General features: G+C 53.0%; 60 protein-coding genes (1 of these 60 running past the window's edge). 55 read left to right on the top strand and 5 right to left on the bottom strand.

Annotated features, from left to right (window positions below):
* The 39 genes from H627_RS0106020 to dltD form a co-directional block, all read left to right on the top strand.
* Nucleotides 1–325, top strand: the 3' end of a protein-coding gene (locus H627_RS0106020) for a glycoside hydrolase family 13 protein (protein ID WP_027828214.1). It extends 1,358 nt beyond the left edge of the window; the window shows 325 of its 1,683 coding nt (coding positions 1,359–1,683); its start codon lies off the left edge, out of view; it ends in the stop codon at nt 323–325.
* Nucleotides 326–331: 6 nt separating this feature from the next.
* Nucleotides 332–2,110 carry a glycoside hydrolase family 13 protein gene (locus H627_RS0106015; RefSeq protein WP_027828213.1) on the top strand — a complete coding sequence of 593 codons (1,779 nt, stop codon included), beginning with the start codon at nt 332–334 and terminating at the stop codon, nt 2,108–2,110.
* Nucleotides 2,111–2,438: 328 nt separating this feature from the next.
* Nucleotides 2,439–3,683 (top strand): extracellular solute-binding protein, encoded by a 1,245-nt coding sequence (locus tag H627_RS0106010; protein WP_027828212.1) that lies wholly within the window; start codon nt 2,439–2,441, stop codon nt 3,681–3,683.
* A 105-nt stretch (nt 3,684–3,788) separates the two neighbouring features.
* Entirely contained in the window at nt 3,789–5,147 is a 1,359-nt protein-coding gene (locus H627_RS0106005; protein ID WP_027828211.1) for a carbohydrate ABC transporter permease, read from the top strand.
* A 5-nt stretch (nt 5,148–5,152) separates the two neighbouring features.
* Nucleotides 5,153–6,010: a sugar ABC transporter permease gene (locus H627_RS0106000; RefSeq protein ID WP_027828210.1), complete on the top strand. Its 858-nt coding sequence runs from the start codon at nt 5,153–5,155 to the stop codon at nt 6,008–6,010.
* A gap of 76 nt (nt 6,011–6,086) precedes the next feature.
* Complete coding sequence (locus H627_RS0105995) at nt 6,087–6,884, top strand: hypothetical protein (RefSeq protein WP_027828209.1); 798 nt, start codon at nt 6,087–6,089, stop codon at nt 6,882–6,884.
* Complete coding sequence (locus tag H627_RS0105990) at nt 6,877–9,153, top strand: glycoside hydrolase family 65 protein (protein WP_035440062.1); 2,277 nt, start codon at nt 6,877–6,879, stop codon at nt 9,151–9,153. Before H627_RS0105995 ends, H627_RS0105990 begins: the two co-directional genes overlap by 8 nt.
* Nucleotides 9,154–9,200: 47 nt before the next feature.
* Nucleotides 9,201–9,872, top strand: a complete 672-nt coding sequence (gene pgmB / locus H627_RS0105985) for a beta-phosphoglucomutase (protein ID WP_027828207.1) — start codon at nt 9,201–9,203, stop codon at nt 9,870–9,872.
* Nucleotides 9,873–10,007: 135 nt separating this feature from the next.
* Complete coding sequence (locus H627_RS17215; protein WP_081674717.1) at nt 10,008–11,414, top strand: MATE family efflux transporter; 1,407 nt, start codon at nt 10,008–10,010, stop codon at nt 11,412–11,414.
* A gap of 104 nt (nt 11,415–11,518) precedes the next feature.
* Nucleotides 11,519–12,478: an ATPase, T2SS/T4P/T4SS family gene (locus H627_RS0105975; RefSeq protein ID WP_027828206.1), complete on the top strand. Its 960-nt coding sequence runs from the start codon at nt 11,519–11,521 to the stop codon at nt 12,476–12,478.
* Nucleotides 12,471–13,316: a type II secretion system F family protein gene (locus H627_RS0105970; protein ID WP_027828205.1), complete on the top strand. Its 846-nt coding sequence runs from the start codon at nt 12,471–12,473 to the stop codon at nt 13,314–13,316. Before H627_RS0105975 ends, H627_RS0105970 begins: the two co-directional genes overlap by 8 nt.
* A 5-nt stretch (nt 13,317–13,321) precedes the next feature.
* On the top strand, nt 13,322–13,477 hold the full coding sequence (locus tag H627_RS19990) for a hypothetical protein (RefSeq protein WP_155827898.1): 156 nt from the start codon (nt 13,322–13,324) through the stop codon (nt 13,475–13,477).
* 27 nt (nt 13,478–13,504) lie between these two features.
* Nucleotides 13,505–13,873 (top strand): competence type IV pilus major pilin ComGC, encoded by a 369-nt coding sequence (gene comGC, locus H627_RS0105960; protein ID WP_051225218.1) that lies wholly within the window; start codon nt 13,505–13,507, stop codon nt 13,871–13,873.
* Nucleotides 13,874–14,313: 440 nt separating this feature from the next.
* Complete coding sequence (locus H627_RS0105945; RefSeq protein ID WP_152319504.1) at nt 14,314–14,598, top strand: hypothetical protein; 285 nt, start codon at nt 14,314–14,316, stop codon at nt 14,596–14,598.
* Between the two features lie 433 nt (nt 14,599–15,031).
* Nucleotides 15,032–15,364, top strand: coding sequence for a hypothetical protein (locus H627_RS20325; protein ID WP_156405681.1), 333 nt, complete (start codon nt 15,032–15,034; stop codon nt 15,362–15,364).
* A gap of 114 nt (nt 15,365–15,478) precedes the next feature.
* On the top strand, nt 15,479–16,504 hold the full coding sequence (locus H627_RS0105930) for a class I SAM-dependent methyltransferase (RefSeq protein WP_027828199.1): 1,026 nt from the start codon (nt 15,479–15,481) through the stop codon (nt 16,502–16,504).
* Between the two features lie 67 nt (nt 16,505–16,571).
* The gene (locus H627_RS0105925; protein ID WP_027828198.1) at nt 16,572–17,762 is read left to right on the top strand and encodes an acetate/propionate family kinase; all 1,191 of its coding nucleotides are present in this window, start codon (nt 16,572–16,574) and stop codon (nt 17,760–17,762) included.
* 84 nt (nt 17,763–17,846) lie between these two features.
* Nucleotides 17,847–18,305: a hypothetical protein gene (locus tag H627_RS0105920; protein WP_027828197.1), complete on the top strand. Its 459-nt coding sequence runs from the start codon at nt 17,847–17,849 to the stop codon at nt 18,303–18,305.
* A 64-nt stretch (nt 18,306–18,369) separates the two neighbouring features.
* On the top strand, nt 18,370–19,053 hold the full coding sequence (locus H627_RS0105915; RefSeq protein WP_027828196.1) for a hypothetical protein: 684 nt from the start codon (nt 18,370–18,372) through the stop codon (nt 19,051–19,053).
* Between the two features lie 19 nt (nt 19,054–19,072).
* A complete protein-coding gene (gene zwf, locus H627_RS0105910) occupies nt 19,073–20,551 on the top strand; it encodes a glucose-6-phosphate dehydrogenase (RefSeq protein ID WP_027828195.1) in 1,479 nt (492 codons plus the stop codon).
* A 73-nt stretch (nt 20,552–20,624) separates the two neighbouring features.
* The gene (gene dinB / locus H627_RS0105905; RefSeq protein WP_051225217.1) at nt 20,625–21,743 is read left to right on the top strand and encodes a DNA polymerase IV; all 1,119 of its coding nucleotides are present in this window, start codon (nt 20,625–20,627) and stop codon (nt 21,741–21,743) included.
* A gap of 41 nt (nt 21,744–21,784) precedes the next feature.
* On the top strand, nt 21,785–23,092 hold the full coding sequence (locus H627_RS0105900; RefSeq protein WP_027828193.1) for a DRTGG domain-containing protein: 1,308 nt from the start codon (nt 21,785–21,787) through the stop codon (nt 23,090–23,092).
* Nucleotides 23,093–24,055 carry a DHH family phosphoesterase gene (locus tag H627_RS0105895; protein WP_027828192.1) on the top strand — a complete coding sequence of 321 codons (963 nt, stop codon included), beginning with the start codon at nt 23,093–23,095 and terminating at the stop codon, nt 24,053–24,055. It abuts the gene before it with no gap.
* Between the two features lie 31 nt (nt 24,056–24,086).
* A complete protein-coding gene (locus H627_RS0105890; protein ID WP_027828191.1) occupies nt 24,087–25,406 on the top strand; it encodes a DEAD/DEAH box helicase in 1,320 nt (439 codons plus the stop codon).
* Entirely contained in the window at nt 25,403–26,407 is a 1,005-nt protein-coding gene (locus tag H627_RS0105885) for a hypothetical protein (protein ID WP_027828190.1), read from the top strand. Before H627_RS0105890 ends, H627_RS0105885 begins: the two co-directional genes overlap by 4 nt.
* A gap of 122 nt (nt 26,408–26,529) precedes the next feature.
* Complete coding sequence (locus H627_RS0105880) at nt 26,530–27,228, top strand: glycerophosphodiester phosphodiesterase (protein WP_027828189.1); 699 nt, start codon at nt 26,530–26,532, stop codon at nt 27,226–27,228.
* 261 nt (nt 27,229–27,489) lie between these two features.
* Nucleotides 27,490–30,153 carry an alanine--tRNA ligase gene (alaS, locus tag H627_RS0105875; protein ID WP_027828188.1) on the top strand — a complete coding sequence of 888 codons (2,664 nt, stop codon included), beginning with the start codon at nt 27,490–27,492 and terminating at the stop codon, nt 30,151–30,153.
* 111 nt (nt 30,154–30,264) lie between these two features.
* Entirely contained in the window at nt 30,265–30,525 is a 261-nt protein-coding gene (locus tag H627_RS0105870; protein ID WP_027828187.1) for an IreB family regulatory phosphoprotein, read from the top strand.
* Entirely contained in the window at nt 30,525–30,965 is a 441-nt protein-coding gene (gene ruvX / locus H627_RS0105865) for a Holliday junction resolvase RuvX (protein ID WP_027828186.1), read from the top strand. Before H627_RS0105870 ends, ruvX begins: the two co-directional genes overlap by 1 nt.
* An 11-nt stretch (nt 30,966–30,976) precedes the next feature.
* A complete protein-coding gene (locus H627_RS0105860) occupies nt 30,977–31,312 on the top strand; it encodes a DUF1292 domain-containing protein (RefSeq protein ID WP_027828185.1) in 336 nt (111 codons plus the stop codon).
* Between the two features lie 150 nt (nt 31,313–31,462).
* Nucleotides 31,463–31,747: a cell division protein ZapA gene (locus H627_RS0105855; RefSeq protein ID WP_027828184.1), complete on the top strand. Its 285-nt coding sequence runs from the start codon at nt 31,463–31,465 to the stop codon at nt 31,745–31,747.
* A gap of 11 nt (nt 31,748–31,758) precedes the next feature.
* On the top strand, nt 31,759–32,298 hold the full coding sequence (locus H627_RS0105850) for a CvpA family protein (RefSeq protein ID WP_027828183.1): 540 nt from the start codon (nt 31,759–31,761) through the stop codon (nt 32,296–32,298).
* A gap of 167 nt (nt 32,299–32,465) precedes the next feature.
* Nucleotides 32,466–34,832: an endonuclease MutS2 gene (locus tag H627_RS0105845; protein ID WP_027828182.1), complete on the top strand. Its 2,367-nt coding sequence runs from the start codon at nt 32,466–32,468 to the stop codon at nt 34,830–34,832.
* An 86-nt stretch (nt 34,833–34,918) separates the two neighbouring features.
* Nucleotides 34,919–35,230, top strand: a complete 312-nt coding sequence (trxA, locus tag H627_RS0105840) for a thioredoxin (RefSeq protein ID WP_027828181.1) — start codon at nt 34,919–34,921, stop codon at nt 35,228–35,230.
* A gap of 227 nt (nt 35,231–35,457) precedes the next feature.
* A complete protein-coding gene (locus H627_RS19645) occupies nt 35,458–35,607 on the top strand; it encodes a teichoic acid D-Ala incorporation-associated protein DltX (RefSeq protein WP_063515765.1) in 150 nt (49 codons plus the stop codon).
* 41 nt (nt 35,608–35,648) lie between these two features.
* Nucleotides 35,649–37,172, top strand: coding sequence for a D-alanine--poly(phosphoribitol) ligase subunit DltA (dltA, locus tag H627_RS0105830; protein ID WP_027828180.1), 1,524 nt, complete (start codon nt 35,649–35,651; stop codon nt 37,170–37,172).
* Nucleotides 37,169–38,386, top strand: coding sequence for a D-alanyl-lipoteichoic acid biosynthesis protein DltB (dltB, locus tag H627_RS0105825; RefSeq protein ID WP_027828179.1), 1,218 nt, complete (start codon nt 37,169–37,171; stop codon nt 38,384–38,386). Before dltA ends, dltB begins: the two co-directional genes overlap by 4 nt.
* A 23-nt stretch (nt 38,387–38,409) precedes the next feature.
* Nucleotides 38,410–38,652, top strand: coding sequence for a D-alanine--poly(phosphoribitol) ligase subunit DltC (gene dltC / locus H627_RS0105820; protein ID WP_027828178.1), 243 nt, complete (start codon nt 38,410–38,412; stop codon nt 38,650–38,652).
* Nucleotides 38,649–39,929, top strand: a complete 1,281-nt coding sequence (gene dltD / locus H627_RS0105815; protein WP_027828177.1) for a D-alanyl-lipoteichoic acid biosynthesis protein DltD — start codon at nt 38,649–38,651, stop codon at nt 39,927–39,929. Before dltC ends, dltD begins: the two co-directional genes overlap by 4 nt.
* 84 nt (nt 39,930–40,013) lie before the next feature.
* On the opposite strand, the gene H627_RS17210 is transcribed toward dltD, so the two are convergent.
* Together H627_RS17210 and H627_RS17205 are read right to left on the bottom strand one after the other, a co-directional pair.
* Complete coding sequence (locus tag H627_RS17210; protein WP_051225216.1) at nt 40,014–40,922, bottom strand: hypothetical protein; 909 nt, start codon at nt 40,920–40,922, stop codon at nt 40,014–40,016.
* Between the two features lie 294 nt (nt 40,923–41,216).
* A complete protein-coding gene (locus H627_RS17205) occupies nt 41,217–41,708 on the bottom strand; it encodes a DUF2507 domain-containing protein (protein ID WP_051225215.1) in 492 nt (163 codons plus the stop codon).
* A gap of 247 nt (nt 41,709–41,955) precedes the next feature.
* On the opposite strand from H627_RS17205, the gene racE reads away from it, so the two are divergent.
* From racE to H627_RS0105780, 5 genes are read left to right on the top strand one after another with little or no spacing between them, the layout of a single operon-like run.
* A complete protein-coding gene (gene racE / locus H627_RS17200) occupies nt 41,956–42,774 on the top strand; it encodes a glutamate racemase (protein ID WP_051225219.1) in 819 nt (272 codons plus the stop codon).
* On the top strand, nt 42,771–43,400 hold the full coding sequence (locus H627_RS0105795; RefSeq protein ID WP_027828176.1) for an XTP/dITP diphosphatase: 630 nt from the start codon (nt 42,771–42,773) through the stop codon (nt 43,398–43,400). Before racE ends, H627_RS0105795 begins: the two co-directional genes overlap by 4 nt.
* Nucleotides 43,397–43,912, top strand: coding sequence for a YfcE family phosphodiesterase (locus H627_RS0105790; RefSeq protein ID WP_027828175.1), 516 nt, complete (start codon nt 43,397–43,399; stop codon nt 43,910–43,912). The genes H627_RS0105795 and H627_RS0105790 overlap by 4 nt, the downstream gene beginning before the upstream one ends.
* A gap of 22 nt (nt 43,913–43,934) precedes the next feature.
* Nucleotides 43,935–44,441: a cyclic-di-AMP-binding protein CbpB gene (gene cbpB, locus H627_RS0105785; protein ID WP_027828174.1), complete on the top strand. Its 507-nt coding sequence runs from the start codon at nt 43,935–43,937 to the stop codon at nt 44,439–44,441.
* A gap of 1 nt (nt 44,442) precedes the next feature.
* Nucleotides 44,443–44,859 carry a bis(5'-nucleosyl)-tetraphosphatase gene (locus H627_RS0105780; RefSeq protein WP_027828173.1) on the top strand — a complete coding sequence of 139 codons (417 nt, stop codon included), beginning with the start codon at nt 44,443–44,445 and terminating at the stop codon, nt 44,857–44,859.
* Between the two features lie 329 nt (nt 44,860–45,188).
* Here the strand turns inward: H627_RS0105780 and H627_RS0105775 are convergent, their stop codons facing one another.
* Together H627_RS0105775 and H627_RS17195 are read right to left on the bottom strand one after the other, a co-directional pair.
* The gene (locus H627_RS0105775) at nt 45,189–46,121 is read right to left on the bottom strand and encodes a DUF368 domain-containing protein (RefSeq protein WP_027828172.1); all 933 of its coding nucleotides are present in this window, start codon (nt 46,119–46,121) and stop codon (nt 45,189–45,191) included.
* 68 nt (nt 46,122–46,189) lie between these two features.
* The gene (locus tag H627_RS17195; RefSeq protein ID WP_051225214.1) at nt 46,190–47,065 is read right to left on the bottom strand and encodes a mechanosensitive ion channel family protein; all 876 of its coding nucleotides are present in this window, start codon (nt 47,063–47,065) and stop codon (nt 46,190–46,192) included.
* Nucleotides 47,066–47,189: 124 nt separating this feature from the next.
* Between H627_RS17195 and H627_RS0105765 the strand changes: the two genes are divergently transcribed.
* Nucleotides 47,190–47,591 (top strand): DUF948 domain-containing protein, encoded by a 402-nt coding sequence (locus H627_RS0105765; protein WP_027828171.1) that lies wholly within the window; start codon nt 47,190–47,192, stop codon nt 47,589–47,591.
* A 31-nt stretch (nt 47,592–47,622) separates the two neighbouring features.
* Nucleotides 47,623–48,195 (top strand): YtxH domain-containing protein, encoded by a 573-nt coding sequence (locus H627_RS0105760; protein WP_027828170.1) that lies wholly within the window; start codon nt 47,623–47,625, stop codon nt 48,193–48,195.
* 282 nt (nt 48,196–48,477) lie between these two features.
* On the opposite strand, the gene H627_RS0105750 is transcribed toward H627_RS0105760, so the two are convergent.
* Complete coding sequence (locus H627_RS0105750; protein ID WP_027828169.1) at nt 48,478–49,584, bottom strand: M24 family metallopeptidase; 1,107 nt, start codon at nt 49,582–49,584, stop codon at nt 48,478–48,480.
* A 201-nt stretch (nt 49,585–49,785) separates the two neighbouring features.
* Between H627_RS0105750 and ccpA the strand changes: the two genes are divergently transcribed.
* From ccpA to nagA, 9 genes are all read left to right on the top strand, one after another.
* A complete protein-coding gene (gene ccpA, locus H627_RS0105745; protein WP_027828168.1) occupies nt 49,786–50,790 on the top strand; it encodes a catabolite control protein A in 1,005 nt (334 codons plus the stop codon).
* Between the two features lie 23 nt (nt 50,791–50,813).
* Nucleotides 50,814–51,281 carry a hypothetical protein gene (locus H627_RS0105740; RefSeq protein ID WP_027828167.1) on the top strand — a complete coding sequence of 156 codons (468 nt, stop codon included), beginning with the start codon at nt 50,814–50,816 and terminating at the stop codon, nt 51,279–51,281.
* A gap of 234 nt (nt 51,282–51,515) precedes the next feature.
* Entirely contained in the window at nt 51,516–52,271 is a 756-nt protein-coding gene (locus tag H627_RS17190) for a GntR family transcriptional regulator (RefSeq protein WP_051225213.1), read from the top strand.
* 16 nt (nt 52,272–52,287) lie between these two features.
* Nucleotides 52,288–52,716 carry a PTS galactosamine/N-acetylgalactosamine transporter subunit IIA gene (agaF, locus tag H627_RS0105730; protein WP_051225212.1) on the top strand — a complete coding sequence of 143 codons (429 nt, stop codon included), beginning with the start codon at nt 52,288–52,290 and terminating at the stop codon, nt 52,714–52,716.
* Nucleotides 52,717–52,743: 27 nt separating this feature from the next.
* Entirely contained in the window at nt 52,744–53,919 is a 1,176-nt protein-coding gene (locus H627_RS0105725) for an SIS domain-containing protein (protein WP_027828165.1), read from the top strand.
* Between the two features lie 24 nt (nt 53,920–53,943).
* On the top strand, nt 53,944–54,432 hold the full coding sequence (gene agaV, locus H627_RS0105720) for a PTS N-acetylgalactosamine transporter subunit IIB (RefSeq protein ID WP_027828164.1): 489 nt from the start codon (nt 53,944–53,946) through the stop codon (nt 54,430–54,432).
* 157 nt (nt 54,433–54,589) lie between these two features.
* Nucleotides 54,590–55,411: a PTS sugar transporter subunit IIC gene (locus tag H627_RS0105715; protein WP_027828163.1), complete on the top strand. Its 822-nt coding sequence runs from the start codon at nt 54,590–54,592 to the stop codon at nt 55,409–55,411.
* The gene (locus H627_RS0105710) at nt 55,401–56,288 is read left to right on the top strand and encodes a PTS system mannose/fructose/sorbose family transporter subunit IID (protein WP_035440059.1); all 888 of its coding nucleotides are present in this window, start codon (nt 55,401–55,403) and stop codon (nt 56,286–56,288) included. The genes H627_RS0105715 and H627_RS0105710 overlap by 11 nt, the downstream gene beginning before the upstream one ends.
* A gap of 60 nt (nt 56,289–56,348) precedes the next feature.
* Nucleotides 56,349–57,509, top strand: coding sequence for an N-acetylglucosamine-6-phosphate deacetylase (gene nagA, locus H627_RS0105705; RefSeq protein WP_027828161.1), 1,161 nt, complete (start codon nt 56,349–56,351; stop codon nt 57,507–57,509).
* Nucleotides 57,510–57,671: the final 162 nt, after the last annotated feature.

Below are 57,671 nucleotides of genomic sequence, written 5' to 3'. Positions count from 1 at the left end.
TCAGCAGATGGTGGATCCGGACAGCGTCTGGCATCACTATCAGCAGCTCTTTGCCTTGAAGCAGCAACCGCTGTTCACCAGCGGCGCTTGGCAATTGCAGAACTGGGCGCCGTGGCTGTTCGCCTATACCCGCACCCTGGCCAATGAGACGGCATTGGTGCTGGTCAACACCACGGATACCAAACATACGGTGACCCTGCCCAGTGCTTGGGCCGGTGAGCCCAAACAGCAATTGACTGTTGGGACCGTTCAGCAGGCGGCCGATCAGCTGACACTGAGTCCCTGGAGCAGCACAATTTTGACGATCAAGCAGAAGGAGAACTAACTAATTATGGAAAAAGCAGCAATTTATCATCGCCCCGAGAGCGAATACGCCAGCCTGTATACCCCTGACGAACTGCGCCTGCGCCTGCGCACCAGGCGCGGTGACATCGCAGCAGTAGATTGCATCTGGGGGGATCCCTATGACCAGGTAGAACGAGACGGTGACTATGCGTGGTCCTACGACCGCACCCCGATGCGCATCATTGCCCAAACGGACGTATACGATTATTGGGGCGTCACCGTCAGCAGTGCCACTAAACGAGTGCAATACGGGTTTGAATTGACTGATGCCGCGAAAGAGCCGACCACGATCGGTTACGGCGATCGGGGTTTCTTCCCCGCCACCCCGGTGGGCATCAAACATGCGGCGATGTTCCGCCTGCCGTATTTCCACGACATTGACCGGATCAAAGTGCCGGAATGGGTCACCCACACCGTGTGGTATCAGATCTTCCCGGAACGCTTTGCCAACGGCAATCCCGGCAATGACCCGGCGGGGACGCTGCCTTGGGCCAGCAAGGAGCACCCAGGCCGTACGGACTACTATGGCGGCGACTTGCAGGGCGTCATCGATCACCTGGATTACTTAAAAGACCTGGGTATCAACGGCATTTATTTCTGCCCGATCTTCCGGGCCCACTCGAACCATAAGTACGACACGATCGATTATTTAGAAATTGATCCGGACTTTGGCGATAAAAATTTGTTCCGCGAGCTGGTCGATGAAGCCCACAAGCGGGGGATCAAAGTTATGCTGGATGCGGTGTTTAACCATATTGGCGACCAGTCTTACCAGTGGCAGGATGTCCTGTCCAAGGGTAAAAAATCCCACTTCGCCAATTGGTTCCACGTTCATTCCTTCCCGGCCCGCTATGAAGCGACCGGCGATTTTGAAGAAGCCAAAAACATTACCTATGATACATTTGCCAATACGCCCCACATGCCGAAGCTGAACACCGCCAACCCAGAAGTGCAGGAGTATCTGCTCACCGTGGCCAATTACTGGATCGAAAACTTCGATATTGATGCTTGGCGGTTGGATGTGGCCAACGAAGTGGATCATCATTTCTGGCGGAAATTTGCCGAGGTCTGCCACGCTGCTAAGCCGGACTTCTACATTCTTGGGGAGGTCTGGCATTCATCCCAGCCGTGGCTCCAGGGCGATCAATTTTCTGCTGTCATGAATTACGCGTACACCGCCCTGATCGAAGACGGGGTGGTAAAAAAAGATATTACGCCGACGACGATGGCCGACCTGTTGAATCAGCAGCAGATGCGTTACGCTGATCAGACCAGTGAAGTGATGTTCAATGTCTTGGATTCCCACGACACACCGCGGCTGCTCACTGTCTGCAAGGATGATGCTGATTTGATGCGGCAAACCGAAGCGTTTACCTATTTGCAAAAGGGGTCGCCCTGTGTTTACTACGGCGATGAAGTTGGGATTGACGGACATGATGATCCGGACTGCCGCAAGTGCATGGTCTGGGATCCCAAGAAGCAGGATCAAGAGATGCTGCACTTTTTCCAAAAGCTGATTGCCCTGCGTCAGAAATACGCGGACGTGATCAGCAAGGGGGACACTGACTGGCGGACAGTAGACGATATCACCGGTTTAGTGCACCTGGTACGCAAATACCATGGCACCCATGTCCACGGAGTGTTTAATTTGGGCGAGAAACCGGTCGCATTGAGACACACGCATAAGGATGAAATTGCGCTGAAGCAAGGGCTGGCCGACAAGCAATTAGCCCCCAACGGTTTCCTGATTTATGTGGAAAAATAAGTAACTAATATGTTAGCACTCGATTCAACCTTGATTGGCTGAGTCGGGTGCTTTTGTGATATATCTGGCCCGTTACCGCCATGGCGCCGTTCACGGCGTCCTTGAAGTGGGCCATCTTGTTACCGGTATCATTGGTAAACCGCTTGCAAGTGACCCGGCTGCTTGTAATAATAGATTCGTAATCAAGAAATGATTCAGTGTTTCAGAACTTCTGTTTTGCTAACCGCAGTATTGACCCAGTAAATGAAACTGCTTTCCGTACTGCGGCCCGCAAAGCACAAGATATTTTGGGCGACCGGCATTAGCCGGTCCCACAGGAGGAATTATCATGAAGTTATGGAAGAAAGTTGCAGTCGTCGGTACGACATTACTGGCAACCGTTGCTCTGGCTGCGTGTTCCGGTGGTTCCAATTCATCCAATACAGCATCCAACAAATCCAGTGCAGATACAGTGAAGGGCAGTGTCCGTCTTTGGGTTGATACCACTCAGGTACCTTTTTATAAGACAATCGTTAAGAATTTCAACAAGAAGTATCCTGATGTCAAAGTTAAATTGACCCAAAGCCCTAACGGCTCGGCCAATGCCAAGACCGATGTCGGCAAGGATCCGGCCAAGGCCGCTGATGTCTTCGAAGTACCGAATGATCAGTTGGGCCAGTTAGCTGAATCCGGCTACATCAATCCGCTGTCTCCCGATGCTGAGAAGACAGTCAAAGCCAACAACACCGAAGTTTCTGTCACTGGTGTTACTTGGAAAGATAAAATGTATGCCTTCCCGTTCGCTGAACAAGCGCAGACAATTTATTACAACAAGTCCAAGTTAACTGCTGAAGATGTAAAGTCTTGGGATACACTGACTTCTAAAGGTGTGTTAGCCACCGACTTCTCTAACTCGTACAACTTCTATCCAATCATGTTCTCTGCGGGTACTGAATTGTTCGGTAAGGACGGCGAAACCTTGAAGGGCACCACCGCTAATACTGAACAAGGGGTCAATGCTTTGAAGTGGCTGGCTGCTCAAAAGAATAACAAAGGCGTTATGCAGACGTCTAATGCGTTGAACCAGCTTAAGTCCGGTCATGCCCAGGCCATTATCGATGGCCCGTGGGATGCGGCTAATCTGAGGAAGATCCTGGGTGACAACTTTGCTGTTGCTCCGTATCCGACGGTCAAGATTGGCGGGGAAGAGAAGCAGATGCAAGCATTCCTGGGTATTGAAGCCTTCGCAGTGAACTCTCACACGGATGCTAAGAACCAGAAGGCTGCCGCTGCTTTGGCTGAATTCATTACAAATAAGGAATCACAACTGATTGTCTATGAAGAATCCGGTCAGATTCCGACAGACAAAGCGACTCAGGCCAGTGAAAAAGTAGCTAGCGATCCAGTTGCTAAGGCGGTCATGGTTATGTCTAAGCCTGGTTACTCCACGTTAATGCCGAAAATGCCGCAAATGGCTACCTTTTGGGATGCCGCGACACCGCTGATCAATGGTGCATACACCGGCTCCGTCAAGGAAAGCCAATACACGGCCAAGCTTGATGCGTTTGTCACACGGATTTCTAAAGCCAACTAATTTCGTTCTGAAAAAGGGGTGGGCAAGTGCCTCACCCTTTTTGTTTAAGCGTTATAAAAAGCCGATTGGCCATGATGGACTAAGCGGTGAAAGAAGGGGAAGCCTATGTTTAAGCGTAAAGATAGAAAACCACCGAAAGCGACTTACCGAGAGGTCTGGAGCAAAGGCGGCTGGGCATCGAAGCTCTCGTTTTTCCTCATGGGAATCAGCAGCTTCAAAAATGGTCAGTGGGTCCGCGGGATTGCCTACTTAGGCATTCAAATTGCATTCTTTGGTTGGTTGATTTCTCAAGGGATCTCCGCCCTCAGCATGCTGAGCAATCTTGGGGCGATCAAGACCAAGCAGGTCGTTTTCGACAAGCAGGAAGGCGTTTATATTACTAAACTGCCGGACAATTCAGTTACAATTCTGCTTTTCGGCGTATTAGCTGTCTTGCTTCTGGTGGGAATTATCTTCCTGTATGTCACCAATTTACGGGCAACGAAGAAGCTGTACATCGATAACCGTGATGGTGAGCACATTGAAACGAACATGGAGCAGTTGAAGTCCTTGTTTGATTCACGTTTGCATACCACGTTAATGACGATTCCAATTATTGGGATCTTGGCCTTCACGGTCTTACCAACGTTGTACATGATCTCCATGGCCTTCACCAACTATGATTCGAAACACTCGATCGGATTTTCCTGGACTGGCTTTGCCGCATTCAAGAATGTGTTGAGCGGCGATTTGGCCGGCACTTTCTTCCCGGTCTTAGGCTGGACCTTGATTTGGGCGATCTGTGCCACCGCCACTACCTTCTTCTTTGGAGTGCTGCTGGCGATGCTGATCGAATCTAAGGGGATTAAATTCAAAGGCGTTTGGCGCACGATCTTCGTTATTGTGTATGCCGTGCCGCAATTTGTTTCTTTGCTGTTGATGGCCCAGTTCTTGGATCCTCAGGGCCCGTTGAACAACATTTTGCTGAATTGGGGCTTGATCGCTCATCCCATCAACTTTATCGGGGCATCGGCCAATCCGCTGGTCGCTCGAATTACCGTTATCGTGGTCAACATGTGGATTGGGATTCCTGTCTCGATGCTGGTTTCGACAGCGATTATTCAGAACTTGCCGCAGGATCAGATTGAAGCGGCGCGAATTGATGGGGCTAATGCGTTTCAGGTATTCCGCTCCATCACGTTCCCGCAAATTTTGTTCGTTATGGCGCCATCCTTGATCCAGCAGTTTATCGGTAATATCAACAACTTCAACGTCATCTATCTGTTGACGGGCGGGTATCCGATGAACAACAACTACGTCGGGGCCGGCGATACGGACTTGCTGGTGACCTGGTTATACAACCTGGTCTTCGGGCAAACCCAACGGTACAATGCATCAGCAGTTTTGGGCATTTTGATCTTCATCTTAAGTGCTGTCTTCTCGCTGATTGCTTACCGGCGGACGAATGCATTTAAGGAGGGCTGATCACTATGAAATCATATAAATTACAACGGCGCCTATCCTTGACGTTCCGGTATCTCCTGTTGGTCTTTTTAGCCATCATTTGGCTCGTACCGATCGTTTGGATCATTCTCGCCAGTTTCTCGTATAACGACACCGGCTTTGTGTCGACCTTCTGGCCGGAACAATTCACCATGCAGAACTACATCGGTATTTTGAACAGTCAGCAATTTCCATTCCTGGATTGGATGCGCAACACGTTTATCGTGGCGGTAATCTCCATGGTGCTGTCCACATTCGTCACGATTTCTGTGGCTTATGCGCTGTCTCGTCTGCGCTTCCGGTTCCGTAAGCCATTCTTGCAGATTGCTCTGGTCCTCGGCATGTTCCCGGGCTTCATGTCCATGATTGCTCTGTACTATATCTTGAAGAGCTTCAATATGTTAAATCTGGGCGGCTTGGTCTTGGTCTATGTCGGCGGTGCCGGTCTTGGGTTCTATATCGCCAAGGGGTTCTTCGATACGATCCCCCGGTCCATGGATGAAGCAGCCATCATTGATGGCGCCACTCGCTGGCAGGTCTTTATCCATATTGGCTTACCGATGTCTCGGCCGATGATCGTTTACACGGCGTTGATGGCGTTTATCGGACCGTGGATCGATTTCATCTTCTCCGGTATCATTCTGTCATCTTCCGGGAATGCTCGGACATATACGATTGCCTATGGGCTGTACAACATGCTCCACAGTACCAAGGGATCATCGACCACGTACTTCACCCAGTTTATCGCCGGGTGTGTAATCATCGCGATCCCGATTACAATCCTCTTTGTCATCATGCAGAAGTTCTACGTCAATGGAATCACTGCAGGGGCGGACAAAGGCTAACGAATTACTGCTTCACATCCAGGCTGCCTTTTGGTAAGACAAAGGGTAAAGACTGGATTATGAGGAGGATGTTCCCATGGATTTGCGCAACAGATTTCCGTTCAATTATTGGCTGACAAGTGTTCGGCCCAAGCAGATGTTTATTCACCGTCATGATCTCGGCTGGTTGAAAATGATTCTCACCTGGATCATTCTACTGGCGCCGATGATCATCCCGGTGCCTGTCTATTACGGCCGGCAGACTCAGGTCAATATGGATATTTTGTTGCCGAAAACCACGGAAGCCGTCAAGAAGCAGGCTGTGGATCAGGCTTTGACGACTGCTTTTGCGAATAAAACGACGACTCGACGCGTGCTTTATCAGGATAGTCAAGTTATCGTTGGGCAAAACCTGAGCAAAGTCCAGGCAAAATCGCGACCGGTCAGTATTACGGTGCAGCCCAAGAGCTTTTCACTGCTGGAGGACAAAGCGGCCTTTCAGGTACCGCGGCGAGCCAGTATTCCGTTCCAGTCGGCGAAACAGTACTTTAATCGCCAATGGTATGCGGAGAATAAGAATTTGGTGACCATGTACTTTGTCACTTTGTTCGGGGGCATCGCCTTTGTCACGGCCTTGCTATTGTGGCTCGGCCTTGCCTTCTTCATCTGGCTCACGACCAGTATCCAAAAATACAAAGAGAGCTTAAATCTCGTTTTGAACGCCATGGGCGGCGGTGCCGTGTTGGCCTGCCTCGTGGGGTTTGTGCATTTTGAATTCGGTTCTTTACTGGTGATTTTGTCTTTCTGGACGGTCATCATGATCAGTATTATGTTTTGGCAAACCCGTCTGAATGACGGTTATGTTGCCACGGGAAGGATGCAAACGTATGACTAAACGATTATTCGACATCGATCCCTGGCTGATTCGTACCCACAAGTTAGCCACGGACGATATGCGGCTTCAGGAAAGCTTGACCGCCATCGGCAATGGCTACATGGGGTTACGCGGTAACTTCGAGGAGGGTTACTCCGGCGACAGCCTGCGGGGGACGTATTACGGCGGGGTCTGGTTCCCAGACAAGACCCGGGTCGGCTGGTGGAAAATTGGGTACCCTGAGTATTTTGGCAAGGCCATCAATGGTCCTGATTTCATCAGTATGCCGCTGACGATCAACAACGTGCCGATTGATCTGGCGCAGACACCTTATCACGATTTTTACTTGAGCCTGGATATGCACAACGCGGTACTGCACCGTGAGTTCGTGGTGGATCTGCCGGACACTCAAGTCCAGCTGAGTTTTGACCGGTTCATGAGCAACGACGTGAAGCAGGCGGCCGTCATTCGCATGACGGCGACGACCCTCCAGGGCAATGCTGATATCCGCGTGGAATCGCAGTTGAACAGCAATGTCCACAATGAAGACAGTAATTATGAAGAAATGTTCTGGGAAGAGCTGGACCGCCATGCGGACAGCAACGGGACCAGCCATCTGACGGTGATTACCAAACCTAACCCATACGATGTACCCCGTTTCAGTCTGACGCTGAGTATGACCAATGTGCTGGCCAGTCCGGCCCCAGCCACGCGCACAGCCGAGGACAGCAGTCTGCTCGTGCAGGAAGACTTGGCGTGGCATTTAGCCGAAGGGGAGAGCAGTACCCTGACAAAGTATGTCACCGTGGTGACTTCCCGGGATGTGCCCACCGACCAGCAAGTTGCTGCCGGTGAGGAACTGATGCAGCAAGTGGTTAAAAAAGGTTACGATGCGTTGCTGGCTGCTCAAAATAAGATTTGGCAAGAGCGCTGGAACATGGCCGACGTGGTCATTGCCGGTGACGATGTCGCCCAGCAGGGGATTCGGTTCAACCTGGTTCAATTATTCATGACCTATTACGGCGATGATGCCCGGTTGAACATCGGACCCAAGGGCTTCACTGGTGAAAAGTACGGCGGTGCGACGTATTGGGACACGGAAGCGTATATCGTGCCGATGTATCTGTCGGTGACACCGCCTAAGGTCGTGCGTCAACTGCTGGAGTATCGGTACAATCAGCTCTCAGGCGCTTATCACAATGCCCAGCAGCAGGGGCTCAAGGGCGCGTTGTTCCCAATGGTTACTTTCAACGGTATCGAATCTCACAATGAGTGGGAAATCACCTTTGAAGAAATTCACCGTAACGGGGCCATTGCCCATGCCATTGCGCAATACACAGAGTACACCGGGGATCACAGTTATGTGGATGACCACGGCATTGAAGTGCTGGTTGGGATTGCCCGGTTCTGGGCGGATCGGGTGCATTTCTCCAAGCGTCAGGGCAAGTACATGATCCATGGCGTAACGGGACCAAATGAATACGAGAACAACGTCAATAACAATTGGTATACCAACACGATGGCCACCTGGACACTGCGTTACACACTGAAGATGCTGCCGGAGGCTAAGACATCTCAATTGGCCAAGCTGCAAGTGAGCGACGAAGAAAAGGCACATTGGCAGGATATCATCGACCGGATGTATTATCCGGAAGATGAGAAACTGGGAATCTTTGTCCAGAATGATACATTCCTGGATAAGGACGTCCGTCCGGCGAGCAGCATTCCAGCGGATCAGCGGCCGATCAATCAGCACTGGTCCTGGGACCGGATCCTGCGCAGTCCGTTCATTAAGCAGGCGGATGTGTTGCAGGGTATCTACTTCCTGAACGATGAATTTACGATGCAGCAAAAGGAGCGGAACTTTGATTTCTATGAGCCGCTGACGGTTCACGAATCTTCTCTGTCGCCGAGTATCCACGCTATTTTGGCCGCGGAACTGGGCAAGCAGGATAAGGCCGTGGAATTGTATCAGCGGACGGCCCGGCTGGATCTGGACAATTACAACAACGATACCGACGACGGTTTGCATATCACGTCCATGAGCGGCAGCTGGCTGGCTATTGTTCAAGGTTTCGCCGGTATGCGCCAACACGCGGACAAGCTGTCATTCAAGCCTTTCTTACCCAAAAATTGGGAGAAGTACGCCTTCGCCATCAATTATCGGGACCGGATCATTCGGGTCAGCGTGAATGCCGCTGGCTGCACGCTGCAATTGCTGAAGGGTGCGCCGCTGACGGTATGGTTGTATGACAAGCCCACCGAACTATCGGCCACAGTCCATGAGTGATGCGGTACAATAGATAGAAAGCAGTAGTAAGAAAGGGACGTGACTTGATGATTAAAGGGTTTGTATTTGATTTAGACGGCGTGATTACGGATACCGCGAAGTACCATTATGCGGCTTGGAAACAAGTGGCCCACGATGAACTGGGGATTGATATCAATCCCACAGTGAATGAAGGACTGAAGGGTGTTTCCCGGATGGATTCCTTGAACGTGATTCTGAAGTTCGGCGGCAAGGAAAATGCTTATACCGACACAGAGAAGCTGGAATATGCCACTGAGAAGAATGACTTATATAAGTCATTGATCAAACAGATGACGCCAGCAGATATTTTGCCGGGCATCAGCAACTTCTTAAAGGCAATCACCAAGGCGGGCTATCCGATGTCATTGGCGTCGGCGTCCCGGAATGCCCCGTATATCATTGATCGCTTGGGTTTGGCCGAATATTTTTCAGCTATTGTTGATCCGGCGACCCTGACCAAGGGCAAGCCGGATCCAGAGATCTTTGAAAAAGCGGCTGATTTGATCCATACCCCGTATGCCAATACGGTTGGTTTGGAAGATGCTGTCGCTGGGATCGAAGGTATTGAGGCCGCTGGTATGTTTGCCGTTGGTGTGGGCAAACCGGAGGTTCTGGGCAAAGCAGATTTGCTCTTCCCGGATACCGCCCACTTGGATTTGGCAAAGATTGAGGCCGCCTTTACGAGTCAGCGCGGCTGATTTGTAGAAACGTTTACAGCTTGACTACTTAGAGCAGACTGATATATCGGTCTGCTTTTTTCTTTAGGCCCTTTAAACTGCCGGACCAATGATGTAGGATTGTGTAATTATAACGTAAAAGGGGTAGACGGCAGCATGCATGATTTGACCCGGGGACCAATTCTCAAACAGATTATCTGGTTCACGATTCCCTTGTTGATTGGGAATATTTTTCAACAAATGTATACGGTGATCGATACGCTGATCGTGGGCCGGACAATTGGTGTGCAAGCTTTGGCGGCTGTGGGGTCCACCGGGAGTTTGTTCATGCTGATCATTGGCTTTGCCCAGTCCACCACGGCCGGGTTGGCCATCGTTACGGCGCAGCGTTATGGTTCACGGGATTTGCAAGGTGTGAAGAAATCCTTTGCGGCCAGTATTGTGATTTCTCTCGTGATCTCCGCTGTGTTGACCGCGCTGAGTTTGACTTTCACGATGCCGCTGCTTCGGCTGATGCAGACGCCGGAAGACATTATTCACGATGCAGCCAGTTTTATCTCAGTCCTGTTTGGCGGGATTGTAATCGCTGTATTTTACAATTTGTTTGCCAATATGCTGCGCGCGCTGGGCGATTCCCGGACGCCGCTGATTTTCCTGATTCTAGCCTGTATCGTGAACATTGGCTTGGATTTTTGGTTCATCCTCGGGTTCCACATGGGGGTCGCCGGGGCGGGGTACGCGTCTTTGACCGCTCAGGGGTTATCGGCGGTCTTAAGCGGCCTCTATATTTGGCGGCGGGTACCGGTCCTTGTCTTGCGGCGTAAGGATTTTCGCGGTCTGACCAAACAAATTTTTCCGCATATTCGTATTGGTTTGCCCATGGGTTTCCAGGCATCGATCATCTCGATTGGTTCCCTGATCATCCAGATCATGCTGAATACGCTGGGGTCCCAGTCCGTGGCGGCGTACACTGCAGCGGCCCGGATCGATGGTCTGGCGACCATGCCGGCGATGTCCTTTGGCATCACAATGGCGACATTTGCCGCTCAGAATTTAGGGGCTCGTCACTATGATCGGATTCGCCAGGGTGTGAAGAAGGCGTTGATCACTTCGGTGACTGTCTCCATTGTTTTAGGGACCAGTATCATTTTACTTGGCCGTCCCTTGGTGAATATGTTTGTGGGTAATCATCAGCCGCATATCACCAGCATGGCGCAAATTTATTTCCATTTTAATGCCAGTATGTACTTTCTTTTAGCGATTCTCTTCATCGTACGGTATACCTTGCAGGGCTTGGGCCAAAGCATGGTGCCGACGATTGCTGGGGTGATGGAGCTCGTGATGCGGACCTTTGCCGGCTTGATCCTTGTCCATCTTTTTGGATTTGCTGGTGCCTCCGCGGCGAATCCGCTGGCCTGGCTCGGATCGTTGATCGTGCTGATCAGTTCCTACGTGCAGACGATGCGCAAACTGAAGAGTTTGGCCATCAATCAGCCGGTGGCCGAGACGCCGCTGCCCTTGGGCCGTGGCCAGCACCCCTTAGAACAGCATCATCAATCATAAATTGGGCTGATGCGATCCTTCGAGTAATTTTTTTACTCGGAGGATTTTTTTCGCATTTTTCCGCTGGTTCACGTACTTAATAGGTGCAGGGGGGTGGACACACAATGGATGTAACCAAGCAACTCATGGCGCCTGCCATTACGGCTCGCGTGTCGGACATCTATTTACGACCGGACCGCAACGGCTATGCCGTGATCTGGCGGCGGGTCAGTGGTTTGGAGACGGTCGCAGCATTGTCGTTGGCAGAAGGCCAGCAGGTAATCAATGCACTGAAGTATTTGACACAGTTGGATGTCAGTGAGACCCGCCGGCCCCAATCAGGGATGTGGCGATACGGCCCACAGCTCAATGTCCGCGTGGCGACGGTGGGAGATTATCTGGAACGGGAAAGCAGTGTGCTGCGGATTCTTTATCCGTTGACCAAAGAACCGCATTTGTTTTTTCCGAACCAGTTTGCCCTGCTCTGTGATTTAGCTCGGCAGCGAGGCTTGATCGCGTTTGCCGGGCCGATGGGCTCGGGAAAAACAACCTTGATGTACCAGGTGGCGGCGCAACTTGCCCGGCAGCAAGTCGTAATGGCAATTGAAGATCCAGTGGAAATTGCCCATCCCGGAATCAAACAAGTGCAGGTGAACGATACGGCGGGTATGACCTATCCCGTGTTGTTGAAGGCTGCCCTGCGCGAACGGCCGGACGTGCTGATCATCGGCGAAGTCCGGGACGCGCCCACTGCAAAACTGGCCTTCGAAGCCGCTCTCAGCGGCCATTCGGTCTTTACGACGATCCACGCGCGGACCACTGGCGGGATTATTGGGCGCATGCTGCAAATGGGTCTGCCGGCCGAGGTGCTGCGCAACAGTCTGACCGGGTTAGTGTATCAGCGCCTGCTGCCAGGGCAGAATGGGCCGCCGCAGTTATTGTGCGACACGGCGTCCCAAACAGCCCTGGGTCAACTGATCGAACAGCCCCAACAATGTTTCATTGCCTGGCAGCAGGCTCTGCGGACCCTTTACGGAGACGGGCAAATCTCGCGGGAAACGGCGGTGCAGTTTCAATATGCGTAAACGACCGGCGAAGATCAAGTATCAGGAAGAAACGTTCTTCATCGTCCAGGTAGGTAAAATGCTGCAGCACGGTTTGGCCCTGCCGGTGGCCATCGATTATATCGCCCGCACCCGGCCGACCTTGCGTACCGCCGCTCGCCGGTTGGGTCATTTGCTGCGGGACGGCTCCAGTCTGGCTGCAGGCATGCGTCAGGTGGGCTTCTCGGCGCCGTTATGCGATCAGGTCGCCATGCCCCAGGCCAATGGCCGGCTGAGCCATTTCTTGATGCGGGTGGGTCGCTTCCAGCAAGGCCAGCGCCAACGGATGCAAAAGCTGCAAAAGGCCTGTGTCTACCCCATGTTTCTGCTGGGCTTTGTAGGCGTGATTCTCTTACTGGTCCGCCTGGTGATTCGGCTGCAATTTGCGGCGCTGGGGATGACCGGGGAGACCGGGTTTAGCCGTTGGCTGACGACTGGTTTCGGGGTGCTGGTGCTGGTTGGCTGTCTACTCGGGTGGTCCGGCTATCGTTGCTGGCACGCGCCGATGACTGGTCAGCGAGTTGCCCGCATTTTCCACTGGCCCGTGGTCGGCAGCACACTGCGCTGCTATATTTATCACACGCTGCTCTATGACTTGAGTATGCTGCTGGGCAACGGTTGGACGATGAAGGAAATCATTGCGCTGCAGAGTGCCTTCGGTGAGGGCTCGCTGGTTGCTGCGCTGCTCAAAGATATGGAGACGGAGTTTCGTACCGGTACGGGCTTTGTGATCATTGTCGACCGCCTGGTTTATTTTCCCAGCGAAGTCGCCAGCCTCCTGGCCCAGGGCAGCAGTGCCCAAGAACTAGCGGGGAGCTAGAGGTTTTGGCCGACCAATACTATGAGCAGATGCTGACCCGCATTGATAAGTTGATTACGCGGATTCAACCAGCCTGCTTTTTGCTGGTGGCGTTGTCGGTGCTGTGCATTTATGGCGAGTTGCTGCTGCCGATTTATGGGCAGATGCAGATTTTGAATTAATTAAACGAAGAAAATGGAGGAATTATCATGATGACATTTGTTAAGAACCAATGGGTGGCGAAGCGGAAGGAACGGAAGGGTTTCACGCTTTTGGAAATGCTTTTGGTGGTTTTTATCATTGCAGCGCTGCTACTGTTGGTACTGCCTGGATTGATTAAGCAGCAAACGTCCGTAACGGAAAAGACGGATGAGGCGTTTGTGACCACGGTTCAAAATCAAGTCACTGTTTATGCGTCTGATAATAACGGTACATTTCCAGAAAACTTCGACGCACTCAAAGGAGGATATCTTTCCACAAAACAAACTGAGAAGGCAAACGACAAGCTCAAACTTGATAAAAAGACCGGAGAAGTATTATTGAGGACAGACAGTTCCTCCGGAAATGAGCAAGGTTAGTTTCGCCTTCACCCTTGCCGAAACTCTCATCGTCGTCGCTTGCGTCTGTGCCCTCGGCTTATTCGCCGTCCCCCACGTGCAAACGCTCGGCCGGACCACCGCTACTCGTGCTTTTCTGGATCGCTTCAAAGCCACCTACTAAAAACACGAAAACCGCGCCCGTCTCACGCAGAAAAATTACCACATCGAATTAGGCCCCACCGTGCAGGCGGCCCGGTATATTTTCGTCAAGCAGGAAACAGAAACACCAAAACCACCGCGGGACGAACCACTCAAGGCCAAGGATTGGATCGATATTCCGGCCACACTCACGGCGACGGTGAATCGGACCAATCCGAAGATCGGGCCGCATGGGGTTGAGAACTGCACTTGGACCTTTCAAGAGATTGCGACTCGCACACAATATCAAATCACAGTCCAAATGAAATGGGGACGATTGATTGAAACAAAGACGTAACGGCGTTCTGATGGCTGAGGCCCTGACGGCGCTCTTCGTGCTGACGGCGGTGGTCATGCTGTATATGGTGGCCACCACCCAGATCAATCGCCAGCTGAACCAGGCCCAGCAAGAAGCCGCTTTGAACGCCGCCCTGCTGTCAGCGATGCGCACCTCGGACCAAGCACCTGTCACCTTGCGTCAAGGACAGCAAGTGTTCCATGCCCAAGTCTCAACAAATGCGGTGATTGGTCATAGCGCTGTTTTCCAAGGGCAGTGGTCATGGTGAAACGCCGGGACGCTTTCACGCTGTTCGAGACGTTGGATCGTGACGGCCTTCTGCGGTCTGGCGGCCATGATCGTGCAGTATGCGGTGGCGAGCAAACAGACGCAGGGGCTGGGCATTGATCGGTTCGGCTGGTACCTTGGCACGAATGATTTAGCGGAGTATTTGCACGACAAAACAGTCGTGAGTATTGGCCATGGCGGGGACGTGGTGACGCTGAGCACGACGAAAAACCAGCAAGCCACCCACCAGTTGAATACGTATCGGAATGCAAAAGGCAATTGGCAGATTCGCGCGCAAAATCAATCCAGCGAGGGCCATGAACCAATCATCACCAATTTGGCTGACCACCAGGTGAAGTTTTCCCTGGTCAGCTCCCGGTTGTTGCGGGTGCGCGCGCATTTGCCCGATGTTCAGCACCAGAAAGGAGTGATTTATGAAATTGATCTGCCGATTGCTGGGGCGCTCCCGCCGAGGCATGATCCTGCCCACCGCGCTGGTCCTGACGACTCTGCTGTTCAGCCTGCTGGCAATGACCGTCAGCCAAGGCGCCAATCGGGTCCAGGCGTGGCACGAACTCATCGCCAATCAGGAGTTTGACGGCAGCTTTCTGATCGCCAAGGAGTTGATCGGCCAGGGCAAGCAGCAGGGCCAAATTGAGTTGGGTCGCGGCCGTTATGCTGAATGGCACTACAAGGAACGCAAAGTATACGTCACGTTAATGCCCAGCAAATTCGAACAAAACCGGTCCTTGGATAAAATCTATTGATTACCGTTTCCATTCCCAATAGGCCGGCATCTCACAAGTAAAATACCAGTTGGTCAAATGCACGGATAATGTTACAATTATTCGTGTATTTTTGTTTTTTGGAAGGAGATCAAATTGGCAGAGGCAGACACAGTACAACAGGTTTTTGCACCTTTGGACGAGGCGATCACGACCCTCAGCGATGACTTGCGGGTCTCTTATTGGGCGGCGCTGCCAGAAGAGTTGGCGAACCTTAATAATAACGAGATTCACGTGGAAAATGGGGCGCCGACTGCAGCCGCCATTGCCCAATTAACTGCACTGGGGGACCGGTTCAAAGCGGCTAAAGCAGCAGTGGGGTTGACGGCAACGCAAACAGCGATCCAATTAACGATCGTCAAGGGAATGCGGGAAGCAAAGGTTGACGCCAATTTGATGATTACACCAGAGGCGATCGGCACTCTGGTGGCGACCGTTGCGGACGTGATTTTGGCTGGTGCGCCCAGCACCACGATCTTGGACCCCAGTGTCGGCACCGGCAATCTGCTGCTCACCGTAATGCGGCAGCTGCCGCTGGCCGGGGACGCCCACCGGCACGGCTATGGGGTGGACAACAATGAAGACTTGCTGGCCGTGGCCGATGCCTTTGCACGGCAATTGAACGAGTCAGTGGAATGGTTCCACCAAGACGGTATTGCGCCATTAGTCGTTCCGCCGGTCGACATGGTCGTCAACGAGCCGCCAGTGGGGTATTATCCATTGGACGACGTCGCAAAAGACTTTGCCACTCGAGCTGAAGAGGGCCATTCCTTTGCCCACCACTTGTTTATCGAACAAGGTATGCATTACGTTCAGGATGGCGGTTTCGGCTTCTTCATTATTCCCACGGCGCTATTTAATTCGAAGGAAGCCCGGGGCTTGACCGCTTGGATGGCCCAGCAGACGTATATTCAAGCGCTGCTGGAATTGCCCAAGGGCTTGTTCCAGGATGAGAACGTGGCAAAATCGATCCTTGTGCTGCAAAAACACGGCGGCGCGGCTCAGCAGGCAAAACAGATCCTGCTGGCAGGGATCCCTAATCCGGACGACCACCGGGGCATTGCGGAATTCTTCCAAAACGTACGCGATTGGCGCAAAGATAACATCAAGACCAATCATTAATCTTACCCAAGTAAGCGATTTTAGCGTATGCTGGAATCAGCTCATGATGAAAGCAGGTTAAACATCAATGAAAATTTTGGCGGTGAACACGGGCAGCTCAACTTTAAAGTGGAAGCTGTATGATATGCCCGCAGAGCATGTGATTGCGGAAGGTATGCTGGACCGGATGGGTCTGGGCGACTCGGTTTTTACAGTAAAATTCAATGGCGAAAAAACCAAAGAAGTGGGCGACATCAAGAACGCTGAAGAGGCGGTCAAAAAATTGATGGCTACGCTGATCGATCGCAAAATTATCGGCAGCTTTGACGAAATTCAAGGCATCGGTCATCGGATCGTTGCTGGGGGCGAAACATTTGAGCATTCGGCGCTGATGACACCGGAGAATATCCAAAAGGTCAAGGATTTTGCGGATTTTGCGCCGCTACATAACCCGGCTGAAGCCGGCGGCATTGAGGCGTTTGCCAAGCTGCTGCCGAATGTGCCCCAGGTGGGCGTGTTTGACACGGCGTTCCATTCCACCATGCCTCAGGAGAATTACCTGTATAGTATTCCCATGGAATACTACCGCAAATACGGTGCCCGCAAGTATGGCGCCCACGGGACCAGCCATCGGTACGTTTCTGCGCGGGCAGCTGAACTGCTCCATGCAGATTTGAGGTCGCTGAAGATGATCACGCTGCACATGGGCAGCGGGGTTTCGGTCACCGCCATTAAAGATGGTAAGTCTCTGGATACGTCCATGGGCTTCACGCCGCTGGCCGGGGTAACGATGTCCACTCGCTCGGGCGATATTGATGCGTCCCTGGTCGCTTATCTGATGGGCAAATTGAATATCACGGATCCTAACCAGATGGTGGATATCTTGAACACGAAGTCTGGTATTCTCGGGCTTTCTGAACTGTCTCCGGATATGCGCCAACTGGAACAAACCATCGATATCCGGCCGCAATCCAAGCTGGCCATTGATATCTTTGTCAACCGAATCATTAAGTACATCGGGTCTTACACCGCCATCATGGGCGGCCTGGATGTTCTGGTCTTCACCGCCGGCATTGGCGAAGGCGATATCAAGATGCGGGCGCGGATCGTCAACAAGCTCAATTATATGGGTGCGAAGATTGATCCGGAACGTAATGACGTCATGGCCAAGGAACGCTTGATTTCCACTGATGATTCCAAGGTCAAGGTCATGCTGGTCCCGACCAACGAAGAATTAATGATTGCCCGGGATACTGTCCGCGTGGCCCAGTTGGATTAATTGCTCAAACCCTTTTGGAACCCTGAGAAGAAGGCATCTAAGCCTTTTTCGAAGGGTTTCTGTTTTAGAAAGCGAGGTGCCGCCATGACTTTGTTATATTGTGTGATCATGGTCGCTTTGACCATCGTGGTCGTCATCGAACGACGGGCTCTGCGCATTAAAGCAAAACGCCGCTGGTGGTTTACAATACTCTTGTGGGTGGTGGCCTTGGTCATGCTGGTGGTGCCGTTTTGGCAGCATACCAGTCAGGAATATCTGATCAGCGGATTGTTTGTCGCCGCCGTGCTGATTCTTTTGACCCTCTGGCGCCAGGGCTTGGCCGACTTTGCTGTGATCAACGGTATGCTGGCGACCCGGGCTTATAGCGGACTGACCGGTTATCTGCTGGTACCGGAAAATGACACGGTCGCTGCAACGTTTTACGGCGGCAGCGTGCGGGTCACTACATTGCATTTGCTGGCAACCGCTGACCAAATCACAGCGCTGCTCAGCACCCAGGCACCGCAAATCAAACGGTTGACTAAAGCACCGGAAAACCAGTGACTTGCAGCAAACCCACGTTCTCTATACAATAGTAAGTGACTACTTTAGATAGAGGTGATGCGTGATGGCAAGACATCGCCGGCGATTACAGGATGTGGGCCAGATCGTATCCGCTGATCGCATGCGCCAGTACGTGGCCCATGCGCAGTTGGAAGATCTGCAATTTGTCCAGCAGCTGATCGATGAACGGACGGAAGAAATTTTGGCTGAGCAGGGCGCGGGTGAATTCCCCGCCTTTGCCCGGCTGGCCCAGAAACGGCAGGACCAACTGGTCGTGCTGCAGCGGCTCATTGATCACGAGCAGGGGCGGGGCTATTACCAAAAACATGCCACAGCCCCCAGCTTTTTCCACGATTACTTACGGGATTATCCCACTGATGCGATTTTTGATGCGACCCATGAGTTGTGGGATATTGACGACGCCCTGCGCCGGATGCAGGCGGCTATCGGCCCCATCATTCAATGGCAGCGGCGGATCCGCAAGGCCGGGTTCACCATTAACCAAACACGCCATTCCCAGCGCAGCCTGAGCGTGTATCTCTATTTGCCGATTCACCAGGCCGAGGCATTTGCGATTGTTTTTGGGCAAAACTTCGATGTTCCACGGTTTCTGGACATGGTGGCGCATCGGCCGACGAATCCAGAGTTCAGCGTGCGGCTGTCAGACCACGTGACCGGCTTGTACTATAATCAAAGAGAAGGGGCTCAGCGGCGATACCGCGAGGCCGATATCAATCTATACGTATAGATAGAAAAAGAGGTTGAACATGACTGAAAAACGGGCATTATTCATCATTTTTGGCGGGTCGGGCGACTTGGCCCAGCGTAAGCTTTATCCAGCGCTGTACGGTCTGTATTATCAGGGCCGGCTGGCTAAGCATTTCGCCGTGATCGGTACCGCGCGGCGCCCCTGGACCGACGACCATTACCACGACATCATTAAGCAGTCGCTGGTGGGAGCGCCGGGGTCAGCGCATCAAAAGACTGAATTTGCGGAGCATTTCTACTATCAGTCCCACGATGTGACCGACGCTGCCCATTATGTCACGTTGCGGGATTTGGCGGAAAAGCTGGACAAGCAATATGCCTTAGACGGTAATCGGGTCTTTTACATGGCGATGGCCCCGCGGTTCTTCGCGACCATTGCGGAACGTGTCAAATCCGAGCAGCTGCTGTCTGACAAAGGGTTCAATCGCTTGATCGTGGAGAAGCCTTTCGGTCGGGATTTTGCCACCGCGAAGCAATTGAACGATGATATTTCCCAAGCTTTTTCCGAGGAACAAATTTATCGGATCGATCACTACTTGGGTAAAGAAATGGTGCAGGACATCATGCCGTTGCGCTTTGCCAATCCACTGCTGGGCCATGCTTGGTCCAAGGACTTCATCGATAATATTCAAATCACTTTGGCCGAAGATATTGGTGTCGAAGAGCGTGCCGGGTATTATGAGACCGCCGGTGCCCTGCGGGATATGGTCCAGAACCATATTTTCCAAATCATTGCCATGCTGACGATGGAGAAACCGGCGAGATACGATGCGGCATCGATTCACGCAGCGAAGCGCGCGGTATTGTCTGCCATCAAACCGTATACGCCGACTCAAGTGCACGACAAATTTGTTCGCGGTCAATATCTTGGCGGGGATGATATTGGGCTGTCTTACCGGGAAGAGGACAATATCGCGTCCGATTCCACAGTGGAAACTTACGTGGCCGGCCGGGTGGACATCGACAACGATCGTTGGCGCGGGGTGCCGATTTATATCCGCACCGGCAAGCGGCTGAAGGCCAAGCAATCTCGGATCGATATTGTCTTCAAGCCGACCAGCGACAATATTTTGCCGACGATCAATGATGCACCGGTTGGGGCCAACGTCTTAACTCTGATCATTGAACCAGAAACCGGGATGCACCTGACTTTGAACGGTAAGGAAATCGGCACCAGCGATGCCGTGAGTCCGTTCAAGCTGGACCACGCGTTGGATCAGGACGAATTAGCCAAAGCACCGGAAGCCTATCAGCGGTTAATGCTGAACATTCTGGACGGCAATAAGCTCACCTTCACCCACTGGGCGGAATTGGCGGCCAGCTGGCACTTCATTGATGCCATTCGGACTGTTTGGGACAATGACAAAGCAGACGCCTTAGCCTTTTACAACAGCGGGACCATGGGGCCGCAACAAGCAGATGATCTGCTGGCCCGGGATCACCGGCAGTGGATCTGGCAGGGCGACACGACGAAATAGGATCAAAACGCGAGGTGCGCTCCACGGGGTGGCCCCGCGTTTTTTCCGCTGCTAGCGAGAAAGGAGAGCAGCCATGCTAGGCCGATTACCGATTATTCAACACAACGACCGCCGCATCATTCACCTCGACATGGATGCCTTCTATGCTTCGGTGGAGGAACGGGAGCATCCTGAATTTGTTGGCCGGCCGCTGGTGATCGCGCGCAACCCCCGGGAAACCCACGGCAAGGGAGTGGTCACCACCGCCAACTATGTCGCCCGGTCTTTCGGCGTTCACTCGGCGATGCCGGCCAATCAGGCGGCTCAGCTCCTGGCCGGGGAGCCGGTCATTTGGCAGCCGCCCAATTTTCCGTTATACCGCAGTGTGTCTGCTCAGGTGCACCAAATCATGCATCGGGTCACCCCCTTCATCGAACCCTTGGCCTTGGATGAGGCGTATTTGGACGTGGGCGCCCGGTTCCCGGAATGGCCACAGACGGTGCGAGCGGCGGCCTATCTGCAACGCACGATTCGCCAGGAGACTCGGCTGACCTGTTCGGTGGGAATTTCGTATAATAAGTATTTGGCCAAACTGGCGTCAGACTTTAATAAGCCTTTCGGCCGTACGATCATCACGCCGGCGGCAGCTCCGGTATTTCTGGACCGCCTGCCGATTCGCAAGTTTCAGGGGGTCGGGGAGAAGACTGCACCGCGTTTGTTGGCGATGGGCATTACCACCGGGGCGGAGCTGCGCCAGCTGACGCTGACCCAACTCACCGATGCTTTTGGTAAATTCGGTTATATGTTGTATCGCCGCATTCGCGGTGTTGACGACCGGCCGGTGGCCTATGCCCGGGAACGCAAGTCGATTGGCAAGGAGCGCACTTTTGCGCCTTTTCTGACCTCGGATGAAGCCAGCACGCGCCGGATCACGACGTTGGCTCAGGAAGTGGCGGCACTGCTGCAAAGCAAGCAGCGCAAGGGCAGCACGGTGACGTTAAAGATGCGGGACGGGGAGTTTAATACAGAAACCAAGCGGGTGACGCTGAAGGAACCGACCCAGGATGCCCAGCTGATTACCAGCGTTGCCCTGCAGCTCTGGCAAAAATATGGCGCTGCTATCCTGGCTAACGGTGTTCGCTTGCTGGGCGTCACGGTCTCCAGTCTCGTGCCGGTGACCATGGAGAACCTCACGCTGCCCGTGTTTGACTAGCACCTATGGTATACTGATTCTCAGAAATGGATGGGGTGGCAGTGGCAACAAAACACGAAAAAATTATCCAATATATCGCGGATACTGATATTGGTCAAAAAATATCGGTACGCAGCGTAGCTCGCCAGATGGGGGTCTCCGAGGGAACGGCTTACCGGGCAATCAAGTCAGCAGAAACCGAGGGGCTGGTCGCGACGGTGCCCCGAGTCGGGACGATTCGCGTGGAAAAAACCATTCGCGGGGACATCAAAAACCTGACCTTCGGTGATATTTTGCGAATCATTGACGGCACGCTGTTTGGCGGGGAAACTGGGTTGCAGCATCGGCTGGACCGCTTCGTGATTGGGGCAATGACCACCGATGCGATGCGCGATTATATCACCCCAGGGGCGATGCTCATCGTCGGCAACCGAGAGGACGCGCAGCTGATGGCCCTGGGCAACGGAGCCGGGGTATTGATCACTGGCGGATTCACCGCCAGTCCGGCGGTGGTCGCCGCCGCTGACAAGGCGGCGCTGCCCTTGATCGGCTCAAACTACGACAGTTTCACAGTGGCCACGATCATCAACCGGGCGATTTCTGATCAGCAAATTAAGAAAGAAATCGTCACGGTGGCCGATGCCTATGTGCCCATCGCCCAAACTGCTTATCTCCGGCAAGACGAAACGGTATCCCGCTATCGCCAGCTGGCCAAGGCGGTGAAGCATTCCCGCTTCCCGGTGGTTGCTCGCGACATGCGGGTGGTCGGGGTGATTACCGCGAAAGATCTGCTCACGGCGTTGGCGGAAACCACGCTGGACCGAGTGATGACTAAGAATCCGGTCACGGTGCGCAAAGAAATGAGCGTTGCTTCGGTTTCCCACTTGATGGCCTGGAACAGCATTGAAATGATTCCTGTGGTAGACGCGGAGTTTCGACTCTTGGGGATTGTCACCCGGACGGATGTCATGCGCAATCTGCCCACCCCGGGTCATCAGAGCGAGGGCAGCGACACGTTTTTTGATGCGATCCATACGAGTTTGCGGACCAACGAAGACAATCGCCGCTGGCAGACGATCGTTACTCCCCAGATGACCAACTCACTGGGGACCATCGCGGTTGGCGTCTTGTCCGAAATGATCACGGATGTCGCCCAGGATTTCTTAAAACATAATTATCAAAAACGATCGCTGATCGAACAGATCACGGTCAATTATTTAAAATTGATTCAATTGGAACATCGCGTCCAAATCGTGCCGGAATTACTGGATCTGGGCCGGCGCTCGGCCAAGCTGGAAATTACCGTGAGCGCGGAACACGTGCTCAGTGCCAAGGCGTTCGTGGTGTGTCAAATACTGGAGGAAGAATAAATGGCTGTTAATGAAGCAAGATTGACGGAAATTATCAAGACGATCCAAGCGTACGATACGATCATCATTCATCGCCACGAGCATCCGGACCCCGACGCGATCGGGTCCCAGGGCGGTCTGGCGGAGATGCTGAAGCTGTCCTTCCCAGAAAAAAAAGTCTATGCCGTGGGTGCGGATATTGGCAATCTGGGCTGGCTGAACACGATGGATACGGTGGCCGATGACGTGTATCAAAACGCTCTGGTGATCGTGACTGACACTGCCAATACCCCCCGAATCTGCGATCAGCGCTTCAGCACTGGGAAAGCCTTGATTAAGATCGATCACCATCCCAATGATGATCCTTACGGGGATATCACTTATGTGGACGTTGATGCGTCCAGCTGTTCGGAAATCATTGTGGATTTGTTCCACGCCGGCCACGGCCTGCTCAAGTTGAACGGCGCCGCTGCCCGGCTGCTCTACGCCGGCATCGTCGGCGATACCGGCCGCTTCTTATATCCGGCAACCACGAGCAAGACATTCCGAGCGGTCAGTGAACTCGTGACCTATGACTTTTCCCCGGCAGATGTTTCCCAGCGGATGAACGAAATTAATTTAGGCCAGGCCAGGCTGCAGAGCTATGTGTTCAACCATTTGCAGGTGGATGACCACGGGGCAGCCTGGGTGATCATTCCCCAGGCGGCGTTAAAGGAATTAGGTATCAGCAATGATGATGCCTCGGCCGCCGTCTCCACCCCTGGCCGCCTGCGGGACGTCAAGGCGTGGTTGGAGTTCGTGGAAAACCCCGCTGGACCCTATCGCGTACATTTGCGTTCTAAAGGACCGGTGATCAATGAATTGGCTAAAGCCCACGACGGCGGCGGTCATCCGCTGGCCAGCGGGGCCAAGGCCAAAGACCAGGCAGAAATCGACACCATGATTCAGCAGTTGCAGACCCTCGTGGCCGCTTGGCACGACTAAACGCTCGGGTCTGGAGAGGAGTTTTCACTAGATGAGCACATTCGCTCAATATAATTTCCCTGATTTCTTAAATCAGGCACTGACCGCGATTCACTTCACCACGCCGACGGATGCCCAAGAGGCACTTTTACCGCCCATCCTGGCGGGCAAGGATGTCGTGGGTCAAGCAGAGACCGGCAGCGGCAAGACCCATGCTTTCCTGTTACCAATTCTGGCTGGTATTCAAACGGCGGAACACACCGTTCAGGCGGTCATCACCGCCCCGAGTCGGGAATTGGCGGAGCAGCTGAAGGACGCGGCGGAACAACTCGTCAGCCGCCAGGAGCCCCAAACCCGAATTTTGCTCGCTGTGGGCGGTACCGATAAGGAGCGGCTGGTGGAGAAAATCGAACACCGCCAGCCCCAGCTGGTTATCGGGACCCCCGGCCGGTTGGCAGATCTCGTGACCAGTCATGTGCTGCAGGTGCAGACCACGCAGTATTTTGTTGTCGATGAGGCCGACATGTCTCTGGACATGGGCTTTTTGACCGATATCGACCATATCGCCTCGGCGATGCCGACCAAATTACAGATGCTGGTTTTCTCGGCGACGATTCCAGAAAAGCTGCAGCCGTTTTTGCGCAAGTACATGCACAGTCCGGAGATGGTGCGGGTGGCCTTAAAGTCAGTGATTTCCCCAACCATCAAGAATATCCTGCTGGCCACCAAGGGCCGGGATCACAACCGGATCATCAATACCTTATTGCATATCGGCCAACCGTTTTTGGCGCTGGTTTTTGCCAACACGAAAGAGCGGGTCGATGAACTCTATGATTATCTGCAAAAACAGGGATTGAAAGTCGCTAAGATCCATGGGGATATTCCCCCGCGGGAACGACGGCGGACAATGAAGGAAGTCCGCGACTTGCAGTATCAGTATGTTGTCGCCACTGATTTGGCGGCCCGGGGAATCGATGTTCCGGGCGTATCGCTGGTGATCAACGATGACTTCCCCAAGGACCCGGAATTCTTTATCCATCGCGTGGGCCGGACCGGCCGAAACGGCTTGGCAGGTACCGCCATTTCTCTTTATGATCCGGAGCAGGAACAGCAAGTGGCCCAAATCGAAGGCTTAGGCATCAGTTTCGTACCGGAAGAATTGAAGGACGGCGAACTGGTGGCGGCTAATGACCGCAACCGCCGCCGGGATCGGCAGGGTGTCGCCCAGGCCATTGACCCCAGTATCAAGGGCATGGTGGCCAAGGAAAAGAAGAAGCGCATGCCCGGATATAAGAATAAGATCCGCAAGGCAATCAAAGTGGATGCCCGGCGGAAACGGAAGATCGCACGAAGGGAGCAGCGGCGCAAATGATGAATCCTCAGCAGTTGAATCGGCCGACCTGGGAGCAGTTAACGGGGGAACAACAGCATTTGCTGTTTACTCAAATCCTGCGGTACTTCGTCAATCCGCTGCTGCCCACGACTGAAATCGCGCCGGTGTGCATCACCGTTCAGGGGAAAAACTTTGCCTCCCAAACGGTGATGATTGCCGGCCAGCGTTACATCTTTGTGCCCGGTCAGCTCCAGGCTCAGCTAGGCTATCAGGTGACCGGGCAAGAAGTGCTGACGCCCCAGTTATGGGATGACGGCAGTGCAGTCTTGGAACATCCGGATTTACCGGCCATGGCGTTGACCACCAATGGCCAGCGGGAGCGGTATTTGACTGATTTTACCACCGCTCCGCGGACAGCGGACATTCCGCCGCTGCTCGTGGCTCAGCAGCCTTTGCCCATTGATCAGCGCAGTGTCGGGCTTTACACGCCCGGGACTGATGATTTTTCAGGGGATGTCGTGACGTTTAAGAAGATCCGCCAAACTGTGGGCAGCCAGTTGCGCCAAGCCCCCCGGGCGATCGTCACCCCGGAAATGAGTATTTATTTCGTGCCCACCGCCGTGCTGGGTGAATATCAGCTGCGCGTCGCGGAGGCACTGCCGCCCATGGTTTTGACCCAGACCTTGGCGCGTCAGGGATTTTCTGTCTTGGCCCCAGATGAGTACGAATACGTGGTCAGCGGCGGTCAAACAACGCTGTTCCCATGGGGCGCTCAGGGGCTGACCGACCTGCCGCCGGTGATTCCCAACCGCTTCGGCATTCGCTTCAGTGCACGTCAATACACAGCGGAGATGACCACGGATTCGCTGACCTGGCGAGGCGGTTGGCCAGTCTCTGGCGGGCAGAAAAAAGTGGAAGCACAACTGCCGTTTTCGGCCTTCTATGACAGCGGCCGGCTGCCCGGTTTTGGCGATCTGCCTTTGCCCCAGCAAGTCTATCATCAGGTGATCCGGGTCTCGTTTGACGACGATGACCGGTAGCTTTACCACTTTTTGACAAAAATCAGTCGTCAACGTGACAAAAAAGGAGTATCGTACTCTGTGAAATCGAAGGTTGCTGATTTTTCAAGGCTATGGTCATTTCTAAGAGGAGTTATTTCTTTATGCAAACATTGATTTTTGGTCACCGCGGTTATCCCGCCCGCTTCGCAGAAAACAGTCTTCAGGGTTTCCAGTATGTCTGTGCCCACCACATTGACGGTATTGAAACTGATGTACAGCGCACTAGTGACGGCCACTTAGTCATTATCCATGATGAAACTATCGATCGCACGACCGATGGCAGCGGCTATGTGAAAGACATGACCTTGGCTGAGCTGCAGTCGTGGCATCAAGCTAACGGGGAATCGATTCCTACCTTGGCCCAGTTTCTGGATGCGCTGGGCAATTGGCACGGCCAAATCAACATTGAATTTAAGACCGGCAAAGTTCGCTACCCTGGCATTGAAGCCGAGACCCAGCGGGCAGTCGCGACAGCTGGGCGGACCGACGAGGTCGTCTACTCGTCGTTTAACCCGGATAGTCTAGTCGCGCTGCACGAAATCGCCCCTGAACAACCTGTGGCACTGCTGGCCAAAGAAGCGACCCCGGAGAAAGTCGCACCGGTTCAAAATATTTTATCGGCCTTGCATTTGGAAAAGATGGAAACGCCCAGCCAGCTGCCGGAACGGATCTGGACTGTCAACGATCCGTGGCAGATGCGGGCGCTGTTCCGGGCGCCAAAAGTCGTCGCCATCATCACCGATAAGTTTGAGGAAGCGCAAGACGTCCGCCAGCTGCAAACCAGCAAGCAGACGGCATAACAGCGTTGCACGGGGCTTTTTCCCGTGGTATACTCAAATTTGTTTGGGACATACAGACCGTGTCCCGCTGCTGCAGAGAAGCCCCGGCTGGTGCGAGGGGTGCCGCGGAACGGTCTGTGCTACCCGCTGATCGTCACCGATCACTAATTTAATCAATCAAAGTGGTAATGATAAACATCATTGCAATCAAGGTGGTACCGCGTGCAAGCGCCCTTGAATGCGATGATGTTTTTTTACCGGCAAGAAAGAGGCAGTCAACTGATGAAAGAAATGAGCAGTGCCCAAGTACGGCAAACGTTCCTGGACTTTTGGCAATCCAAGGGGCACGACGTAGAGCCCTCTGCGTCGCTGATCCCGAAGGACGACCCGACGCTATTATGGATCAATTCCGGGGTCGCCACGTTGAAGAAGTATTTCGACGGGACCGTGATCCCGAAGAATCCGCGAATCACCAACGCCCAGAAGAGTATCCGCACGAATGATATTGAGAATGTTGGGAAAACCGCCCGGCACCAGACATTCTTTGAAATGCTGGGAAACTTCTCCGTCGGCGATTATTTCAAAAAAGAAGTCATTCCCTGGGCTTGGGAACTGCTGACGGATCCGAAATGGTTTGGCTTTGAACCGGATCGGCTGTACATGACGGTGTACCCGAAGGATACAGAAACTTACAAATTATGGCAGGAGGCCGGCGTCAAGAAAGATCATTTGGTTTTGGCCGAAGATAACTTCTGGGATATCGGCGGCGGCCCCAGCGGTCCGGACTCCGAAATTTTCTACGACCGCGGTCAGCACTACAACAATGTCGCGGAAGACGATCCAGAAAATTATCCCGGTGGTGAGAACGAACGCTATTTGGAGATTTGGAACATTGTCTTTTCTGAATTCAACCATCTGCCCGATGGCCGCTATGTTGAACAGCCCCATAAAAACATCGATACCGGCATGGGTCTGGAACGGGTCGTATCGATTTTCCAGGATGCGCCGACAAACTTCGAGACGGATCTGTTCATGCCGATGATCCGTGAAGCGGAAACGCTCAGCGGTAAAAAGTACGGCGTGGACAACAACCACGACGTCAGCTTCAAAATCATCGCGGATCACGCCCGGGCAGTCACCTTTGCCATCGGCGATGGCGCGATGCCATCCAATGAAGGCCGCGGCTATGTGTTACGCCGGTTGATTCGCCGGGCTGTCTTGAACGGCAAGAAACTGGGCATCGACAAGCCGTTCCTGTACCAGCTGGTGCCGGTCGTGGGTGAGATCATGAAGAGCTACTATCCGGAGCCTCTGGCCCAAAAGGACTTCATCGCCCACATCATCAAGGGTGAAGAGGAGCGGTTCCAGGCGACGCTGAATGACGGCTTAGATATTCTGGACGGCCGCATTGCGGACCTGCAAAAGGCTGGTGAAAAAGTCTTCCCCGGCGCCGATGCCTTCAAGCTGTTTGATACCTATGGCTTCCCAGTGGAACTGACTGTGGAGTCCGCGGCGGATGAAGGCCTGTCCGTGGACATGAAAGGCTTTAAGGCCGCCATGCAGGCCCAGAAGGATCGGGCTCGCTCGGCGCGGAAAGACGTTAATTCCATGGGTTCCCAGAACAAGCTCTTGATGGATATTAAGGACGAGAGCGAGTTCACCGGGTACGATGAATTGACGACCACCGGCGCCACACTGACCCACCTGATTGTCAAGACGACTGATGGCGACCAGTCAATCGACAAGGAAGTCGACGCCGTCACCAGCGGCAAAGCGGAACTGTTATTCGATAAGACCCCGTTCTACGCCGAAATGGGCGGCCAAGTGGCCGATCACGGGACCATTGAAGACGCGGATGGCAACGCAGTGGCCAAGGTCACTGATGTACAGCACGCGCCGAATGGTCAAAACATTCACTTCGTTGACGTTTTGGGCAATCTTGAAGCACACCAGACGTATACGCTGAAAGTAAATCGGACGTTCCGCTTGGCGGTGCGCAAGAACCATACGGCGACCCATTTGCTGGACCAAGCGTTGCGGGAAGTTCTGGGGGCCCACACGCATCAAGCAGGATCCCTAGTGGAACCCGATTACCTACGCTTTGATTTCAATCATCAAGGCCAAGTCACCCCGGCAGAATTGCAGCAGCTGGAAGATACAGTGAACGCTAAGATTTATGCTGAAATTCCGGTCAAGACGACAGTCACGGATCTGGCTACTGCCCAGAAGATGGGTGCCATTGCGCTGTTCACCGATAAATACGGTGACCGGGTACGGGTCGTGAATATCGGCGACTGGTCGATTGAATTGTGCGGCGGCACGCATGTCAAGAATACTGCCGAGATCGGTTTGTTCAAGATCACGTCCGAATCTGCAATTGGGGCCGGTGTACGGCGGATCGAAGCAGTCACGTCGAAAGCCGCCGTGGCTTACGTCGATCAGCAGATGCAGCTCCTGAATCAGACGGCTCAAATCGTCAAGGCCAATCAAGTCCAGGATACCCCGGAACGGGTTAGTCAGTTGCAAAAGGACTTGAAGCGCACCGACAAAGAGCTGACGGCGCTCCAGGCGAAGATGGCAGCGGCGCAGGCCAATTCTGTTTTCGACAGTGCCGAAACCATCAATGGTCTGCAAGTGATTACGGCCCAAGTGAAGGTTGACGGTATGAATGCGCTGCGGCAAATGGTGGATCAGTGGAAGAGCAAGGATGCGTCCGATGTTCTGGTCCTGGCGACCGCTGCGAACGGCAAAGCCAACTTGATTGCCGCCGCCAATGACAAAGCCCAAAAGCAGGGCGTTAAAGCTGGCAATTTGATCAAAGCCATTGCGCCGATCGTTGGCGGTGGCGGCGGTGGCCGACCGGACATGGCCCAAGCCGGCGGCAAACAACCAGAAAAAATTAATGAGGCGTTAACCGCTGTCAAAGCGGCATTAGGCCAGGCTTGATGATTTAGGCCAGTGCCTGAAGGTTGTGTTTTCATGCTCAATTCGTTAGAATAGTTGGTGATTTATGATTGGGTTTAGCCCGGTCTAGGTTTTCGAAAAGAGGGGTGCCTTATGAGTTCACTCGATAAAACAATGCATTTTAGTTTCGCGGAGGATCAAAGCAAGAATGTCCGGGAAACCTTGCAAACCGTTTACAAAGCGCTGGAAGAAAAGGGATACAACCCGATCAATCAGATCGTTGGTTATTTACTTTCCGGCGACCCGGCGTACATTCCCCGCTATAACGATGCACGGACGCTCATTGGCAAACATGAGCGCGACGAAATCATCGAAGAACTGGTACGCACGTATCTCCATCAAGAGCTGAAGTAATGCGCTTGATGGGTTTAGACGTGGGATCAAAGACTGTCGGCGTCGCCGTCAGCGATCCCTTGGGCTGGACAGCTCAGGGAGTCGAAATTATTTCCATTGACGAGCATCAGCATCAGTTCGGGCTGGACCGGGTGGCCGAACTGGTCGATCAGTACGAAGTCACCGGGTTTGTTCTGGGCTTTCCGAAGAACATGAACAATTCCATCGGTGAACGGGCCAAGAAGTCCAAAGCATATGGCCAGTATTTGACCGATCGGTTTCATTTGCCCGTCGATTTTATTGACGAGCGCCTGACTACGGTCGAAGCCAACCGGATGCTGATTGAAGGTGCAGATGCATCCCGGAAGAAACGCAAGCAGGTAGTCGATAAAGTCGCAGCAGTTCTGATCTTACAGAACTACTTGGATGCCGGCGGCAAGTTGACCAAGTCGGTACAGTAGAGGAGTACACCATGGCAGATAAAAACCACATTCACAATGGCGATAGTTTCGCTGATGACCAACGGCAAATCACGTTAGTCGACGATCAAGGGAACGAAGAGTTATTTGAAGTCTTGTTCACCTTTGATTCTGAAGATTACGGCAAGTCTTACGTCTTGCTTTATCCGGCGGGGGCCAAGGCCGATGAAGAGATCGAGATTCAGGCGTTCTCTTTCACTCCGGACGAGGATGGCTATGCTACTGCGGGTGATCTGTACCCAATAGAGGATGACGCCGAGTGGGACATGGTCGAAGAAGTGCTGAATACCTTCATGGCCGACAACGAGGACGATGAAGACGACGAATAACCGGCACGGCCAACGATCAGTTGGCTAAGAGACGGTAAGGGATCGCGTGGACTGGGGGCAGCAGCTGCCTGGTTCACGCGATTTCTTTCGCTGATACCGCAGTTATGGTAAACTGGTGTCTAATGTGATTGATAAATTGGAGGTTTCCCTGTGGCTGACGATAAGCGACGCTACAAAGCAACGATTGGCAAAAAGACGTATACGATCGTCGGTCCCGGCAGCGACGAGTTCATGGCGACCGTAACGGCAGTCCTGAATACCCAGCTGGACCAGATCAAGTCTCTGGCACCGCAGTTGACGGAAACGGACGCGGCTATTTTATTGGCTTTTAATACGATTTCAGATTCCATCAAATTGAAGGAAGAGGTCAAAGCACTGCAGGCCCGCTTGGCGGACCCCGACAGCAGCGCGGCGCACCCCCAAGACCAGGAGTAGTGGCTGTTTTCATGTTGAGTTTGGTAGTTATCTTGATCCTGTTATACGGCATCTATGGCGGTGCTCGGCGCGGTATTTACCTGCAAGGAATGTATACAGTGGGTTATTTTATTGCGCTGATCGCGGCCCTTTTGGGATACCGGGCACTCGGTCCCCATCTTGATTTATGGGTGCCGTATCCGTCCGCTACTATGAACAGTTTCTTTGCTTTCTTCACCACAACCAGCGGTTTGGATTTGGATCAGCCTTATTACAACGCCTGTGCTTTTCTGCTGATTTTCGTGATTGGCTGGCTGATCGTGCATATTGTGATGCTTTGGTTCACGCCAATGCAATTTATGCCGGTCACCGATGCCTTGAACAGTGTTGGCGGGATGCTGCTGGGTTTTATTTGCCAATACATGGCCGTGTTTATGGCCATTTATTTTGTCGCGCTGATTCCCATCGACGGGATGCAGCATGCATTGGCGAATTCCTGGATGGCGCGCATGATGATGGTCACGCCCGGTCTGTCCCAGGTGTTTTTGCACTGGTGGGTTTTGAGCGCTTAGATTAATTAATTGTATCGAGAAGAAGGACTGCGACCAGAATTCGATGTCTGACGAACCGAGGGCCAATGCTCTGCCGCAGCTTGCGGAGCATTGGCCCGGCGCATCAGAGACCGCTTCTATTTCAGTCCTTTCATGGAAAAAACACACTATAGAAAGTGGGTAATGCTATGCATACCAGAGTGTTAGCAACTCTGGATTATCCTGAGGTCCTGCATCAGTTGGCCAGCTATACCGTCAGCGATGCCGGTAAGCGGCTGGCTTTGGCACTGACCCCCGATGATACTGCCGGTGCCGTGCAAGAGAATATTGACCGGACCGCGGACGCCATGGCCCTCCACCGCCTCAAGGGCGGGTATCCCATCACTAAAACGGTGGACATTACCCCGCACTTGAAGCGGCTGCAAATCGGCGCCACCTTAAGCGGCAGCGAACTGGCTCAAATTGGCCGGGTGCTGGCGGTGGCTGCCTCGATTAAAAATTTCTTCAGTGATTTTGCTGATGATCAGGATCAGATGCTGCGCGCCTTGCCGGATCTGGTGGACCAGTTAGTGGATCTGCCAGCTGTAACCCGGGCTTTGAATCGGGCTTTGGACGAAGACGGCACGGTATTGGATACTGCCAGCAGCAAGCTGCAGGGCATCCGCACGGGCATGCGGCAAACTGAGGGCGCGGTGCGCACTCGATTGGAACAATACACCCGGGGCAAAGAAGCCCAGTACCTGACTGACGCAATCATTACGCTGCGGGATGATCGTTATGTGATCCCGGTCAAGGCTGAGTATAAGAATCGGTTTGGCGGGATCGTCCACGACCAAAGCGCCAGCGGTCAAACCTTTTACATTGAGCCGCAAGCTGTATTGGAAATGAACAACCGCCTGCGCCAGCTGCAAATTGACGAGAAGCGGGAGATTGAGCGGATTTTGGCTGAATTGGCTGAGCTGGTCGCACCGTATACCAACGAGTTGAAGGCTAACGCGGACATTCTGGCTGAGCTGGATCTGGTGAATGCGAAGGCCCAGTACGCTCGGGCAATCAATGCCACTGAACCGATTATCGATGCGGACCGATACGTGGATCTGATCCAAGCCCGCCATCCGCTGATTGATCCTAAGAAAGTCGTCCCCAATGATATCTATTTGGGCAAAGACTTCCATACGATCGTGGTCACCGGACCCAACACGGGTGGTAAAACGATTACGCTGAAGACCTTGGGGCTGCTGGAACTGATGGCGCAATCAGGGATGTTTATTCCTGCTAACGAAGACAGCCATGTGGCGATTTATGATGAGATTTTGGCCGATATAGGTGACGAGCAGTCCATCGAACAAAGCCTATCGACTTTTTCTGGGCACATGAAAAATATCATCAGCATTCTGCACGTGGCGACTAAGCGCAGTCTGGTGCTCTTCGACGAACTCGGTGCCGGTACCGATCCCCAGGAAGGGGCCAGTTTGGCCATTGCCGTCTTGGATTATTTAGGGGCCATGGGGCCGGACGTCGTCGCGACGACCCACTATCCGGAATTGAAGGTTTATGGTTATAATACGCCGCAGACGATCAACGCCAGTATGGAGTTTGACATCACCACCTTGCAGCCGACTTACCGTCTGCTGATCGGCACCCCGGGCCGGTCCAATGCCTTTGACATTGCTGCCCGGCTGGGCTTGAATCAGGAGATCGTGGATCGGGCCAAGCAGCTGCTGGATGGTGAAAGTCAAAACCTGAATGAAATGATCGGCGATCTGGAAAATCAGCGGAAAGCCGCGGAGACCGAGTATCATGAACTGCGGCATCAACTAGATGAAGCCACGACGCTGCACGAACAGCTGAACACGGCCTTTGAAGAATTTCTCAAAGACAAGGACACCCAGCTGCAAAAGGCCCAGCAGCAGGCAGATAAGCTGGTGGATAAGGCACAAGCCAAGGCGGACAAGATCATCGCGGATTTGCGGCAGGCACAGCTCACCGGCGGCGGCAGCAGTGTCAAGGAAGACAAGCTGATTGCGGCGCGCACCGCGCTGAAAGACTTGCACAGCACACCGTCAGCCAAGAACAATCGGGTCCTGCGGCGGGAGAAAAAGAAGCAAACGCTGCGGCCCGGCGATGACGTCCAAGTAGCCAGTTACGGAACGGTCGGCACCTTGCTCAGCAAGTCTGATGATACCCACTGGGAAGTGCAGCTGGGTATTTTGAAAATGAAGGTACCCACCGATGAATTGACCAAGGTAGAGGCGCCGGAGGACAAAGAGCCAAAGCGGCATATCGTCAACGTCAGCAATCGCGGTCCGGCTATTTCGCCCACCTTGGATTTGCGGGGCAAACGATATGAAGAAGCCATGCATGATCTGGATCAATACATGGATGAGGCGCTGCTGGCCAATTATCCAACGGTGACGATCATCCACGGTAAAGGCACCGGCGCCATCCGCAATGGGGTCCAGGAGTACCTGAAACAGCATCGTCAGATCAAGAGTTACAAGTATGCGCCGCCGGAAGCCGGCGGGGATGGGGCGACGATCGTCGTCTTTAAGTAAATTGCCTGTCACTTATTTTTTGTAAGTGTTGAAATTGGCGCACATATTTGCTAAACTTATGTAAGAAAAGAAAGGGAGTGCACACCTTGGTCAAAGCTGTTACAGATAAGACATTTGCCCAAGAGACCGATCATGGCGTTGTCCTGACCGATTTCTGGGCCACGTGGTGCGGCCCGTGCCGCATGCAGTCACCGGTTATCGACAAACTAGCCGATGAGCAGCCAGATGTTAAGTTTACGAAAATGGACGTGGATGAAAACCCGGATACCCCGAAGCAATTCGGTATCATGGCCATCCCGACTTTGATTGTTAAAAAAGACGGGAAGGTCGTTGAACAGCTCGTTGGTTACCAATCCAAAGAGCAATTGACCGCCACGCTCGCTAAATATACTGACTAAAACAGGTCAACCGGCCGGCTATCGCGAAGATAACCGGCTTTTTTTTCGGCCATTGCATTTTCTTAAGCATTCTTTCGTCCTGTAACACTCCTGAAATGTTATGGTATAAGTAGGTTTGCAAGGCATCTAACAACATTGTTAGACATTGTCTCAGTCGTCTGACTGGTATTTGCTGAAAACGAACTTTATAATTAAGGTTGTATCGTTTGAAAAGGTAGGGGATTAGGATGAAAGCACAGTGGCTTGCCCTATGGCACCGGCCCGTGTTCCAATTCGTCGTCAAGACTGTCTTTTACTTCATCATCATTCTGGTGCTGACGTATTTGTACAGCTACAGCGGCGTGAACAACAGCAAGTTTATTTACAATGAATTCTGACACGAGCGAGGGGGAAAAGAAGCAGCGATTGCTTCGCAGCCATGATAGATAACATCATTTCTCAAATTGATAAAATTGCGGAGGAGCATCCGGACCGGCTTAGTTACACGTATGAAGACCATACGTATACCTTCGGCGAGTTAGTCGCGGCCGCCGACCGGATTGCTCACTTCCTGCAAGCGCAGCACTTGCCGGAGAAGGCCCCCGTCATTGTTTATGGCGAGCAGACCTTCGCCATGGTGGCCACCTTCCTGGGGGCCGTTAAGGCGGGCCATGGGTACATCCCCATTGATACCCATTCACCCAATGAACGGATCCAGCAGATTCATGACGTGGCCCAGCCGGCAGCTATTCTAGCGACAGAGCACTTGCCGGTCAGCTTCTCTGATTTGCCGATCTATGGACCGGAACAAATGGCGACCGTGCGTCAGCATGGTGCGACTGACTATGACCACGGGGTGTCCGTCCGCGGTGATGAGACATTTTACATCATCTTCACTTCGGGCACGACCGGGGTACCCAAGGGCGTTCAGATCAGCCACAACAACCTGCTGAGCTACGTCAACTGGGCGATCAGCGACTTTTCGCTGCCCGCAGGTGTCCGCTGTTTAGCTCAAGCACCGTATTCCTTTGACCTCTCGGTGATGGATCTTTATCCCAGTTGGGTCTTAGGCGGGAATCTGGTGGCGCTGCCCAAGCGGACCACAGATAATTTCATGCTGCTGTTCAAGGCTTTGCCGGAACTGCACATAGAAGAATGGGTATCGACCCCGTCCTTCATTGAGATTTGTCTGCTGGATCCGAATTTCAAGGCAGAGAACTACCCAGATCTGAAGTATTTCTTGTTCTGCGGCGAAGAGTTGACGGTGAAGACGGCCAATACTTTGATTGACCGTTTCCCAGACGCAAAGATTTTCAATACTTATGGCCCGACGGAAACGACCGTCGCTGTAACTGCTGTGGAAATCACAAAAGCAATCACCGCGAAATACGATCGCCTGCCTATCGGTTATGCCAAGGAAGACACCGTTATGTATGCCATTGACCAAAAGGGTCAGCGCGTTGCCCCCGGTCAGCTTGGCGAATTGATTATTGAAGGACCCAGCGTGTCCAAGGGGTATCTCAATAATCCCGAAAAGACGAAGGCCGCTTTCTTCCAGGATGGTCCCCACCACGCCTATCGTTCTGGGGACCTGGGCTTCGTGGATGCGGACGGCCTGATCTTCTATCGCGGGCGGACCGATTTCCAGGTGAAGCTGCACGGTTTCCGGATCGAGCTGGAGGATGTCGACCATGCGTTAGACGCCCTGGCTCCGGTGAAACAGGCCAGTGTCGTACCCAAGTACAACAGTCAGCACAAAGTAACCCAGCTGGTAGCGTTCGTGGTCCCGAAGAAACAGCCGCTGGATGAGGGGGCCTATGTGGCCGATTTGAAGAAGCAGCTGACACAGACGGCAATGAGCTACATGATTCCCCAACGGATTGATTTAAAGAGCAGTTTGCCGCTCACGGTCAACGGTAAGATTGACCGCAAAGCATTGATTGCCGAGGTCAATCCTTCATGATCAATTTACAGCCATACGAAAATCCGGGTTACTTCGTTCTGCTGGTGATCGCACTCTTACCAGCGATCATCGTTCGCTTAAACGGGGCCCGGTCGCACTGGTACGAGACGCTGGTTTCCTTTGTTTTCCTGTTTCTGATGTTTGACGGGCGCAAATGGACCCAGGGTGTCGCCCTGATCGGCTACACCATATGGCAATACGCTATTGTCGCCTTGTATATCCGGTACCGCACGAAAAAGGATTCGCCGAATAAATTCAGCGTATTCTTCTGGTCAGTGGTTCTAGCCATCGTACCCTTGACCGTCGTTAAGTTCACACCGCTGTTTGATCATGGTCAGTCAAGTATTATCGGCTTTCTGGGGATCTCTTACCTGACCTTCAAGACCGTGGGTATGATCATGGAAACCCGGGATGGCTTCATCAAAGATTTCCATCCGGTTAAATTCTTGCAGTTCCTGCTGTTCATGCCGACCATTTCGTCGGGGCCGATTGACCGGTATCGCCGGTTTGAAAAGGACTACGACCGGGTTTTGACCCGGGAAAAGTACCTGGACTTGCTGGGCAAGGGTGTGGATCGCTTATTCCTTGGCTTCTTCTACAAATTCATCATGGGCTACATCTTCGGCACGATGCTGCTGCCGAACCTGGAGCGGCAGGCGATGCAGGCCCGGGGCGGTTTTCTTGACTTGTCCTGGCCGCTGGTCGGGGTCATGTACTGCTACAGTATGTACTTGTTCTTCGACTTTGCCGGCTACAGTCTGTTCGCTGTCGGGATCTCCAACATGATGGGGGTCGAGACACCGATGAACTTCAACTATCCTTGGATTTCGCATAATATCAAGGATTTCTGGAATCGGTGGCATATGACACTGTCCTTCTGGTTCCGGGACTACATCTACATGCGGTTCGTGTTCTTCATTATGAAGCACAAATGGATCAAGAACCGAGTGACCATCGCCAATCTCGGGTATCTGCTGCTGTTCATGATTATGGGCGTGTGGCATGGCGAGACTTGGTACTACATTGTGTATGGTCTGTTCCACGCCACGGTGATGATCTTGACCGATGCCTGGATTCGCTTCAAACGCAAGCATAAGGATGCGTTCCCGAGCAATCACTTTACTAAGGCCATCGCCATTTTACTGACGTTCAACACAATTTGTTTCAGTTTCCTGATTTTCTCCGGGTTCCTTGACCGGCTTTGGTTCAGATAATTAATTTTTTGGAGGGGTTCATTATGGCAGTTAAAGACACAGTGTTAGATATTTTGAGCGATTTAACCGGTTCTGACGAGGTTAAAGAGGATTTGGACAAGAACTTGTTCACATCCGGTCTGTTGGATTCCATGGGTACGGTGCAGTTGTTATTGGAATTACAGTCGCAGCTGGACGTCAACGTGCCGGTTTCTGAATTTGACCGTACGCAATGGGATACGCCGAATAAGATCATTGCGAAAGTCGAGCAGATGCAGCAACAATGAAATTGGCCAAACGGTTATGGCTGATCTTCGGGCCCATTCTCATCGCGATGCTCGGCGTCGTCGTGTTGCTGTTTTGGCCCGGCAACTATGGTCAGTCGCGCCAGGACAACGTGGAAAAGGCCGCTGTCTCACTGTCGCCCAATGTCTTTAAGGGCAACTTATTAAAGAGTGCGGCGTTTGACCAAAACTACGTGCCCTTCATTGGGTCCTCCGAACTATCGCGGATGGATCCATTCCACCCCTCCGTCCTGGCGACAAAATATCGGCGCAATTACCGGCCGTTCCTACTCGGATCCGCTGGTACCCAGTCGCTGACCCATTTCTTCTCCTTGCAAACTGCGGGTAAAGAATTAACTGGTAAAAAAGTTGTCGTCATCATCTCACCCCAATGGTTCGTTTGGAATGGGATCCAACGCAACATGTTCAGCTATTACTACTCCAACTTGCAAACCAATAACTTCTTGGAAAAGGCGAAAGCCAACGATCCAATGGCGGAATATGCCGCCACCCGGCTGCTGCAACTGCCGTCTGGATCTTCCAACCCGACTCTGACGGAAGCCATTATTCGAGTCAAGGCCGGCGTGCCGCTGACCAATTGGCAGAAGACTTACCTGCGGTTGTCAGGGCGGCTGTACGATCACGAAGACAGTCTGTTCAGCCAGCTGTTCCTGCGGGACAACCGGGGGACGATCGCGAAGGGCGAAGAAACATTGCCGTCCCAATACGCCCCCTGGGTGTTAGACGATCTGGCGACACAAATGGGGAAGGGCGAAACGACCAACAACCAGTTTGGCATCCAGAACAAGTTCTATGATCAGCGGGTCCGGCCGGTAGTCGGCAAACTCAAGGATTCTCAGATTGGGTTTGACTATGACTACGGTCCAGAGTTTTCTGATTTTCAGCTGCTGCTGGATTTCTTCAGTCGGCATAAAATCACACCCATGTTCGTGATCCCGCCGGTGAATGATAAGTGGGCGAAGTACACGGGCTTAAGTCAGGAAATGCTGGACTTATTCGATCGAAAGATTCAGTATCAGCTGCGCACCCAGGGCTTTAACCACATCGAAGACCTCATTGATCAGGGCAATCAGCCTTACTTCATGCAGGATACGATTCACTTAGGCTGGCGCGGCTGGCTGGCAGTGGATGACGCGGTGCGGCCGTTCCTGGAGAATCAGCAGCCGACTCCTAAGTACAAGATCAATAAGAGTTTTTACACCAAAACGTGGCAGAAGAAAGAGCCGCGGGATATTCCGGATATGCGCGCCGGTAAATGACGCAACAATAAAACCACCGCAAGTCTTGATCAACAAGAGTTGCGGTGGTTTTTCTAATGCCTTTAATTGTTCTGGAACACGGAATTATTCAACGGATACAGAGGCGGTGGTGACCCCATAAGAAGGAATAGAGGCATTCGGCCAAGCTAAGTCGATTTGATACGGGTTGCTGGCTACGAACGTACCAGTATCGTTCACTGTCCGGTGCAGCACGGTGCCATCCGCCAAGGTGATCTTCAAGCGGGTACCCTTGGGATAGATCGACAGGTTGGCCGCCACGCCGTTATAGCCCATGCTGGAGCCTAGAACAGCCGGATCGTAGAAGGAAACCTTCACGGTACTGCTGGCAGCTTGCTGCGTATTGGCACTATAAGCGGTGGCTGTACTCTGCTGCGCCTGAGTCGCCTGCTGCTGACTTTGCTGGATCGTTGCGGCTGTCGTTGCTGCCTGTTGTGCCGGGGCGGTCGTCTGCTGACCGTTAGCCGGCGTCACGTAGCTGCTGGGTACCCAACCGCTAGCGACGTGGTACCAAGTTAAATTACTCTGCTGAGCTGTTTCAGTATACGAAACCGTTTGGCCGGCACCTAAGTACGAGGATACCTTACCGCTGTTTGGCGCGGTCCACACGGTGGTGGCCCCGCCCTGATAAGTAACTTTCACAGAACCAGCCGTTGCACTGGCTGTCGATGTTTGCGCCGCTGTGGTGTTGTCACTCGTTTTCATATAAAGACTCGGGACCCATTCATTAGTGCCGACTTCGTACCACGTCGTGCCATTGATGGTTTGGGTATTCTGAATTGTGACTTGCTGACCAGCGGTCAAATAGCGTGCGGGACGATTGAATGACGGAGACTGCCAAACGGTCGTGGCGCCCTCCGTATATGTTGTTGTACCAACCGTGGCGGCTTGCGCCTGACCGTGACCAAGAGCTAACGTGCCAGCCAGAGCGGCGGCGCTTAAACCAAGACTGAACAGTGCTTTACTATGAGACATACATACATTCCTCTCTGTCTTAAGACATTCAGCAATTTGATTGCCATATCGTATTCTTCGATGAACAACAACCTGCGTCACAGGCCACAAATAATAATAACATGTTTGATGTATTTGCCAAGAGGGTAGAACTTGATTCCAATTATCTAGGCGCTCAATCGGTTGGTACGCAAGGGATAGGCGATATATTAACGTTGCATGACCAACGTTACGAAGAAGTTACGAGCATGACATAGTCGTCAATGGAAATAAAAAACCGCCAGACATCAGTGTCTGATACCTGGCGGCGAAGGGTTACGATTGGGGCTGGTCGGCGCTGGTTTGCAGCGGCGTGATTGGTTCGGCGTGGGTTTGTTCAGTCGCAGTCAGAGTTTCCTTAGCATCTTGATGCAGACTGATCAGGACCTGGCCTTTTTGAATACTGTAGGTGGCTTCCGTGAAGACACCCGTCAGCATTTGCCATTCTTGGGCGAGCCAGCCGGTTTCTAACGCAAAACTAGGAGTCGCTGCCTGGGCGAGACGGCCCGTGACCACGGGTCCGGTGAGTGTCCCAGTGATGCTGGCCCGCCGGTCATGGGTAATGGTTAAGGTCCCGAAGTCAGCCTGGGCGGCAATGACGGGCAGCTGATCTTCGTTGCTCACCGGGAGCTGCCGGGCGATTTGTTTACCCAGCCAGTACTCTAAATTCGTGTGGTCCCGACCCAAGGCAATGGGCAGGGCGACATCCCGCAGCAGCGCAACGCTGAAGCGGCTTTGGTGCAATTGATCGTACAAAGAATTGGTCATCCGAATTTGCCTCCATCTCGCAGAGTATTATACCGAACTTTGCTCGGCGAGAAAAGTGTGCAACCGGTATCAATCACTTTCTGATGCCCTGAAGAGTGTGTAAGATTTGGGAAAGCCCGGTCTGGAAAAACATGAAGAATCCGCTAGGGAACGGGTGCAGACCACTCGGGTGCATCAGGGGCATGGTATAATAAAGACTCGAGAAAGGACTGATAGTGTGCGTTCAGATCCACGACCGATTGGCTTTATGGATTCCGGCGTGGGCGGTCTCACCGTCATCAAGGAATTCGTGCGGCAATTACCTAATGAAAACTATATCTTTATCGGCGACCAGGCCCGCATGCCTTACGGTCCGCGGCCGGCGAAACAAATTCAGGATTTTTCTTGGCAGTTGACTAAGTTTTTATTGCAGTTCGACGTCAAAATGGTTGTTTTTGCCTGTAATACCGCGACGGCTGAGGCCCTGCCAGTGATCAAGCCGGCGCTGAATGTGCCCTTAGTCGGCGTGATCCCCCCGGGTGTGCGCGCCGCAATCCGGTCGACCCGCAACGGTCATATCGGAGTGATCGGCACGGCCGGTACGGTACGCTCTCATGCCTATGACCGGGCGATCCATGCCCAGGCGCCGCAGGTGCACGTGACGACGATGGCTTGCCCCAAGTTTGTCCCGGTGGTGGAAAGCAACCAATATCGTTCCCCGGTCGCGAAAAAAATCGTAGCCGAAACGCTCGGTCAATTGCCTGACAAGGACATTGATACTTTGGTTCTTGGCTGCACCCATTATCCCTTGCTGCGGCCGCTGATTCAGAACTTCATGGGGCCGGACGTGACCCTGATCGATTCGGGGGCGGAAACAGTGAGTGAAATTTCGGCTCTGTTGGATTACTTTGACATTCGCAATTTGGATCACACTGTATCCGCAGCACCCAAACTGTTTACCACCGGTTCGCCAGATATGTTTAAAGATATTGCAGAAGACTGGCTGGGGATGACGGCGCTGCCCGTGGCCCACGTCGCCGTAGAAGACTTGCCGGCCGTTCCGGCAGCGAAAGAAGGGATCGAATGACCATGCCGAAGATGTTGGTGGTCGCCACCAAAAATCCGGGCAAAGCCCGGGAGTTTGCCAAAATGTTTGCTCAGGCGGGCATGACCATTAAAACGTTGCTGGATTATCCAGATGCCCGCCAAGTGAATGAAACTGGGCATTCCTTTAAAGAGAATGCTCAGTTAAAAGCAGATCATTTTGCCCATGAATTGCAGCTGCCCGTGGCGGCTGATGATTCCGGCTTGATGATCGACGCGCTGCACGGAATGCCCGGGATTCGGTCGGCCCGCTATGCTGGTGATCATAACGATGCCGCCAATAACGCTAAGGTGCTTGTGGAAATGGGCGGGCTGCCCCGCGACCAGCGGGGGGCCACATTCCATTCCACGTTGGTTCTGGCTTGGCCGGATCGGCCGACCGCCGATTTGATCGTCTCTGGCGAGGTGCGCGGTGAGATTTTGACCGTGCCCCAGGGCGATAACGACTTTGGCTACGATCCGTTGTTTTATTTCCCACCGCTGGGCAAGACCTTCGCCGAGATGACCCCGGAAGAAAAGAACGGCGTCAGCCACCGGGGCATTGCCATGCGCCGTTTAGAGCAGCAATGGCCGGTCTGGTGGGCGGCCCAAGAGGAGGATCAGGCATGAAAGCACTCGTCGTGTCAGACACCCACGGGGACCACAATATTTTGGAGACGATCCTTGCCCAATTTGAAACTACCGTGGACGCCTTCTTTTACTGCGGTGATTCAGAACTGACTGCCGATGATCCGATTTGGCAGAAGATGTACGCCGTCCGCGGCAACATGGATTTTGATGCCGGCTTTCCCATGGCCCGAGTGGAAAAGGTCAAAGGGATTACGGTGTATGAGACTCATGGCCACCGGCTAGGCGTTTCCATGGGCACCGCTCGGTTGGAGGAGCGGGCCCATGCAGTGAATGCAGATTGTGCCTTTTATGGACATACCCATACCCTCGAAGCGCATATGGCCGACGGGATGCTGGTACTTAATCCGGGGTCGATTTCTCAACCGCGCAGCTATCAGCAATATGGCGGGACGTGTGCAGTGGTGACGATCAATGCCACCACCGCGGATGTAGTCTTCTACGACCATCAGTTGACGCCTATCCCCAAGCTGCACCAAACGTTCCAACGCTGATGCGAAAGGAGTTCCAAACAGCATGATCATTCCTGAGTTACAACGTTTCCTTTTACAAAATAGTGAACATTATTTGATTCCGGCGGATGTGGTCGCTAATGTCAATATGGATAACCGGTTAGGCCATGCTTTTTTGGTCCTGACGAAAGTCCGCTACGCCAAGATCCCGGTGCTGGATAATGAGAGCCACTTCATCGGTTTTATTTCGTTAGCGATGATCACCGATAAAATGCTGGCGCTGGACCATGTGTCGTTGGAGCCCCTGGATCACTTGAAAGTGGCGGACGTGGTCGAACGGCCGGATTCCGACAGCATCGTCAGTGATTTGGTGGATATTGAAAAGATTCTCCATCTGCTGGTCGACAATCCCTTTCTGCCGGTGGTGGACGACGATGGGATTTTCGTCGGGATCATTACCCGGCGGGAGTATATGAAGAGCTTCAATGAGCTGGTGCATAATCTGAATAAAGAATACGATCTGGTGCCGATTCAGCAACCGGTGTCCAGCGCGATGAAAGGACCGAAGTAGCATGACGTTAGAAGTTTCCACTGGTGCGGTGGTGTATCGCCGGGTCAATGGTGAGTTGCAGTACTTATTGGAAGAAAGTGCCACGAGTCATTTTTGGGGGTTCCCCAAAGGCCACGTCGAAGGCGACGAAACTGATGAACAAGCGGCAGAGCGGGAGATCCGGGAAGAAACCGGGCTGCACGTGCACGTGGATACGGCTGATTTTAAGCAGGTCGACGAGTATCCGCTGCCGAATGGGAACCAGAAGCGGACGATTATTTACTTGGCCGAAGTTCATGGTGATCCGGCGATCACGCGGCAGGCGAGTGAGATCAGTCATATTGATTGGTTTAACTATGAGGATGCGCACATGACGCTGACGTATGAGTCGTTGAAGGTGATTTTGGAAAAGGCGAATGAGTATCTGTTGAAACAGTGAGTGGGATTAGGTTGGTGCTCTGTACGCCGTGCCAAGTGCTTCGCAAGCTGCGGCGGATGGGGCTGGCGAAGCGCAGCAAGTGCGAAGCCGCAGGCGTAGCTAGCCATGACGGCGTTTTGAGCCTGCTGCGCAGTCTCAAAATCGCCTAACAACATCGGCGGCAAAGCCGCCGTGTTGTTTCCATGGCTGAGCCCCATCCGCCTCCGCTTGCTACGCATTGGCACTAGATCTGCAGAAAAATCATTATCGATTGCCAAACAAAAAACGCAGCCCGTATCTTCTTTTGAGAAGGTTAGGCTGCGTTATTTTCGTACTGATTTTCTGCGAGTTTACAAAGCGCGGACTTCTTCTTCCACGACTTTCTCCTCCGGTTTGTCGAAGAATAGAGCGGAGATCACACCCAATACTGTAAGGACGAAGGCGCCGATGACTTGGATGGTCAGTTGGCTGGCGGCCATGGTGGCGAATGGGGGGAGGACGCCGGTTTGGAGGAGGATGGCGATGGCGGCGATGACGACGCCCAGGACGGCGTAGTAGACCTGGGCGGGGAAGTGTTTGAGCAGCCATTCCATCAGTTTAGCAATCAGGATGAGACCGACGACGGCACCGATCATGAAGGGCAGCAGCACCAGGAGGCTCGTGCCGATCATCCCCCAGGCCCGGCCGTTGCCCCGGAGGAGCAGGGCCGCGGCATCAGTGAGCTGACTGACGGCGTAGTAGACGGTGCCGTACTGGTTGATCACCATCAGCATGACGGACCCGGAGATCCCGGGAATGGCCATCAAGGATACGGAGAAGAGCCCAGCAAACAGCAGCAGGCCGGCATCGGCCATGCTGGTCACTTGCCGAATCGCCACGCTGGTCGTACTGGTGGTGTCACCCAATTGGGCCAGCAGCCAGATAATGATAAAGCCGCCGACACTCAGCAGCAAGTAAAGGGGGTTGAACCGGATCTGACGCATTTTCTTCAGGACAAAGGGAATCACGCCCAAGACCAAACCCGTGAAGAAGGCGTAAGCCAAAATGGGGAAGGCCTCGGTTAAGTAGAGGACCAGTTTGGTGGAGGCGAGAATACCCACCACGACGCCCACGGCCACTGGTCCGAGGAACCGGGAATGGCGGCGGATGTCGCTGCGGAAATGGTTGACGCTATTCAGCAAGGGTTCATAAATTCCCACCACGACGGCAAAGATGGACCCAGAGAGGCCAGGAACGACAAGGGCGATGCCGATGAGGAAGCCTTTGATCATATTCATGAGCATAAAATATCATGTTCTCCTTTAAACAAGCGTTGTATATCCATCATAGCAGAGCCTTGTGCAAACTGATACTAAGATTTGGTTAGGTTCAGCGTGCTGGTGGGCAGATCAATGCCCGCTTCGTGAATAGCTTGCAGGTAAGAAGACAGAAACGCATTTTGCACCGTGACCTGGGCCCCGTTTTTGACCTTCATCTGGACTTGCAGGGCTAAGTCCCCCTTGCCCAAGTCGGTGATACCCAAATCGTGGGGACCGTCGGTGATATCCGGATAATTCGGTACCAGTTTTTTATTCACCGCGGCGATGATGTCCTGAACTTGGTCAATGGGGGTCGCTGGAAAGACATGGACACTGATCAAAACCCGCATATCGCCCCGAGATTTATTAGCCACGATGGAAATATTCCGGTTCGGAATGAAGTTCAACGTGCCGTCGAAGCTGGTGACTTGGGTGGTCCGAATGCCGATGGCGGTCACGGTGCCAGTGATTTCGCCAATTTGAACGACATCGCCAACATCGAATTGTCTTTCTAATAGGATGAAGAACCCGGTGACGACATCACTGACGAAGCCTTGAGCCCCCAGCCCTAACGCGAGGGAAATCACCCCAGCACCAGCGATCAATGTACCGACTGGAACGCCGAGCGCTGACAGAATCGCATAGAAATATAAAAACCATAGGGCATAATTCGTGCCATTGGTGACTAAGGTATCCATAGTGGCGACGCGGGCCACTGCATACTTGCCCTTCTGTCTATACCGGCGAAAGAGATGGTGCAATGCCACTCGCGCCACTTTCCGCAGAATAACGAAGAGGATGGTGTAAAACAGGATGGTCAGGGTTTTCTGAGCGAGTACCGCCAGAATATTTTGCCAGCGAAATTTGGCTAAAAAAGCCTCCCAAGTGTCTAAGGTGTCACTCGTCCCACTGTTTGCGGCTAAAAACACATGGCCGCCCCCTTTCAAAAAGTCTGCTATTAGTTTACCACGAGCGCCGTTATTAATTGAAGGCGCCCTCTATTGATGGTATTCTGGAATGAGTAAGTTAGTTAGCGAACGGATGGTGAATGATATGTCAGGTGGTGAAATTGCAGCGTTGATTGCGGCCATTGCTTTTCTTCTCTTGGTCGTGTTCCTGATCTCAACGCTGCTGAAGGTCAATAAGGCATTGGCCAGTGTTAACGAAACGGTGGCCCAAACGACTAAGACGCTGGATGTGGTCACCGGCGACGTGGACGTCTTGACCCAACAGGTGGAGGCGCTGCTCGTGAAGTCCAACACCTTGCTGGATGACGTGAATGGTAAGGTGGCCGACACAGATCCTTTGTTCAAGGCCATTGGTGAGCTGGGAGAAACGGTTTCAGATCTGAATTCCAGCTCCCGGCACTTGGTGGCTAGTGTCAAACGCGGCGGCAAGCGCACCGCAGAGGTCGGTATAGCCAGCAGAGCGATGCGGTTGTTCCGGCGTAAATAATCATCGATAATTTAGGAAGGAAGTTAGCGTTATGGCGAAAAAAGGGCATTTCTTAATTGGTTTCGTGATTGGCGGGGCAGTGGCATTCGCTGCTGCGACGTTGCTGGCTCCGAAGACTGGTGCACAGTTAACTGATAAGTTGAAGAAAAAGAGTGCAGGCGGCAAAGATCGGGTGATGGATTATTATCGTTATGCTACCGATTTGGGCGATTCCCTGCGGGATCAAGCGGGTGACAAGATCGAAGATTTGAAAGCGACCTTGGCTGATCTTACCGGCAGCATCAATGCCAAGCACGAAGAGGCCATGAAGCCGGACCGTGACGCTTTTGATGCCGCCACCGATGCATTAGGCGATGACTTAGGACAGGCGGAAGACAACGCCGACGATGAAGACTTTGATGATATTGTCATCGACGGGAAGTCAGCCTTCGAAGCGGCCAAGGAAAGTGCCGACGCGGATCAATCCCAGACCGCAACTGATACGAATCCGCAAGCCGTTGATCCGGCCCCAGCGGCTGAACCCGCCCAACCCGCGGCTCCAGCCAGCGCCGTCCAGACTCCCGAAACGCCGCAGGCGCCAACAGATTCAGCCGACCAACAATAATTAAGTGAGTCCAAACAAAAAACAGTCCCCATGGGGCTGCTTTTTGTTTGGAGCTGGGATGGAACTAAAAAGTATAAGGCGTGCTAGTGCCAATGCGTAGCAAGCGGAGGCGGATGGGGCTCAGCCATGGAAACCACACGGCGGCTTTGCCGCCGATGTGGTTAGGCGATTTTGAGACTGCGCAGCAGGCTCAAAACGCCGTCATGGCGTTCCAGCCCCATCCGCCGCAGCTTGCGGAGCATTGGCACGGCGTACAAAGAGCGGACCTTGATCCGATTCCAGTTAGCTGCGTACCGGAATCACTTGCAGCTGCTTATCCGTATGGGTAAACGGTACACCGCCAGTCTCAGTAACGTGGACACAATCTTCGATCCGCACGCCAGCGACTCCTGGAATATAGATTCCTGGTTCAATGGAGAAGCACATGCCGGGTTGCAGGACCATCTCATTGCCCGCCATGATCGATGGGAATTCATGGGTAGAGGTCCCAATACCGTGACCCAAGCGGTGGATGAAATACTCCCCATAACCGGCCTTGGTGATAATATCTCGGGCAATCTTATCCAGCTCTGCCGCGGTCAAGCCCGGTTTCACTGCATCCATGGCAGTTAATTGCGCTTCCAAGCAGACGTCAAAGATTTCTTTCTGCTTGGCTGTCGGTTCGCCATAGGCCACCGTGCGGCTGGCATCGCTCATGTATCCCTGGTGATTGGTGCCTAGGTCGAACAGCACCAGTTCGTTGGGTGCGACCTGGGCAGCGGTTGGTTCACCGTGGGGGTCAGCAGCGTTGACACCCGCCTGGACGATGGTGTCGAAGCTCATGTGCATCACACCCTGCTTCATCATCGCATAGTTGATTTCAGCCACCACGCCTTGTTCTGTAATACCGGTGCGCAGCGCGTCGAAGCCGACCCGGAAGCATTCATCCGCTTCACGGCCGGCGGCTTCCATGAGCGCAATTTCTGCCGGCGACTTGATCAGCTTGAGCTGTTCAATGAACCGGGAGGCATCAGCGGGGAAGACCGCGTCTGGAAATTCGCGCTGGATAGCTTCATACCGACCGAAGGGGAGCACGTCCTTCTCAATCGCCCAAGCGTGATTTGTCCGGCTGCGTTCTTTAATATGGGCAGCAATCAAGGCAAACGGATCTTCCTGGTCCAGATACCCGTAAACATCCCCAGTCCAGCCTGCTTTCTTGACTGCTTCCACGGACAGTGCTGGCGTAAACAGGAATGGTGCAGCATCTGGAAAGACGAACAATGCCAAAACACGTTCCTCCGGTTCACTGTAAAAACCTGTGAAATAGTTGATATCCGTAGGGTCGCTGATGTAGGCGGCATCCACGTGCTGCTCAGTGATCCAGTGCTGAAGTTGCTCTAAGTGACTCATACCCGACACTTCCTTTATTAGGTTAATGCCAGTATAGCATAGGGCCCGGTGGGCCGGGTTGGGGCGGTTACAGAAAATGAGCGGTAAATGAATCGGAGAGATTTCATGAAAATTTCAATAAAACGCTTGCATTTGCCGCCAGCGTCTGGTATTGTTTTACTGTTGAATTGAAAACGAATCTTAAATGTGAGGTAAATGTGTATGGATAAACAGACTATTACAATTTATGATGTCGCACGGGAAGCTAACGTCTCCATGGCGACTGTTTCCCGGGTCGTCAATGGCAACCCCAATGTCAAGCCCGCCACGCGCCAGAAGGTTTTGAAGGTCATCGAGAGACTAGATTATCGGCCTAACGCTGTAGCTCGTGGATTAGCGAGCAAGAAGACCACCACGGTCGGCGTTGTGATCCCCGATATCACGAACATTTACTTCTCCACCTTGGCCCGCGGGATCGATGACGTGGCGACGATGTACAAGTACAACATCATTTTGGCTAACTCTGATGAGAACAGTCAGAAAGAAGTCAGCACGTTGGATAACTTGTTTGCCAAGCAGGTGGATGGTCTGATCTACATGGGCCATAACATTTCCGACGCGGTGCGGGCAGAATTCAGCCGGGCCAAGACGCCCATCGTGCTGGCCGGCTCGGTTGATCCTGACGAGCAGGTCGCTAGTGTCAATATCGATTACAAAACGGCGGTGAAAGATGCCGTGGTACTGCTCTTGCAAAAGGGCGCGAAGAAAGTTGCGTTTATCTCCACCGCGATGAATGAACCGATCAACGGCGAGTATCGCTTGGCTGGCTACAATGAAGCATTAGCGGAGGCCAAGATTCCCTATGATGGCAATCTGGTCTTCGAAACGGATTATAATTTCCGCGCGGGTGCCGCATTGTGGGATAAGTTGCAGGCCGTTGGCGCCGACGCCGCCTATGTCGCTGATGACGAGTTATCCGTCGGTGTGCTGGATGGTGCCTTGGATCACGGCGTGAAAGTGCCGGATGATTTCCAAATCATCACCAGCAACAACACCTTCCTGACCGAGATCACCCGGCCGCAATTGAGCTCCATTTCCCAACCACTGTACGATATCGGTGCTGTGGCCATGCGTTTGCTGACCAAGATGATGAACAAGGAAGCTGTGACGGACAAGACCGTGCTGCTGCCGTTCACCATTGCCGAACGCAACTCAACCAAGAAGTAGGGCAGTAGAAGGGAGCTTTCCCCATGTGGCTATGGTCAGTGATCATTGGGGTGATTCTCTTTGTCGTCCTCTTGATCTTTGAGTTCATTTACTTGAGCAATCACTTCAAGGCTAAACGGGCCAAGCAGGACATGGCCAAACACCGTTTTGACCATGCGTGGCTAGGCCGCAGCGGCACTGGGTACATTGGGGTTGCCGGCCAGGAATTGGTTGTTTATAAGACCCCCCAGCGCCAAACCAAGTTTGCCTTGGGCAAATTTTTTGTGTTTACCCAAAAGACGCGGGTGGATTTCAATACCACTTATGGACCGTTGACGGCTCAGCAGCAGTTGTGGGGCGTGATCCTCACGAAAGCAGACTTTGCTGACTTCACCCACTGGCTGACCGACCATGGGATCCTGGTCACCCCGCTGACGAAGCTGATGGCGGATGTCCAGGCCGTGATTCGCGAAAAGGGTACCAGTACCCGGGATCAGGGATCAGTCAAATAAGTGTTCGCCTGAATTGTCAGGATTATTCACATGGCAGATACCAAGCAATTGGCATCTGCCATTTTTGTGTTCGAGGCCGATTTAATAACATTGTAAGCCCTTATCCCGAGAACAAATTTAGACAGCGGATTCATATATATTAGTCTTTTATTGTTAATTACTTGACAAAAACAGACTGGTAAATTTACAATGACAATGTGGTTGGTACCAGTGAACCAGTGAGGTGATAGGCGCATGGCTAAGTATGAACAACCACTGCACGAGCAGCTCGTCGATCTCTTGCGCGAGAAAATTACCCACGGATTGCAGCCTCATGATCGGCTGCCGTCGGAGCGGGAACTCAGTAAGCAGTATCAAGTCAGCCGCAACACAGTTCGGATGGCGTTGGATGAGTTGGAAATGATGGGGTATATTTACCGCCAGCACGGCCGCGGTACGTTTGTCGCTAACCGGTTGGCCAATCCCACCGACTTAACCACGACGTACAGTTTTTCGGATCAGATGCGGGCCATGGGGCGAGTGCCCCATACCGATATTGTGTATCTGAAATTAATGGAAGCACCCAAGTTTTTGGTTGAAAAAATGCATGTGCCGTTGGGTGCACCAGTGTACAAGCTGAAACGGATCCGTTGGGCAGATGACGTGGCGATGATGGTTGAACGAACATTCCTGCCAGCCGCAGTTTTTCCCCAACTGACCACTGCCCGGTTGACCAACCACTCGTTGTATCACTTGATGCAAACGGATTACAATGTGGCGATTCAGCGGGCAAACGAGGCGTTTTATGCTGGTATTATCAGCGCTAAGGATGCGCATCGATTGGGTGTGCCCAGTGGTTCGCCGGGACTCAATGTTCAGCGTACCACGTATGATACCCAGGATCGGGTGGTGGAATACACCTTAAGCGTGTCCCGGGGCGATCAGTTCGTTTATCAAGTGCATCATGTGAATCCCGGGATTGCCGTTCGGCACCCGGCGATCAATGACTAACAGAATGGGGTGTTCAGTGTTGATTGGTATTATTATTACCGGCCACGGTCACTTTGCCAGCGGTATTGTCAGTACGATCAAGCTGCTCAGCGGCAGTCAACAGAAATTGAAGGCCGTTGATTTTACCGAGGGCATGACCGCAGAAGAATTACAGACACACTTAACCAAAGCAGTCAAGGATTTAGGCGATGTGTCCGGGGTCGCGTTCTTTACCGACATTCCCGGCGGCACACCGTTTAATCAGGCGGTTTTGTATCACACACAGCACAAGGAAACGACCGTCATGGCTGGTACCAATGTGTCCATGGTCATGGAAGTTTTGTTCCAGCGGGAGCTGTCCGTCGGCCAATTCACCACGGTGGCCCTTCAAGCCGGCAAGGCCGGAGTTGTGGCCTATAAGAGTCGGCCGCGGCAGGCGGCAGCAGACGATGAAGACGGTATTTAGCTTTTTAAAAGAGGAGATTAATGGACTATGTTTGAGAAATCCACAGCAGAATTAACGAAGATGGGTGCCCAGATTACCACGAAGGAAATCAAGCAGCAGCCTGATTTGTGGGAAGAGGCATGGTCGAATTACGAGACAATGACGCCGGAAATCAAGGCGTACCTGGATCGGATCAAAGCCGAAAATCCAACGGGTGTGCGGGTGATTTTCACTGGCGCTGGCACTTCGGCTTACGTTGGCGACACGATCACCCCGTATTTGAACCGGACCGGTGATCGGGCCCACTTCCAATTTCAAGCAATTGCCACGACAGATTTAGTTTCTGCCCCGTATGACTACTTCGAAGCGGATATGCCTACTGTGCTGGTGAGCTTCGCCCGGTCTGGAAATTCCCCGGAGAGTGTCAAGACCGTCGAATTAGCTGAGCAGCTGGTCAAGACGCTGTATCAAATTACGATCACGTGTGCACCGGAGGGCCATTTAGCGCAACGGGCTGAGGGCGAGAAAAACAACCTGGTGCTGCTCCAGCCAGCTGGTGCTAACGATCAAGGTTTTGCCATGACCGGCAGCTTCAGCTGCATGGCTCTCACCGCCGTACTGGTCTTTGATACTCACAGCAGCGAGGCCGAAAAAGGCCAATATGTCAAGACGATCGCGGCCATGGGCCGAGAAGTCGTGGCTCGGGAGAGCGAACTGCAAAGTTATGTGGACGAAGACTTTGACCGAATCACCTACTTGGGGTCCGGCAGTCTGGGCGGTTTGACCCGGGAAGCACAGCTCAAGATTTTGGAGCTGACGGCGGGTAAGATCGCCACTGTCTTTGATACATCCATGGGCTTCCGCCATGGTCCCAAGAGTTTCGTCAACGACCGTTCGCTGGTCTTCGATTTTCTGAGCAACAACACCTATACCCGGGATTACGATATTGATGTGTTGGAGGAAATCAACGGGGACCATATCGCGAAGCGGATCGTCGGTATTGGGACTGATCACGGCCGCCAGTTCAGCGGCGAAAACTTCTTCTTCGCCAAGGGCACCCCAAATCTGCCGGAAGCCTATCAAGCGCTGCCGGACGTCATGGCCGCGCAAACGATTGCTCTGCTGAGTTCCATTAAGGTCGGCAATACACCGGACACACCGTCTCCCACCGGTACGGTGAATCGGGTCGTCAAAGGCGTTATTCTGCATGATTATCACGCATAGCATTTAATCTAGGAGGTCTTTTCTATGGCAACACCCAATATTCTTGTAACCCGGATCGACAACCGCTTGGTTCATGGTCAAGTCGGAATGACTTGGGTCAACACCATCGGCGCCAACCTGGTCGTCGTCGCCAATGATGGTGTCGCGAAGGACGACGTCCAGCAGAACCTGATGACGATGGTGGTGCCGGATACGGTGGGGATGCGTTTCTTCAGTATCGACAAGACCATCAAAGTCATTGGCCATGCGGCCCCGAGTCAAAAAATCTTACTCGTTGTTCGTACCCCCCAAGATGCGCTGCGGCTCATCAAAGGCGGGGTTCCCATTAAGAAGCTGAACATCGGCAATTTGCACTTTGCGGAAGGGAAGAAACAGCTGTCACCGACGATTTCCGTTACGGAAGACGATATTGCAACATTTAAGGAGCTGCACGATCTGGGCATTGAGCTCTCCGTGCAGGGCATTCCGAACGAGAAAGAAACGGATATGATGGATTTGCTTGCAAAGGCGTAAAACACTGGTGTGAAGTGATTACCGCCGCGGCGGAACTTGGTTTGGGGAGTCTTCTTGGAATCCCCGCCGCGGCGCTGCCATGATCACGTCGGAGCCAGATTATTTCAATAGTGGGGCCGGCTCTGGCAGACTCTCTCAATAGAGGAGGAAGAAAAGTATGCATGACGTCACAATTTGGCAGGCGTTGTTAGTTGGTTTATGGGCGGGGATCGCCGCTATCGACCAATTCAACGGCCTGACGCATATTCACCGGCCCATCGTGACCGGTGCCGTCATCGGTATTATTTTAGGGCAGCCGACCACCGGGATCATTACCGGTGGTACCCTGGAACTGGTTTGGGCTGGCATGGTGCCTCTGGCTGGGGCGCAACCGCCTAACGTCGTTATAGGCGGGGTCATTGGGACGCTGTTCGCCATTCTGTCTGGGTTAAGTCCCACGACAGCCGTCGGCGTGGCTGTACCGTTCTCCGTCGCAGTGCAAGCGCTGATCACCTTGCTGTTCACCGGGATGGCGCCTGTGGCCCATGCCATGGATGTGGCCGGGTTGAACGGCGACACGAAGCGGTTGGATTGGATGGCCTGGATCGAACCGGCAATCCTGTTTGTTGGGTTCTTCATTATGGGCTTCCTGCCGGCATTGTTCGGTCAAAACGTGATTACGCCAGTAGTCAAGTCAATTCCGCGCTGGATTCTCGGCGGGTTCCAAGCCGCCGGCGGTATTATGCCCGCCGTTGGGTTCGGGATGCTGCTGAAGATCATGTGGAAGATCGAGTATGCACCGTTCTTTGTGGCTGGTTTCATTGCCGCGGCGTATCTGCACATGGAGATTTTACCGATCGCGCTGCTGGCTGCGGCCTTCGCGGCTTACGACTACTTCGCTAATCAGAACCGCAAGAGTTCTGGTGGCGGTGGCGGTCAGACAGTACCGGCTGGGCCCACCACTGACGATGATGAGGAGGATTACAGCAATGGCATCTGAAGAAAAAACATTTAAGGATGTAGAACAGACCCAGATTCCTGATACCTACCAAGACCCCACGGTCCGCAAGGTTATCACGGAAAAGGATCTGCACAAGATGGTATGGCGTTCTCTGATGCTCCAGTCATCCTTCAACTATGAACGGATGCAGGGCGGCGGCTGGACGTACAGCTTGATTCCTGGGTTGAAGAAGATCCATACCAACCAGAAGGACCTGGGCTACTCGTTACTGGATAACCTGCAATTCTACAACACCCACCCCTTCTTGGTGACCTTCATTCAAGGGATCATCATCGCCATGGAAGAAAACAAGGAAAACCGGTCCACCATCCGGGGCATCAAGGTCGCCTTGATGGGTCCTCTGGGCGGTATCGGGGATGCCCTGTTCTGGTTGACGCTGCTGCCGATCACCGGTGGTATTGGCGTATCGCTGTCTGAACAAGGCAACATCTTCGGCCCTATCCTGTTCTTGATTCTGTTCAACGCAGTCCACTTTTTCCTGCTGTTCTGGCTGATGGATTATGGGTACAATACTGGGACTCGGGCCATCGCCACAATGCGGGAGAAGACCCAGGAAATCTCTCGTGCAGCAACTATGATCGGATTGGCTGTAGTCGGCGGGTTAACTGCTAGCTATGTCAAGTTCGCCTTCACTGGGACGAACAATGTTGTTGCCATCGGGAAGATGAAGATGAACATCCAGACCGGGATCATCGACAAGATCATGCCGGCCTTGATGCCAGTGGCTTACGTCTTCTTCTGCTACTGGATGCTGAAGAAAGGGCGTTCACCGCTGACGCTGATTGGTATTACCTTGCTGATTGGATTAGTTGGTGCCGCCGTCGGTCTGTTCGCATGGCCGGCAGTGATCAAGTAATTAGGTATTTGCGGCGGCAGCCCCGCCGCAGTACATACATTTTCGAGGAGGAATCATTCGATGAGTTATTACATTCACGCGGCAAAGTTTTTCTTACCGTCAAACGCTGAAAACGGCGGCTATTTGGAAGTCACCGACGAGGGTAATTTTGGCCAGTATTTTCCAGAAAGCCAGAAACCGACCGGTAAGATCGTCGAAAAGGCCGGGCAATGGATCGCCCCGGGACTGGTTGACACTCACATTCATGGTCTTTTAGGCCACGATGTAATGGACAACGACTGGGCCGGCATCCAGGACATGAGTCAAGGTTTATTGAAAGCCGGGGTGACGAGCTGGCTGCCCACGACGCTGACGGGATCCTTTGACCAATTAAACGCGGTATGTGAGACCATCGGAAACCACGCTGGGGAAGAGAAGGGTGCCAAGATTCAAGGCATCTACTTTGAAGGCCCGTTCTTCACGGTGAAACATAAAGGGGCCCAGAATCCGAAGTACTTCACGGATCCGAGCTACGATAAGTACGAAAAATGGCAATCTTCCGCTAAGGGATTGCTGAAGAAGATTGCCATTGCACCGGAACGGGACGGCGCCGTGGAATTTACCCGCCGGGTCAGCCAAGATGGCACCGTGGTCGCCTTAGGTCACAGCGACGCGACCTTTGAACAGGCACAAGCCTGCGTCGAAGCCGGGGCCACCGTTTTCACCCATACCTTCAACGGTATGAGCGGGTTGAACCACCGGGCACCCGGCATGGTCGGGGCGGCGATGTTCTTGCAGCGGGTCGATGATGAACTGATCTGCGACGGCCACCACATTCGGCCGGAAGTGGCTAATATTTTGATTCGGGAAAAGGGTCCGGAACATGTCGCCCTGATCACCGACTGCATGCGCGCCGGCATGATGCCCGATGGCGACTATGTCTTAGGCGAGTTCCCCGTTTACGTCAGGGACGGCATGGCGCGCTTAAAGGACGGCGACAGTTTAGCTGGTTCCATTCTGAAGCTGAATGAAGCCATCAAGAACGTCGTTGACTGGAACTGTGTGACCCCCCAAGACGCCGTCTTGATGGGCAGCTACGTCCCGGCGAAGTCCAGCGGCATCGCCGACCAATGCGGTCAGATCCTCCCAGGCCGCGCCGCCGACTACATCGTGTTGAACGATGACATGTCGTTAGCTGAGACTTACCTGAACGGTCAGGAACGGTATAACGCCGCAGAATAACAACTTGATCTGCACTAAAAAGAGCGACTCGCGCCTCGATTGAGGAAGTGAAGTGCAACAAAAAAGTTAGACAGTTTGAAAAATAATTACGCTACGGCCTGAGTCCGGTATTCGATCGGAGTCAGGCCGTTTTTGTTGAGTGAGATGCGATCATGATTAAAC

The organism is Schleiferilactobacillus harbinensis DSM 16991 (genome assembly GCF_000425885.1).
GTDB lineage: Bacteria > Bacillota > Bacilli > Lactobacillales > Lactobacillaceae > Schleiferilactobacillus > Schleiferilactobacillus harbinensis.
This window is presented reverse-complemented; position numbering and strand designations above follow the sequence as displayed.

Bases quoted from the DNA above. Each gene is read 5' to 3' on its own strand.
- H627_RS0105880 (WP_027828189.1), top strand. From the start codon at position 26,530: ATGCAAACATTGATTTTTGGTCACCGCGGTTATCCCGCCCGCTTCGCA.
- dltD (WP_027828177.1), top strand. From the start codon at position 38,649: ATGAAATTGGCCAAACGGTTATGGCTGATCTTCGGGCCCATTCTCATC.
- H627_RS0106005 (WP_027828211.1), top strand. From the start codon at position 3,789: ATGTTTAAGCGTAAAGATAGAAAACCACCGAAAGCGACTTACCGAGAG.
- dltA (WP_027828180.1), top strand. From the start codon at position 35,649: ATGATAGATAACATCATTTCTCAAATTGATAAAATTGCGGAGGAGCAT.
- H627_RS0105920 (WP_027828197.1), top strand. From the start codon at position 17,847: ATGACTTTGTTATATTGTGTGATCATGGTCGCTTTGACCATCGTGGTC.
- H627_RS0105975 (WP_027828206.1), top strand. From the start codon at position 11,519: ATGGATGTAACCAAGCAACTCATGGCGCCTGCCATTACGGCTCGCGTG.
- H627_RS0105885 (WP_027828190.1), top strand. From the start codon at position 25,403: ATGATGAATCCTCAGCAGTTGAATCGGCCGACCTGGGAGCAGTTAACG.
- H627_RS0105925 (WP_027828198.1), top strand. From the start codon at position 16,572: ATGAAAATTTTGGCGGTGAACACGGGCAGCTCAACTTTAAAGTGGAAG.
- H627_RS0105890 (WP_027828191.1), top strand. From the start codon at position 24,087: ATGAGCACATTCGCTCAATATAATTTCCCTGATTTCTTAAATCAGGCA.
- agaV (WP_027828164.1), top strand. From the start codon at position 53,944: ATGGCAACACCCAATATTCTTGTAACCCGGATCGACAACCGCTTGGTT.
- cbpB (WP_027828174.1), top strand. From the start codon at position 43,935: ATGATCATTCCTGAGTTACAACGTTTCCTTTTACAAAATAGTGAACAT.
- H627_RS0105970 (WP_027828205.1), top strand. From the start codon at position 12,471: ATGCGTAAACGACCGGCGAAGATCAAGTATCAGGAAGAAACGTTCTTC.
- H627_RS0105860 (WP_027828185.1), top strand. From the start codon at position 30,977: ATGGCAGATAAAAACCACATTCACAATGGCGATAGTTTCGCTGATGAC.
- comGC (WP_051225218.1), top strand. From the start codon at position 13,505: ATGATGACATTTGTTAAGAACCAATGGGTGGCGAAGCGGAAGGAACGG.
- H627_RS17210 (WP_051225216.1), bottom strand. From the start codon at position 40,922: ATGTCTCATAGTAAAGCACTGTTCAGTCTTGGTTTAAGCGCCGCCGCT.
- nagA (WP_027828161.1), top strand. From the start codon at position 56,349: ATGAGTTATTACATTCACGCGGCAAAGTTTTTCTTACCGTCAAACGCT.
- H627_RS0105795 (WP_027828176.1), top strand. From the start codon at position 42,771: ATGACCATGCCGAAGATGTTGGTGGTCGCCACCAAAAATCCGGGCAAA.
- H627_RS0105750 (WP_027828169.1), bottom strand. From the start codon at position 49,584: ATGAGTCACTTAGAGCAACTTCAGCACTGGATCACTGAGCAGCACGTG.
- H627_RS0105725 (WP_027828165.1), top strand. From the start codon at position 52,744: ATGTTTGAGAAATCCACAGCAGAATTAACGAAGATGGGTGCCCAGATT.
- H627_RS0105850 (WP_027828183.1), top strand. From the start codon at position 31,759: ATGTTGAGTTTGGTAGTTATCTTGATCCTGTTATACGGCATCTATGGC.
- H627_RS0105870 (WP_027828187.1), top strand. From the start codon at position 30,265: ATGAGTTCACTCGATAAAACAATGCATTTTAGTTTCGCGGAGGATCAA.
- H627_RS0105775 (WP_027828172.1), bottom strand. From the start codon at position 46,121: ATGCTCATGAATATGATCAAAGGCTTCCTCATCGGCATCGCCCTTGTC.
- H627_RS0105780 (WP_027828173.1), top strand. From the start codon at position 44,443: ATGACGTTAGAAGTTTCCACTGGTGCGGTGGTGTATCGCCGGGTCAAT.
- ccpA (WP_027828168.1), top strand. From the start codon at position 49,786: ATGGATAAACAGACTATTACAATTTATGATGTCGCACGGGAAGCTAAC.
- dltB (WP_027828179.1), top strand. From the start codon at position 37,169: ATGATCAATTTACAGCCATACGAAAATCCGGGTTACTTCGTTCTGCTG.
- zwf (WP_027828195.1), top strand. From the start codon at position 19,073: ATGACTGAAAAACGGGCATTATTCATCATTTTTGGCGGGTCGGGCGAC.
- H627_RS0106000 (WP_027828210.1), top strand. From the start codon at position 5,153: ATGAAATCATATAAATTACAACGGCGCCTATCCTTGACGTTCCGGTAT.
- H627_RS0105845 (WP_027828182.1), top strand. From the start codon at position 32,466: ATGCATACCAGAGTGTTAGCAACTCTGGATTATCCTGAGGTCCTGCAT.
- H627_RS0105760 (WP_027828170.1), top strand. From the start codon at position 47,623: ATGGCGAAAAAAGGGCATTTCTTAATTGGTTTCGTGATTGGCGGGGCA.
- dltC (WP_027828178.1), top strand. From the start codon at position 38,410: ATGGCAGTTAAAGACACAGTGTTAGATATTTTGAGCGATTTAACCGGT.
- H627_RS0105895 (WP_027828192.1), top strand. From the start codon at position 23,093: ATGGCTGTTAATGAAGCAAGATTGACGGAAATTATCAAGACGATCCAA.
- H627_RS0105710 (WP_035440059.1), top strand. From the start codon at position 55,401: ATGGCATCTGAAGAAAAAACATTTAAGGATGTAGAACAGACCCAGATT.
- H627_RS0105995 (WP_027828209.1), top strand. From the start codon at position 6,087: ATGGATTTGCGCAACAGATTTCCGTTCAATTATTGGCTGACAAGTGTT.
- H627_RS0105915 (WP_027828196.1), top strand. From the start codon at position 18,370: ATGGCAAGACATCGCCGGCGATTACAGGATGTGGGCCAGATCGTATCC.
- racE (WP_051225219.1), top strand. From the start codon at position 41,956: ATGGATTCCGGCGTGGGCGGTCTCACCGTCATCAAGGAATTCGTGCGG.
- H627_RS17215 (WP_081674717.1), top strand. From the start codon at position 10,008: ATGCATGATTTGACCCGGGGACCAATTCTCAAACAGATTATCTGGTTC.
- H627_RS20325 (WP_156405681.1), top strand. From the start codon at position 15,032: ATGAAATTGATCTGCCGATTGCTGGGGCGCTCCCGCCGAGGCATGATC.
- H627_RS17190 (WP_051225213.1), top strand. From the start codon at position 51,516: ATGGCTAAGTATGAACAACCACTGCACGAGCAGCTCGTCGATCTCTTG.
- pgmB (WP_027828207.1), top strand. From the start codon at position 9,201: ATGATTAAAGGGTTTGTATTTGATTTAGACGGCGTGATTACGGATACC.
- H627_RS0105740 (WP_027828167.1), top strand. From the start codon at position 50,814: ATGTGGCTATGGTCAGTGATCATTGGGGTGATTCTCTTTGTCGTCCTC.
- H627_RS0105765 (WP_027828171.1), top strand. From the start codon at position 47,190: ATGTCAGGTGGTGAAATTGCAGCGTTGATTGCGGCCATTGCTTTTCTT.
- dinB (WP_051225217.1), top strand. From the start codon at position 20,625: ATGCTAGGCCGATTACCGATTATTCAACACAACGACCGCCGCATCATT.
- ruvX (WP_027828186.1), top strand. From the start codon at position 30,525: ATGCGCTTGATGGGTTTAGACGTGGGATCAAAGACTGTCGGCGTCGCC.
- H627_RS0106010 (WP_027828212.1), top strand. From the start codon at position 2,439: ATGAAGTTATGGAAGAAAGTTGCAGTCGTCGGTACGACATTACTGGCA.
- H627_RS0105790 (WP_027828175.1), top strand. From the start codon at position 43,397: ATGAAAGCACTCGTCGTGTCAGACACCCACGGGGACCACAATATTTTG.
- H627_RS0105990 (WP_035440062.1), top strand. From the start codon at position 6,877: ATGACTAAACGATTATTCGACATCGATCCCTGGCTGATTCGTACCCAC.
- H627_RS17205 (WP_051225215.1), bottom strand. From the start codon at position 41,708: ATGACCAATTCTTTGTACGATCAATTGCACCAAAGCCGCTTCAGCGTT.
- H627_RS0105715 (WP_027828163.1), top strand. From the start codon at position 54,590: ATGCATGACGTCACAATTTGGCAGGCGTTGTTAGTTGGTTTATGGGCG.
- alaS (WP_027828188.1), top strand. From the start codon at position 27,490: ATGAAAGAAATGAGCAGTGCCCAAGTACGGCAAACGTTCCTGGACTTT.
- H627_RS0106015 (WP_027828213.1), top strand. From the start codon at position 332: ATGGAAAAAGCAGCAATTTATCATCGCCCCGAGAGCGAATACGCCAGC.
- H627_RS19645 (WP_063515765.1), top strand. From the start codon at position 35,458: ATGAAAGCACAGTGGCTTGCCCTATGGCACCGGCCCGTGTTCCAATTC.